The organism is Streptococcus sp. 22.1, assembly GCF_016648645.1.
Taxonomy (GTDB): domain Bacteria; phylum Bacillota; class Bacilli; order Lactobacillales; family Streptococcaceae; genus Streptococcus.
In genome coordinates, this window is sequence record NZ_JACLQK010000020.1 from 1 (window position 1) to 44,152 (window position 44,152).

At 38.9% G+C, this 44,152-nt stretch carries 38 protein-coding genes and 1 pseudogene; 16 read left to right on the forward strand and 23 right to left on the reverse strand.

The window, feature by feature from the left end; translation table 11 throughout:
* Positions 1-107: 107 nt before the first annotated feature.
* The 3 genes from metF to H7U04_RS09060 form a co-directional block, all read right to left on the reverse strand.
* On the reverse strand, positions 108-983 hold the full coding sequence (gene metF, locus H7U04_RS09050) for a methylenetetrahydrofolate reductase [NAD(P)H] (protein WP_021144026.1): 876 nt from the start codon (positions 981-983) through the stop codon (positions 108-110).
* A gap of 186 nt (positions 984-1,169) precedes the next feature.
* A complete protein-coding gene (metE, locus tag H7U04_RS09055) occupies positions 1,170-3,419 on the reverse strand; it encodes a 5-methyltetrahydropteroyltriglutamate--homocysteine S-methyltransferase (protein ID WP_004182386.1) in 2,250 nt (749 codons plus the stop codon).
* 252 nt (positions 3,420-3,671) lie between these two features.
* On the reverse strand, positions 3,672-4,022 hold the full coding sequence (locus H7U04_RS09060) for a hypothetical protein (protein WP_037600816.1): 351 nt from the start codon (positions 4,020-4,022) through the stop codon (positions 3,672-3,674).
* Between the two features lie 146 nt (positions 4,023-4,168).
* Here H7U04_RS09060 and pabB point away from each other — a divergent pair, with 146 nt between their 5' ends.
* The 11 genes from pabB (at position 4,169) to H7U04_RS09115 (ending at position 17,764) form a co-directional block, all read left to right on the forward strand.
* Positions 4,169-5,887 carry an aminodeoxychorismate synthase component I gene (gene pabB, locus H7U04_RS09065; protein WP_201059698.1) on the forward strand — a complete coding sequence of 573 codons (1,719 nt, stop codon included), beginning with the start codon at positions 4,169-4,171 and terminating at the stop codon, positions 5,885-5,887.
* Positions 5,888-5,958: 71 nt separating this feature from the next.
* Positions 5,959-7,101 (forward strand): phosphoribosyltransferase domain-containing protein, encoded by a 1,143-nt coding sequence (locus H7U04_RS09070; protein WP_073690009.1) that lies wholly within the window; start codon positions 5,959-5,961, stop codon positions 7,099-7,101.
* Positions 7,102-7,126: 25 nt separating this feature from the next.
* Positions 7,127-8,215, forward strand: a complete 1,089-nt coding sequence (locus H7U04_RS09075) for a cysteine protease StiP family protein (protein ID WP_073690008.1) — start codon at positions 7,127-7,129, stop codon at positions 8,213-8,215.
* 150 nt (positions 8,216-8,365) lie between these two features.
* Complete coding sequence (locus H7U04_RS09080) at positions 8,366-9,934, forward strand: YceG family protein (protein ID WP_073690007.1); 1,569 nt, start codon at positions 8,366-8,368, stop codon at positions 9,932-9,934.
* 11 nt (positions 9,935-9,945) lie between these two features.
* Complete coding sequence (locus H7U04_RS09085; RefSeq protein WP_048790423.1) at positions 9,946-11,076, forward strand: toxic anion resistance protein; 1,131 nt, start codon at positions 9,946-9,948, stop codon at positions 11,074-11,076.
* A gap of 20 nt (positions 11,077-11,096) precedes the next feature.
* Entirely contained in the window at positions 11,097-11,693 is a 597-nt protein-coding gene (locus tag H7U04_RS09090; RefSeq protein ID WP_070656036.1) for a TerD family protein, read from the forward strand.
* 23 nt (positions 11,694-11,716) lie between these two features.
* The gene (locus tag H7U04_RS09095) at positions 11,717-12,433 is read left to right on the forward strand and encodes a TerD family protein (protein ID WP_110981462.1); all 717 of its coding nucleotides are present in this window, start codon (positions 11,717-11,719) and stop codon (positions 12,431-12,433) included.
* A 23-nt stretch (positions 12,434-12,456) separates the two neighbouring features.
* A complete protein-coding gene (locus H7U04_RS09100; RefSeq protein WP_048790426.1) occupies positions 12,457-13,086 on the forward strand; it encodes a TerD family protein in 630 nt (209 codons plus the stop codon).
* Between the two features lie 101 nt (positions 13,087-13,187).
* On the forward strand, positions 13,188-15,824 hold the full coding sequence (locus H7U04_RS09105) for a calcium-translocating P-type ATPase, PMCA-type (RefSeq protein ID WP_110981463.1): 2,637 nt from the start codon (positions 13,188-13,190) through the stop codon (positions 15,822-15,824).
* Positions 15,825-15,914: 90 nt separating this feature from the next.
* On the forward strand, positions 15,915-16,694 hold the full coding sequence (locus tag H7U04_RS09110; protein ID WP_073690087.1) for an HAD family hydrolase: 780 nt from the start codon (positions 15,915-15,917) through the stop codon (positions 16,692-16,694).
* Between the two features lie 11 nt (positions 16,695-16,705).
* On the forward strand, positions 16,706-17,764 hold the full coding sequence (locus tag H7U04_RS09115) for an HpcH/HpaI aldolase/citrate lyase family protein (protein WP_073690086.1): 1,059 nt from the start codon (positions 16,706-16,708) through the stop codon (positions 17,762-17,764).
* A 134-nt stretch (positions 17,765-17,898) separates the two neighbouring features.
* On the opposite strand, the gene dltD is transcribed toward H7U04_RS09115, so the two are convergent.
* The 15 genes from dltD to add all read right to left on the reverse strand — a co-directional run bounded on the left by dltD (position 17,899) and on the right by add (position 33,306).
* Positions 17,899-19,167 (reverse strand): D-alanyl-lipoteichoic acid biosynthesis protein DltD, encoded by a 1,269-nt coding sequence (dltD, locus tag H7U04_RS09120; protein ID WP_073689332.1) that lies wholly within the window; start codon positions 19,165-19,167, stop codon positions 17,899-17,901.
* A complete protein-coding gene (gene dltC / locus H7U04_RS09125; RefSeq protein WP_002891149.1) occupies positions 19,160-19,399 on the reverse strand; it encodes a D-alanine--poly(phosphoribitol) ligase subunit DltC in 240 nt (79 codons plus the stop codon). Before dltC ends, dltD begins: the two co-directional genes overlap by 8 nt.
* Before the next feature lie 17 nt (positions 19,400-19,416).
* The gene (gene dltB / locus H7U04_RS09130; protein WP_073689331.1) at positions 19,417-20,664 is read right to left on the reverse strand and encodes a D-alanyl-lipoteichoic acid biosynthesis protein DltB; all 1,248 of its coding nucleotides are present in this window, start codon (positions 20,662-20,664) and stop codon (positions 19,417-19,419) included.
* Positions 20,661-22,211: a D-alanine--poly(phosphoribitol) ligase subunit DltA gene (gene dltA / locus H7U04_RS09135; RefSeq protein ID WP_004182015.1), complete on the reverse strand. Its 1,551-nt coding sequence runs from the start codon at positions 22,209-22,211 to the stop codon at positions 20,661-20,663. The genes dltB and dltA overlap by 4 nt, the downstream gene beginning before the upstream one ends.
* Positions 22,212-22,219: 8 nt before the next feature.
* On the reverse strand, positions 22,220-22,351 hold the full coding sequence (locus tag H7U04_RS09140; RefSeq protein ID WP_002885174.1) for a teichoic acid D-Ala incorporation-associated protein DltX: 132 nt from the start codon (positions 22,349-22,351) through the stop codon (positions 22,220-22,222).
* A 174-nt stretch (positions 22,352-22,525) separates the two neighbouring features.
* Complete coding sequence (locus H7U04_RS09145) at positions 22,526-24,274, reverse strand: ABC transporter ATP-binding protein (protein WP_037597896.1); 1,749 nt, start codon at positions 24,272-24,274, stop codon at positions 22,526-22,528.
* Entirely contained in the window at positions 24,264-26,003 is a 1,740-nt protein-coding gene (locus H7U04_RS09150) for an ABC transporter ATP-binding protein (protein WP_073689823.1), read from the reverse strand. Before H7U04_RS09150 ends, H7U04_RS09145 begins: the two co-directional genes overlap by 11 nt.
* 31 nt (positions 26,004-26,034) lie before the next feature.
* Complete coding sequence (locus H7U04_RS09155; protein WP_073689822.1) at positions 26,035-26,646, reverse strand: lysozyme family protein; 612 nt, start codon at positions 26,644-26,646, stop codon at positions 26,035-26,037.
* A 1-nt stretch (position 26,647) separates the two neighbouring features.
* On the reverse strand, positions 26,648-27,625 hold the full coding sequence (locus H7U04_RS09160) for a nucleoid-associated protein (RefSeq protein WP_073689821.1): 978 nt from the start codon (positions 27,623-27,625) through the stop codon (positions 26,648-26,650).
* A 5-nt stretch (positions 27,626-27,630) separates the two neighbouring features.
* The gene (gene glyA, locus H7U04_RS09165) at positions 27,631-28,881 is read right to left on the reverse strand and encodes a serine hydroxymethyltransferase (RefSeq protein ID WP_073689820.1); all 1,251 of its coding nucleotides are present in this window, start codon (positions 28,879-28,881) and stop codon (positions 27,631-27,633) included.
* A 93-nt stretch (positions 28,882-28,974) separates the two neighbouring features.
* On the reverse strand, positions 28,975-29,580 hold the full coding sequence (locus tag H7U04_RS09170; RefSeq protein WP_060972471.1) for an L-threonylcarbamoyladenylate synthase: 606 nt from the start codon (positions 29,578-29,580) through the stop codon (positions 28,975-28,977).
* Positions 29,567-30,400 (reverse strand): peptide chain release factor N(5)-glutamine methyltransferase, encoded by an 834-nt coding sequence (gene prmC, locus H7U04_RS09175; RefSeq protein ID WP_073689819.1) that lies wholly within the window; start codon positions 30,398-30,400, stop codon positions 29,567-29,569. Before prmC ends, H7U04_RS09170 begins: the two co-directional genes overlap by 14 nt.
* Entirely contained in the window at positions 30,397-31,476 is a 1,080-nt protein-coding gene (gene prfA, locus H7U04_RS09180) for a peptide chain release factor 1 (protein WP_002891161.1), read from the reverse strand. Before prfA ends, prmC begins: the two co-directional genes overlap by 4 nt.
* Positions 31,477-31,514: 38 nt before the next feature.
* Positions 31,515-32,111, reverse strand: coding sequence for a thymidine kinase (locus H7U04_RS09185; RefSeq protein WP_073689818.1), 597 nt, complete (start codon positions 32,109-32,111; stop codon positions 31,515-31,517).
* A gap of 184 nt (positions 32,112-32,295) precedes the next feature.
* Positions 32,296-33,306: an adenosine deaminase gene (add, locus tag H7U04_RS09190; protein ID WP_073689817.1), complete on the reverse strand. Its 1,011-nt coding sequence runs from the start codon at positions 33,304-33,306 to the stop codon at positions 32,296-32,298.
* Positions 33,307-33,480: 174 nt separating this feature from the next.
* On the opposite strand from add, the gene yghU reads away from it, so the two are divergent.
* The 4 genes from yghU to H7U04_RS09210 all read left to right on the forward strand — a co-directional run bounded on the left by yghU (position 33,481) and on the right by H7U04_RS09210 (position 36,560).
* The gene (gene yghU, locus H7U04_RS09195) at positions 33,481-34,269 is read left to right on the forward strand and encodes a glutathione-dependent disulfide-bond oxidoreductase (protein ID WP_037600817.1); all 789 of its coding nucleotides are present in this window, start codon (positions 33,481-33,483) and stop codon (positions 34,267-34,269) included.
* Between the two features lie 80 nt (positions 34,270-34,349).
* Complete coding sequence (locus H7U04_RS09200) at positions 34,350-35,294, forward strand: DHH family phosphoesterase (RefSeq protein ID WP_110981466.1); 945 nt, start codon at positions 34,350-34,352, stop codon at positions 35,292-35,294.
* Positions 35,281-36,213 carry an FAD:protein FMN transferase gene (locus tag H7U04_RS09205; protein WP_073689815.1) on the forward strand — a complete coding sequence of 311 codons (933 nt, stop codon included), beginning with the start codon at positions 35,281-35,283 and terminating at the stop codon, positions 36,211-36,213. Before H7U04_RS09200 ends, H7U04_RS09205 begins: the two co-directional genes overlap by 14 nt.
* A 104-nt stretch (positions 36,214-36,317) precedes the next feature.
* Complete coding sequence (locus H7U04_RS09210; protein ID WP_003093591.1) at positions 36,318-36,560, forward strand: type B 50S ribosomal protein L31; 243 nt, start codon at positions 36,318-36,320, stop codon at positions 36,558-36,560.
* A 125-nt stretch (positions 36,561-36,685) separates the two neighbouring features.
* Here H7U04_RS09210 and H7U04_RS09215 read toward each other — a convergent pair.
* The 5 genes and pseudogenes from H7U04_RS09215 to gyrA form a co-directional block, all read right to left on the reverse strand.
* Positions 36,686-37,948: pseudogene (locus tag H7U04_RS09215) on the reverse strand (NRAMP family divalent metal transporter).
* Positions 37,949-38,087: 139 nt separating this feature from the next.
* Entirely contained in the window at positions 38,088-39,056 is a 969-nt protein-coding gene (locus tag H7U04_RS09220; protein ID WP_037600769.1) for a DUF1002 domain-containing protein, read from the reverse strand.
* Between the two features lie 114 nt (positions 39,057-39,170).
* The gene (locus H7U04_RS09225; RefSeq protein ID WP_037597911.1) at positions 39,171-39,572 is read right to left on the reverse strand and encodes a VOC family protein; all 402 of its coding nucleotides are present in this window, start codon (positions 39,570-39,572) and stop codon (positions 39,171-39,173) included.
* Positions 39,573-39,608: 36 nt separating this feature from the next.
* Positions 39,609-40,370 carry a class A sortase gene (locus tag H7U04_RS09230; RefSeq protein ID WP_060972462.1) on the reverse strand — a complete coding sequence of 254 codons (762 nt, stop codon included), beginning with the start codon at positions 40,368-40,370 and terminating at the stop codon, positions 39,609-39,611.
* Positions 40,370-42,838 carry a DNA gyrase subunit A gene (gene gyrA, locus H7U04_RS09235; RefSeq protein WP_073689812.1) on the reverse strand — a complete coding sequence of 823 codons (2,469 nt, stop codon included), beginning with the start codon at positions 42,836-42,838 and terminating at the stop codon, positions 40,370-40,372. The genes H7U04_RS09230 and gyrA overlap by 1 nt, the downstream gene beginning before the upstream one ends.
* Positions 42,839-43,058: 220 nt before the next feature.
* Here gyrA and H7U04_RS09240 point away from each other — a divergent pair, with 220 nt between their 5' ends.
* Entirely contained in the window at positions 43,059-44,045 is a 987-nt protein-coding gene (locus H7U04_RS09240) for an L-lactate dehydrogenase (RefSeq protein ID WP_073689811.1), read from the forward strand.
* Positions 44,046-44,152: the final 107 nt, after the last annotated feature.

Here is a 44,152-nt window from a genome sequence, read left to right on the forward strand (position 1 = left end):
TTTCTCTTCTAGACATAAAAATACCTCTTAAGTAGATTTTAGGTATTTACCTTGTCTACTTAAGAGGTATCATATCATAATCTATAGGTGGTAGTTTTATGATTTAATTATAGAGCGCTAACTTGTGAATGATGCTTAAATAAGGAATGAGTCGCTTCGTGAATATGACGAGCAGTTTCTGCATTATTCATGGTGTAGAGGTGAACGCCTGCAACATCTTGAGTAACAAGGTCGACAATCTGGTCAATCGCATAAGCAAGACCTGCCGCTCTAAGTGACTCAGGATCATGCTCATACTTATCCAAAATGGCACGGAACTTACGTGGCAAATGAATATTCTCACAAGTCTTAAGCAAACGTAGAGCTTGGTTACGATTCAAGATAGGCATAATTCCTGCATGAATTGGTACATCAATTCCAGCCAAGGTACATTTATCTTGAAAATCATAGAAACGTTCATTGTCAAAGAAGAGTTGGGTTAAAAGACCAGAACAACCTGCATCAACCTTTTTCTTAAGGTTTTGGATATCAGAGATTTGATTTGGCGAATCTGGATGCCCTTCAGGATAGCAGGCACCGATGATATCAAATTGAGGAGCTTCTTCCTTGATAAATTCAATCAAATCAGTGGCATATTTAAAGTCTTTAAGAGGTTCCACACCAGGAATGATATCGCCACGTAGGGCTAAGATACGGTGTACTCCAACGGCATCCAAGTCACGTAAGGTATCAGCAACCTTTTCTTTACTCAAATAGATAGCTGGAAGGTGGGCAATCGTTGGGATAGCTAGGTCATTTTGAATATGATCCGCCAAAGGAACCGTCGTCTCTTTGATATTATATTTGTTATTACTAGCTGTAACACTGATAAAGTGTGGAGCCAATCCTTGCATATCCTCAAGGGCACGTAGGATTTTTTCGTTACCTACTGCTGGGTTAGGTGGAAAGACTTCAAAAGAGAGTGATGGTGTTTGGCTTGTCATATTTTATACCTTCTTCTTTTTAGATTTTTGTTAAGACGAAAGCTGTTTTAAGTGCCTACTGACTTCATGAGTACAGTTAAACAATTGTTAATCATAGCCTGCTTGCAAAAATCTTTAGAACATTATTCGCTATTGAAAACCTTCTACACTTAAGGAAGAAGGTCTTCAACATATGATAACTTCCGCTTACAAGTTTTCGCGAGCTGCTTTTGCAGCTTCTACAAGCTTAATCAAGCTTTCTTTAGTTTCTTTGATTCCGCGAGTCTTCAAACCACAGTCAGGGTTGATCCATACTTTACCGCTTGGTACTTTTGCCAAGATTGCTTCGATAGTGTGGTCAATTTCACCGTCTTGTGGGACACGTGGTGAGTGGATATCGTAAACCCCAGGTCCAACTTCTGTTTGGAAGTTTTGAGCTTTAAGTTCATCCAAGATTTCAAGATTTGAACGGCTAGCTTCAAATGAGATAACGTCAGCATCTAAGTTATCGATAGCTGGGATGATATCTGTAAATTCTGAGTAACACATGTGAGTGTGGATTTGTGTGTCTGGTGCTACAGTTGAGTGTACCAAACGGAAGGCTGGAATTGCCCAGTCGAGGTAGTCTTCATACCAGTCACTACGACGGAGCGGCAATTTTTCGCGAAGAGCAGCTTCGTCAATTTGGATAATTTTCACGCCTGCAGCTTCAAGGTCAAGTACTTCATCTTTGATTGCAAGAGCAATTTGAAGAGTTGAATCCTTGATAGAGATGTCCTCACGTGGGAATGACCAGTTAAGGATAGTAACAGGTCCAGTCAACATACCTTTAACAGGTTTGTCTGTACGGCTTTGTGCGTAGCTAGACCATTTAACAGTGATTGGGTTAAGACGAGTGACATCACCCCAAATGATTGGTGGTTTAACCCCACGCATACCGTATGATTGAACCCAACCATTTTTAGAGAAGAGGTAACCTGACAAGTTCTGACCGAAGTACTCAACCATGTCATTACGTTCAAACTCACCATGAACAAGAACGTCAAATCCAACTTCTTCTTGCCATTTAATCCATTCATCAGTGATTTCAGCAAGGAAAGCATCGTATTCTTCTTGTGACAATTCATTCTTACGGAAAGCCAAACGTTTAGCACGAACTTCCTTAGTTTGAGGGAATGAACCGATAGTTGTGGTTGGAAGCAATGGAAGTTTGAAGGCATCCTTTTGAATCGCTTCACGTTCTGCAAACGCTGGCAAACGAGTGTAATCAGCTTCAGTCAAACCTGCAATACGAGCACGAAGCTCAGCATTTTCACCAACACGCTCAGTCGCAAAGAGTTCTTTGTTAGCAGCAAGTGCTTCTGCACCTTGACCATTGCGGATGGCATCCAAGTCACGCAATTCACCCAATTTTTCAACCGCAAAGGCGAAGTGGTCCAAAATAGCTGGTTCAAAATCTTCATTAGCAGTTGTAAATGGTACGTGGAGAAGTGAGCAAGAGGTTGTCAAAACAACATTTTCAGCTGGAACTTGTTCAAGAATTGCAAGGCTCTTCTCGTAGTTGTTACGCCAGATGTTTTTACCATTGACGATACCGGCATAGAGAATCTTATCAGCTGGGAAACCACCTTTAACCAATTCAAGTGTTTTCTTACCTTCAACAAAGTCAAGACCAATACCATCAACTGGCAAGTTCACAAGGTCATTGTAGACATCACGAACATCACCAAAGTAAGTTTGAATCAAAACTTCAAGGCCTTTCTTATCAGCCAAGAGCTTGTTGTAGAGGTTCAAGAAGAGAGCTTTTTCTTCAGATGTCAAATCTTTAACAAGAGCTGGCTCATCGAGTTGAATACGAGTAGCACCAAGCTCTGCCAATTTTGCAAAGACATCTTGGTATGCAGAAACAAAGCTATCTACGAAGTCTTCAGCTTTTACACCATCTTCAAAATCAGACAATTGAAGGAAAGTGAATGGTCCAACCACAACTGGACGTGTATTAAGACCCAATTCTTTTGCTTCTTGGTACTCATCAAAAATCTTGTGACCAGCAAGTTTAACTTCTGTTGTTTTTTCAAATTTAGGAACGATGTAATGGTAGTTAGTATTAAACCATTTTTTCATAGGAAGGGCACGTACATCCCCTTTTTCACCTTGGTAACCACGCGCCAAAGCAAAGTAACGTTCAAGATCTGTCAAATCCAAGTTTTGAACAGATTCAGGTACGACGTTGAAAAGGAAAGCTGCATCAAGGAAGTTATCGTAATGTGAAAAATCATTTGAAGGAATTTCAGTGATACCCTTCTCTTTAACAATATTCCAGTGTTTTGCACGCAAGTCTTTGGCTGCTGCTAAAAGTTCATCTGCAGTAATTTCATTTCTAAAGTATTTTTCTGTTGTAAATTTTAATTCGCGGAATTCACCCAAACGTGGGAAACCAATGATAGTAGTTGACATCTTGTGTCCTCCTCTTTGTTGTTGAACTTATCTTACCAAAGAAATGGGTAGCTGTATAATTGCTATTAGTTTTCTCTATATATAGTTTTAGACTATACCCTATAAAATAAAGGGTTACCGACTTCTGTTATCTCCTTTTGCTTAGATATCGTTATAGCTAATAACTATATATTGACTTACTAAATCCCTTTTTATATCAAAAAATCCCTAGACTTTTGTCTAGAGACTCTATTATTTACTAGGATCAGAACACTAAGCTCTATAAGTGCTCAGTACCCTCTCTTGAAGCCAAGATGATGTATAAGACATATTCTCACTATTGTAACTATTCCAAATAAAATAACCAAAAATTGCCAATACTAATAAGAAACAAATTCCCAAGACGGCTAACCATATGATTTGTTTCTTTAAGCTATCATACTCACTCATATAGCCATTATGAAGTTTAATGAGTTCATTTCTTTTTTTGTTACTTGACTCTTTAGCAATAGCTATTTCTAGCTCGTACATCTGGTGCTTCCATGAATTCTTAGAAGTGCCTTTTTTCATTTTATTGTTTGAAAGGTTGCTGTTGCCTTTCTCAAAGTTATTTTTTTCAGTCATATTTCCCTCTAAAATCTTCTTTTAGTCCCTATCATTATAACATATGTAAAACTATCTGAAAAGTTCATTTTTGGTTAAAATTTTGAGAAAGATAATTAAAACATGAAAAAGAACCAGAGGGAAACTTCTTATGTTATACTCTAAGTATGCATAAGAAAACTGTTATTGATTTTAAAGAACTTGGTGTCAGACAAATCTTTACAGACACCATTAAAGAACTAAAAACAAAGGACATTAAGGAAGTCAAACCCCTTTTAGATGAACTCGAAGCCTATCAAAATGAAGGTTATTATGCAGTAGGTTATGTTTCCTATGAAGCAGCCCCTGCCTTCGAGACAAAATTTCAGGTTATTGATGGTCCATTAATGTCTGAGTATCTCCTCTACTTCACTGTTCATGAAACTGTTCAAACAGAGCCTATTCCACTTACTTATGACCCTATTACCTTACCAAAATCTTGGCAAGAGCTAACTTCTGCTGAGGAATACAAGGCTGCTATTGAGCATATACACCACCATATTCGACAAGGTGATACTTATCAGGTCAATTATACTGTTCAACTTCAACAGAACCTGACAGCTGATCCCTTTGCCATCTACAATCGATTGGTTGTTGAGCAAAATGCACATTACAATGCCTTTATTCAGCACGATGACGTTTCTATCATTTCTATAAGTCCAGAACTCTTCTTTAAAAAAGATGGCGATAAGTTGACTACTCGTCCTATGAAAGGTACTACCAATCGAGGTTTAACAAGTGAAACTGACCTTGCACAAGCAAGATGGCTAGCTCAGGACCAGAAAAATCGCTCTGAAAATATGATGATTGTCGATCTTCTTAGAAATGACATGAATCGTATTTCTAAAATAGGAAGTGAAGATGTTAAGAGCCTTTGCCAAGTTGAACAATACTCTACAGTTTGGCAAATGACTTCGACAATTGAAACGCAACTCCTGACAAATAGAAGTTTATGCGATGTCTTCCAAGCCCTTTTTCCATGCGGATCTATTACAGGTGCCCCCAAAATAGCAACCATGGAGATTATTAAGAGGGTTGAAAAACAACCTCGAGGTGTTTATTGTGGGGCCATTGGAATCTTGGTGCCACAGGGACCTAGTATTTTCAACGTAGCCATTCGGACACTACAAATGGAAGAAACCAAGGCTATCTATGGTGTCGGAGGGGGGATTACCTGGGACAGTAACTGGGAATCCGAATACGAAGAAACCAAGCAAAAAGCTGCTGTTCTATACCGTCAGAACCCAAAATTCTATCTCATTTCTACCGGTCGTATTCATCAAGGAAAACTTCTCTTTCTGGAGGAGCATATAAAACGTTTACAAGAGAGTAGCCGATACTTCGACTATCCTTTCAATGCAGAAAAAGCGCACTATCAAGCCACAGCTCTGTGCCAATCACTAGATTTTGACACAGACTACCGTCTTAAATTGTCCTTTAAAAAAGATGGTGAACTGAAGTTTGAACATAGCCAATTAACAAACTTATCTGATGACTTTTACCAAGCAAGGTTAGTTGAGCAAAGATATCCGTTGGATAGCCCCTATACCTTCTTTAAAACAAGTTACCGTCCTCACCTTAGTATCGAACCTCACGAACAAATCTATTATAATCACGAGGGACAACTCCTAGAAACCTCTATCGGTAACATCGTTCTTAAAATCGAAGACCAACTCTACACACCACCAGTTCACCTCGGCCTCTTAAATGGCATCTACAGACAAAGTCTTATAGCTGAAAATAAGCTGAAAGAAAAAGTCCTGACTGTAAAAGATCTGAAACAGGCTCAGACCATCTATGGATGTAATGCGGTGAGAGGGTTGTATGAATTGAAGGTGGAGAAATAAATCAAAAAAACTGTACAATTTTTACTATTCTATATGTAAACTAATGAACCATTACATAGAAAGGTATTGATATGACCTATCAATTAAAACTAAATGATTTTGTAAATATAATCGAAAATAAATCAAGCTCTAATCCAGATGATCTGATTCATATCTGTAAACGATACAAGAATCCTAAAAGAGACTATCTCTTTGTTAATAAATATCAAGCTAAGCATTATCCTAGTCAAGCCAATACAACAATTCAGCTTTTTAAAGAACTTTACGAACAACTTAAAAATCATTTAAGTTCACAAGAACGCATACTCATCATCGCCTTTGCCGAGACTGCTACTGCCATCGGTCAAGCCATCATGCATTTTTGTTTGGAAAATGATGACCTAAACGCCGTTTTCTACCTACAAACAACACGAGAAGATTTGGATACAACTATCCAAACACTTTCATTTGAAGAAGAACATTCTCACGCAACAAATCAGAAATTGTATTACCGTGAGGTCATTCCTGAGTATGACACTATTTTGTTTATTGAAGATGAAATTACGACAGGAAATACTATTCTTAACTTCATTACTGAATTTAAAAAATTGAATAAAAGAACTAAGTATGCAGTGGCTTCCATCCTTAACTGGCAAAATATGGCTCATGCTTCTATTTATAAAGAAGAAAATATCGACACTATCTACTTGATTAAGGGACACCTTAAGGATGATGTTCCGACCATTTCTATCGATTATCAGAGTCTTCCCGAGAATAACTTGGATCAAAATGAAAAGGTTACCTTATCTTCTAAAAATAATCCACGTCTTGGATTAACTCAAACTGAATTCAGAAATTACAGCAAGTCTCTTGAGACTCTCATTTCTAAGTTAGATGACTCCCCACTAGATCGAGACTCGTATGAAGTAAGAGTAATCGGAACTGAAGAAAATATGTGGCTTCCAATTCTCCTTGCACAAGAAATTGGTGCGAAGGTTCGTTCAACGACACGAAGTCCTATAGCTATCTCAACTGAGGATAATTACCTCATCAAAAATGCTATTCATCTCCCTAGCGCATATGATAGCCAACGATCAACATATCTTTACAATGTAACTGAGGAAGTTGACCGCTACATCATCGTCTACGAAGAAATGACAAAGGCTTTCGAAGAGTCCATCAAGGAACAATTACAGCCATATTCAAGACAAGAAATTATTTTTATCCAACAATAAAACAAATATAAATAGGAGGAAACGCATGCGTTTTGTTCGCACCAGTTACCCAGCAGAAAGTGTAACTTTCTTACTACAAGATGTTAAAGGAAAAGTCCCCATCTTAGATACTGCAGAACGTGAAAAATTAAACCAGCAAGGTATCCATTATTCTGAAATGCTTCCTTTAGAATACGCACCTACAAAAACTTACATGGACCTTTACTTTAATAGCTTAGACCAACTCTCTTTTGAAACAGCATCTGCCACAGTCGCTCTTGCTGAAAAATTATGGAGTTCAAAAGGACCTGAACTTGTTCTAGTTTCACTTGCCAGAGCAGGAACACCTATCGGCATTCTCGTTCAACGTTATCTCAAAGCTAGATACGGGGTAACGCCACCGCACTACAGTATCTCAATTATACGTGGGAAGGGGATTGACTCAGCAGCTATGCATTATATCGTTGACCGTCATGCTGCTGAAAATATTCAATTTATAGACGGTTGGGTCGGTAAAGGAGCCATTAATACTGTTTTAGATGAAGCCTGTCAAAAACTTCGAGCTCAAAAGAATTTTCAAAAACTTGATAGTGAACTTGCAGTATTGAGTGATCCAGCATCGGTAACAAAGCTTTATGGAACTAGACAAGATTTCCTTATCCCAAGTGCATGTCTTAATGCAACAGTTAGCGGTCTTGTTAGTCGAACAGTTAAATTACCAACTATGACTGAGGACGAATTTCATGGTGCTATTTTTTATGAAGAAAACTTAGCTATTGATCAGTCAAACGCGTTTTTAGAAACCGTTGAAAAGCACTTTAATGATTGCGACCCCAACTATTTCTCTCCTTCCTCAGAAGAGTTAAATGAAGACTTTAAGGGTATAGATGAAGTAAAACGTATTGCGAAAGACTTTAAAATTAAAGATATCAATAAAATCAAGCCTGGTGTTGGTGAAACAACTCGTGTTCTACTTAGACGCGTACCTGATCGGATTCTCATTCGCAAAGATGCTAATCCCAAATATCTCCAACATATTTTACAACTCGCAGAAGAAAAACAAGTTCCTGTTGAATATTATCCACTTGAAAAGTATAATGTTTGTGGCATCATTAAAGAGCTAGCAGACCTATAATCCATCAGCAATTATGAAAATCATTATAGTTCGCGTTTTATCTTGACACCGCTTTAATGAATACATAGAATAGTAGTATCTTGAATAAGTTCTATATAAAGATATAGCTTATTTGGGAAAAGACTCATTGTGCCGGAAGGGGGTGACTAAATGAGTCTAAGCCTCCAACAGATTCCATTTGAACTTTGGAGAAGAAAATCGGAAAGAAAGGGCATTCGTCCACAATTTAACCCCGTCTTCACTTCCTACATCGGTGTGGAAAATCAAGGGAAATATAACGATGTCCTTGCAACGATTTATTCAAAAATTCAGGCTGATCCTCACCATACTATCTTTTTTGATGGTGAGATTCTCCTAGATGTAGATTTCGACTTCATTAATGCTATAAAAAATGAACTTGCTAATATGGATGTGACACAACTCTCAAAGCAAGATATCACTCTTTTTGAGAACTCTGATTTGAATCACGTTTTTTTAAATGCTTTTGAATACGTCGTCAATCTTGCCATAAGACAAGAAAAATTTTTAAACGATAGTGTTAAAAACAACTTTATCTGTAAACTATTACTTTATGCTCACTTATATATACAGAACTTAGATTATTCTGAATTAGATTTTCATGCAAACCATTGCTTCTACTATGGTGATATTTCGCGTCATGATATTTATTTTCTAATGCTCCTCTTTATAATGGGGTTTGATGTTATTTATATTAATCCATTGCGAGAGTGCGAGTACTGGAAAGAAATCGACTCAGATAAGCTCTGTAAAAAACATAAGAATTCACAAATATTACCCATTCAAAGTTTTCTTCAACGAGCCTCTGAAGGTCATATCATTGAAGAAAATCGCTCAATTACTTTAGAATTGGAAGAGCAAATTGAAAAAGAGCTATTCTCAAATTCAGGTATCTATCGTCCTTGGCAATTTCGTAATGGTACGACTTCTCCAATTTTTTTCAATGGTACCTTAATCGATCTTGAACAAAACTGGAAAGCCCCAGCAAAACTCAGACAAGGCTTTAAAACACAAGGGAAAACCGTCTATGTTCCTAGTTTCTTCTTTGACATTGAAGGTGAATATAAGAATTCAGACGAATATGCAAACCTCATTAAAACCTGTATAGAGCATCCAAATAGTCTATTTCTATCCTCAACAGCTAACTTCAATCTCATTAGTCCAGGTGTTGAAGAATCCGATAAGTTTCAATTGACATTTTGTCAACTAAGCAATGGTAAATTTGATATAGAAGAAATCATGAAGTTGCCTTTCTATCGTTATTCATCATATAATGATGAAACTGAAAAATTCATCCTTTCAAAAATCAATGAGACTATTGATGACCATCGTTTCTTTAAAAAACCGATTTCTTCCAAAGAAGAAATTTTGGACTTTGCTATGATGATATTAATGTTAGATAAAAAAATCATCAGAACTATTGACAGTTTCGATTTTACCAACGATATTCCCAAACTAGTTATTTTTCTAGAAGAGGAAGAACAAATTTCAAAACGTCAGGCTTATTTAATTGCTTACCTTAATAAAATTGGATTTGATATTGTCATCTTTTCACCAGCTGGTTTATCTAACTTAAATAGTTATATTCAAAGTGATTACTTTAATTCCATCCGTTTAGATAAAATAAACTATGAGCGTCGACTATCAGATTTAAAATACAAACAGAGGAAGCAGAACTTTTTTAGTAAATTTTTTAGTTAAGGAGACTATCAATGGCTATTAATACCGGAGAATTCGGTGCTACTACGACCGGATCACCTACAAATGAGATGCAGATGACACAACCAGAAGTCTTAACAGACAATGTTGCTTATAAGCAACGTCTGCGAGCTCTTCCAGAGGTTCAAAATCTAACCAATGAAATAGATATCACAAATGTTAATTCCATCCTTGCATTTGGTCAAAAACCTAGCGAGGGAATCTCTCAAACTTCAGATATGCTACTGTCTTCGATGCAACGCGTTAATACTGAAGAAGCCTCTCGTATGCTGACACAACTTACAAAGATTATGGATAAGTTCGACATCAAAGAGCTCGAAAATCCAGAAAACGCATCTATGCTTCAAAAGTTATTTGGCAAGATTAAAAATTCCATTGATAAATTGTTTGCCAAATATGAAGATATGGGAAAAGAAGTTGACAAGATTTATGTGATTTTAAAACAATATGAATCTCAAATTCATCAAACACAAGAAGATCTTGAAAAACAATATCGTACTAATGTTGCATATTATGAAGAACTCGAGAAGTATATCGTAGCTGGAGAGCTCGCTCAAGAAGAAATCGAAGCTTATCAAGCACAAATGATGCAACGAACCGATCTTACTGAACAAGAAAAGCAGACTCAACAACAGAAACTACAAATGATTAAGGATATGCTAAACCAGCGTACTTATGACTTGCAGATTGCTGAAAATGTTGCAATGCAAACTTGTCCCATGATACAGACGATGCAGATGGCCAACTTTAATCTTATGCGTAAGATTAATTCATCATTTATTATCACCTTGCCAATTTTCAAACAATGTTTAGTACAGGCTATTCAACTAAAACGACAAGAAATCCAAGCGAAATCAATCAGTCAATTAGATGAAAAAACGAATGAGCTTCTACTACGTAACGCTCAAAATACAGCAACTCAGTCTGTAAATATTGCTCGTATGGCTGGTGGTAGTGCGGTGCAGATTGAAACCCTACGATCAACCTATGAAACAATCAAAAAAGGTATCGATGAAACCAAACAAATTAGTCAACAAATTGCTGAGAAACGCAAGACTGATTCCGTTGAGTTGGAAAATATGAAGGCGGATATGGCTGAAAAAGGGTTTATTAGCGCGCATTAATTATATGGAGGGAAATTATTATGGATTTCACAAGACTTAATAATGGTTCGCAACCATCACTTAATTTATCAAAAGGTAATGTGCTTGACCTTACTAAACAAGCACCAGCACTCAAGAACTGTGTTCTAGGTGGTGGTTGGGATATGGCCGTTGCTGGACCCACTGCAGACCTTGATTTGGCAGCTTTTCTTATTGAAGATAGTGGACGTGTGACACAAGTTCCACAAGACGTCATCTTCTTTAACAATATGTCTGCTCCTGGAATTCGACTCGAAGGAGATAACCGTACTGGTGAAGGTGACGGTGATGATGAACGTATCCAAATTAATTTAGATGCCATCGAACCACGAATCACTCGTATTATCTTCTTCATGACAATTTTTGAAGCCGTTAGCAAAAAGCAAACTTTTGGTATGATCAAAAATGCTTTTGTTCGCTTGCTTGATGCAGATAATAATGATGCTGAAATTTGCCGTTATCAGTTAACCGATAACTATTCTGCAGATACTGCTGTTACAGCCTGTTCCTTAAACCGTGGACCAAACGGTTGGCAATTTGAAGCTATTGGTGAGGGAACAATTGCTGACCTCAATGGACTTTTGTCTCGCTATATGTAATACACTTAGGAAAGGAAACTATTATGGGACTTTTTGATAAACTACTTGGAAACAATTCAAACACACCAACAAACAATGGGCCTGAAGCGCCAGCACCGACTTTTGAGACTCTTTCTCAATCTTCACAAAGTCAAGGACGTGAAGTAAGCCTTGACCTTAATAAGTCAGGTATCCTTAATCTCCAAAAGAACGATTTCTTGAATCTTTCTAAGACACAGTCTACTTTAGAGAATATTCGAGTTTCTGCTGGTTGGGATGTACAAACAAAATTATTTGGTTCAGATTTTGACCTTGACCTTGTAGCTTTTCTCATAGATGAATCAGGTCGTCTAACTCAAAAAGCTACAAATGTTGTCTATTATGGTGATAAATCCTCTCAAGGTATCCACTTGGATCACGATAACCTTACTGGAGCAGGTGATGGTGACGACGAAAATATGTTCGTAAACTTTAATCAAGTCTCATCAGATGTCAAACAAATTGTTGTTGCGGTTGTCATTTACTCTGGTAAAGAACGTAAACAAAACTTTGGTCAAGTACGTAATGCATATGTTCGTTTAGTTGATGAATCACAACGTCCAGAACGTGAATTGGTTCGTTTCAACCTTACAGAAGACGGTGGTAATGCAACTGCAGTTAAATTTGCTGAGTTGAACCGTACTGATAACGGTTGGACATTTAAAGCCGTAGGTGATTATTTCAAAGCATCTATTGGTGAACTCGCAAAAGCATATCAATAATTTAATGTAAAGGAAGAAGAAAAATGGCTATTAATTTTACAAGTTTGGGTGGAGAAGTTTCAACACCAACTGAAGTCACACCTACACAATCTGGAATCTCACTAAATCTCGAAAAAAATACGGTCCTAGACCTTGCCAAAGCTGCACCTAGCCTCAATAATGTTGATTTATGTGCTGGTTGGGATATTGCTGTAAGTGGTGTCGACTTCGATTTAGACATCTCTGTTTTCTTATTAAATGAAGCAGGTAAGATTACTTCTGCTTCTGACGTTGTCTTCTACAATAATCCAGTAGCAAATGGTATTCAATTAAACGGGGATAATCGTACCGGTGCAGGCGAAGGTGATGACGAAACCATCACTCTAAATCTTCAAGCTGTCTCACCAACAGTTAATAAGATTGTCTGTGCTGTAACCATTGACCAAGCACTCGCACGTCGTCAAACATTTGGTATGGTAAATAACTCATACGTACGACTTGTGAATAAGGATACTGGTTCTGAACTATGTAAATTCCAATTAAAAGATGACTACTCTACTGATACAGCTGTTGTATTTGCCGAATTAGTACGTAATGGTGCTAGCTGGGCATTTCACGCTATTGGTCAAGGAAAACAAGCTGACCTTAATGGAATCGCAGCTCTCTTCAGTTAATAATAGAATTCTTTAGTTATCAAGATACTTATTTTTACTAAAATCACCCCAGAAAGTATTAATTCTCTAAAGAATATTTCTAGAAAGGATACAAACCTTAAATGAAAAAATTTAAAGGCTTGACTTCTGCTGAAGTTCAAGCAAGTAAAAACGCCCATGGCGATAATAGGCTTTCTAGTAAAGAGGCTAACTCGCTCCTCTCAATCTTTATCGAAGCCTTCCAAGATCAATGGATTCTTATCCTCTTGGCTGCCTTAGGATTAAAAATCATCTTCAACTTTGTTGGAATGATTTTCCCTTCTATTGGTGAAGCTAATTGGTACGAGGCTATCTCACTAATTTTCGCCATTTTGATGTCTACAGGATTCTCAGCAGTCTCACAATACCGAAATGAGCAAAAATTCAACACTCTTCAAGAAGAGGCTTCGAAAACTAATGCTAAAGTTTATCGTGATGGTAAACTTAAAGAAATTCTCGTTGATGATATTGTAAAAGGTGATCAAATTCTCCTTCAATCAGGGGACAAGATTCCAGTTGATGGTATCATCTTGGAAGGTGAGTTAAAAGTAAACCAAGCTGTCCTTAATGGTGAAAGTGAAGATGCTAAAAAACTTCCTCTTGGTGATCAAGCAGAGCCAGACTCTTCCGACCTCTTTACAGAGCTCAAAGTCTTCCGTGGTACAGTTGTTACTTCAGGTGAAGCCGTTATGGAAGCTACACAAATTGGTGATAATACCGTTCTAGGAAGCATCAATACTTCTCTTCAAGAAGATAGTAAAGATTCACCATCCAAAGAAAAACTCAACAAGCTTGCTGGAAACATCGGTGTCCTCGGTTATAGTGCGGGTGCTGCATATTCAGTAATCAACCTTGTTTTAGGCTTTATTGCACTTAATAAGGCTAATAACCTCAATGGTGGTTCAATCTTCCTTCTTATCATTGAAACGATTCTCTTTGCGGTTACAATCATCATCATGGCTGTTCCAGAAGGTCTACCAATGATGTTGGCACTCGTTTCTTCAATGAACTCAGGTCGACTTTTAGCACAAAATATCTTGGTTCGCCATCCTGATACCATTGAAACAGCCGGATACATGAATATCCTCTTCAGTGATAAAACTGGTACCATCACAGAAGGTAAACTATCTGTAGTTGACTTTTTCCTTGCTGATGGAACACTTTATGCGGCTACTGGTGAAACTGATGCACCTGATTTTGACACAATGTCAGATAGCCTTAAAGCTGAAATGATTAATGGTATCGGTCTTAACAACGATGCCATGGTAGCTGATGGCAGTGCTGTTGGTAGTAACGCCACTGACCGTGCACTTCTTGATTTCCTTATTGGTCGTTCTCAACTTGATTTCGATACGAATAAAATTACTGAGAAGCAACAATTCAACTCAGCAACAAAATTCGCAAGTGTAACGACTAAGGACGGAAAAACTTACATCAAAGGTGCTCCAGAATTCATCCTAAATGACTGCTACTACTATCTTGATAAAGATGGTAATAAACAAAACTTTACAGATGATATTAAAGCTCGTTTCCAAGAATTGTCATTGGAACAAGCTAACCGTTCAATGCGTTTGCTTGCTATCCTAAATACAGATGGTAATGATAAAGTCTTGATTGGTATCGTATGTATCCGTGATAACGTTCGTTCTTCAATTAAACAAACTGTTGAAACAATGAACCGTGCGGGTGTTCAAGTAGTTATGGTAACTGGTGACCGTAAAGAAACCGCTGTTGCTATCGCTAAAGAAGCCGGTATCGTCACTGGAGAAAATGACCTTGTCCTTACTCACGATGAACTCTCTGCCCTCTCAGATCAAGAACTTAAACAACAATTGCCTCACTTAAAAGTGGTAAGTCGTGCCCTTCCAATGGATAAAAAACGTCTTATTGAGGCAGCTCAAGACCTTGATATGGTCGCTGGTATGACAGGTGATGGGGTCAATGACTCACCTGCCCTTAAATCAGCTGATGTCGGATTCTCAATGGGTGATGGTACTGAAGTCGCACGTGAAGCTTCAGATATCGTTATCTTGAATAACTCATTGACTTCGATTGAAAAAGCCGTCCTCTATGGACGTACTATGAGTAAGTCAGTAAGTAAATTCATTATCTTCCAGTTAACCGTAAACGTGACGACTATTGCCATGTCACTTCTCTCACCACTTTTGGGTCTCAAAGAGCCATTTACAATTATCCAAATTCTCTGGATTAACCTTATCATGGATACACTTGCTGCCCTTGCATTTGGTGAAGAGCCTACGCTAGACCGTTATATGAATGAAAAACCAGTTCCTAAGAAGGCAAACATCCTTACTGGATATATGAAATCTGCTATTGGTGTAGCCAGCGTCTTCATTACTCTTGTATGTTTAGCCATTCTTAAAAATGTTGGTGGTATCCAAGACTTTATCACAAATGGAACTGGCAACTTTGAAATGGTAACAACATTCACATTTACAGTGTTTATCTATGCTGTCATCTTCAACTCACTTAACACACGTAGTAATGGATTCAATGTTTTTGAACATATCGGCGAAAACAAGAAATTCTCAATTGTAATGATTTCTATTGCTGTCGTTCAAACCTTGATTATTCAATTCGGTGGTAAAGTATTTAGTACCGTTCCAATGGATGTTGAACACTATATCGTTGCTCTTCTTATCGCAGTTTTGATTATCCCTGCAGATTTTATCCGCAAGGCTCTTACAAAGAATAAGTAACTAGTTGACTAAAGACTAAGTAACTTATAAAATAATACAGAGGATTAGGTTTTATTCCTAATCCTCTTTTTAAAAATAGGAAGGTGTCTTATGATTTTTGCAACCGACTTAGATCGCACAATTATTCATTCATCAAAATTCGTCGATAATGCTAGTCAAGTTAAATGCATTGAAATACTAGATGATAAAGAAATTTCATATATGTCGCATTTAAGTATAGAACTGATTAATAAAATAAAAAATAATCCAAGTATTCAACTCATCCCAATTACAACACGTTCTTACGCGCAATTTAAGCGTGTACAGCCAGTTCAAAATCTTCCTTATGCTGTTGTTGCAAATGGAGGTATTATTCTCCATAACGGAGAGCCTCTACCAGAATGGGAGAAACACGTTGACTCAATATGTCGCCGTTTAGAGGATCAATATACAAACATACTTAAACTTTTAAATCAGTATAAGACACACTTAACAAAAGAACCTGTTCTTATTGATGATATCTTCTTTTTTACAAAGATTTCTGACGATAAAACTATCATCAATTACATCGATGAAGCTATGACTAGAGAACTAGAGGGAACTGAGTGGACACATACTATTCAAGGACTCAAACTCTATATTATCCCTAAAAAGATATCAAAAGGGAATGCTCTACTCTTTCTAAAAGAGAAATTAGAAGAGGACTTTGTGATAACTGCAGGTGATGGTAAAATGGATCAAACCTTTTTACCTCTTGGCAATGTAAGATGTATTCCTAATCAAAGTGAAATTTATCATCTGTTAGATGATAAAGAAAAATATACCATCGTCCCAGAAGGTTTAGTTGGCGCAGAAAAAATTCTTCAGCTTGTTCTAGATTATTCTGTGTAAGAGGAGTTACAATGAAGTACAAAATGAACAACCTTGAATATAAAAAGTCCCCTCAAGATTTTTCAAAAAATACTCAAAAAGAATTACTACAGTATGCTGTTGGCCCACTTTTATATATTCCTGCTACACACGAAAAACTTCTATATTCCATACTTAAAACAACAGAAGCCTCAATCTGTATTGATCTAGAAGATGCCATTGGTGATAATACTGTGCAACAGGCTGAGTTAAATATTTTATCTTGTTTGCAACAATTAAAATCTATGCTTGCATCTGGTGAAATCACTGTACAAGAATTACCATTAATTTTTATTCGTATAAGATCTTCACAACAGCTTAAAGATTTTGGAACAAAGTTAGGTAAACAGTTACTAAATTTAGTAACTGGCTTTAATCTCCCTAAATTTGATACAAGTTGTGCTCAAGATTACCTTACTGCATTTCATGAAGTTCAACACCTAAGCCAAGAGAATCTTTATTTCATGCCTATTTTTGAAACTGAAGCCATAATGAATAAAAAAGGCAGAATTGAAGAATTAGAAGCACTTTACCAGACACTAAAGCCTGTTCAACATTACATTCTTAATATAAGGGTTGGTGCAACAGATTTTTCAAATCTTTTCGGTATTCGCCGCACCATTAGTCAAACGATTCATATGGTTCAAGTTATTGAGGACTGTTTAGGGGATATTATTAATATCTTTGGTAAAGATTATGTCTGTTCCGCACCTGTCTGGGAATATTTTGGTTCTAACGACTCAGATTTTAAGGAAACTCCAGCATGGTTAACAGGCTTAAAAAATGAAATTGTGTTGGATCAACTTAATGGGTTTATTGGAAAAACATGTATACATCCCTCGCAACTTCAGGCTGTTCTTGAAAGTCTAGTTATTAGCGAAGAAAATTACGAGGATGCTCTCAAAATACTTGGTATGGATGAAACTCTGGTTGGTGTTACAAAAGGTCATATGGGAAATAAAATGAATGAAGTAAAAACTCATATCAAATGGGCCAAAAAAATGGTTAACCTAGCAACCATTTATGGAGTACGAAAATCTAATTATAATTAGTGTGTATAATTCAAATACTCCTTCTCTAATTACATAAAGTCACTAGTATTTAACTAGTGACTTTTTTAATAGAAGCAACAATAAAAGGCTTATTAAAGCCTTTTTGTTATATCCTGATTTTTTATTAAGTAACACTACTTAAACTGACTAGGAGTCCCTGTATAACCTGCCCAATCCTTACTATAAAAGCGGTCGTTCAAGTTATAGCTAGGTGCAGGTGTTGGATTACTTACAAATGGATCAACAGCCTTGTCAAAGGCTACCCACCCTTTCCATCCCATATGAATGGTGTCTTGCATAAAGTAAGGTTGATCTCCATCTTTTGAGAAGTCTGCAATATTGGTAAAGCCTTGACTTTCCAATTGATAACGGATTTTAGAAACCGTAGCATCATACATTTCTTGACTAAGTCCCGTATAAGCCATCCACTTGCTATTAACAGGTGGGATGACAAAAATGACATTAGTATTTGACTTAGCAAATTGATTTAGCACCAACTGTAGGTCACCGTATTCTTGTGAAACTTCATAAGAAAGATTTTTCTGGAAACCTTTAAGTTTACCAATCTTCTTAGACAAACGTTTCTTATAGAAACGGTCATCGATACCAAAGTCGTTTGACTTAGTATGAGCTTCTGCATCTCTTACAGCAACCTGATCAAGTGCCTCATAAGAGAGCTTGTCTGGCAACTCTTTAAGATAAGGAAGAACTTTCTTCTCGTAATTAGCGTTACTTGATGCTGCTAAAGGACTAAACAAGGCATCTTCTCGCTTATTAAGCTCTGCCATAAATTGAATATAAGTCTTATCAAGTGAATTTAACTCTTGCCCCTTAGCCACTTTAGAAAGTTGAGATTTCATAGTAATCTCAGGCTTCATCTCTAAGATACGTTGAGCTGCATACTGAGAATTTGCATCCGTCTGAGTTTCACTTAAGAAACTACTAAGTTGGTCGTTATTGTAGAACTGCTGAAAAGCTGCAGAATTATACCCCTTTTTAGTAAACCATTGTGGAGACAAGACGTACACAGCTGTGCCGTTTTGTAATTCTGGAAGGATTTGTTGCATTCCCAAATATTGGTTTAGAGATGCAGCACCACGTTGTCCAATAAAGTATGGGCGATAGTTACGGTCGTACTTTTCAGCTAAAACAGCTGGATGAAGAGCATCAAAACGCAACCACTCACTTGACCCAAAGAAAGGGACAAATCGATGCTTCTTATCTGAAAGAGCTGTAGTTTTGTTCATCCGACTCTTAAAGTTTTCATTTGTCAGTGTTACTGCACTACGTTTTTCAGCCACATAACTATGTTTTCTGCCTTGTGGGTAGGCATATATAACTACCACTACCAAGACCAAGGCACAAATTACTGGACCAAAAATCTGCCATAAACGCTTAAGCATTGCGAAGCTCCGTTACCCCTTCAACAATCTTATTAGCTGTGTTCCAGTCATCACGACCAAATTCTGAAACTGGTACACGAATATCGAAACGTGATTCCAATTCAACGATTAGCTCAACTGTTCCCATTGAATCGAGAACACCAGCATCGAAAAGATCTTCGTCCATCATGTCAGAAACATCTTCCATGAAGAGTTCATCAATAATTTCAATAACTTCTGATTTTACATCCATTTTTATAATTCCTTTACTTATTTTTTAGTGAACCAGAGGTCATTCAAGAATCCAGAGAAAATCAAGAATGACAACATAACAGTGTTAAATGTAATAAAGATTCCCAAAGCCTTCGTCCATCTATTTTCAGGAAGTGGCTCAAGACCAGCTTTCTTACGTTCTTTATTAATGGTCTTCTTCTTGCGCAACCAGGCATCATTAAGTCCTAGACCAATACCATGGAAAATACCGTAAGCAATGTAGTACCAAGTAACCCCATGCCAGAATCCCATAACCATCATATTAATGACATAGGCCACATTTGACGTCGTGTTACGATTTTTGAAAACTTTATTTCGCATCAAAACCATAACCAAACGCATAAAGACAAAGTCACGGAACCAGAAAGACAAGCTCATATGCCAACGATTCCAAAATTCTTTCAAGTCTCGTGAGATGAAAGGTTTGTCAAAGTTGATTGGGCTCTTTATCCCCATAAGGTTTGATGCTGCCAAGGCAAACATCGAGTAACCCGCAAAGTCAAAGAAGAGATCAAAACCGAAAACATACATGACACCAAGTGTTGGTAAATTAAAGATACCACCTTGAGCTAAAGCTTGTGTTTTCAGTGAAGGTAAAAGCATACTTCCAAAAATTTGAGCCAAGACAAATTTATAGAGAAAACCGAGCATAATATACTTGACAGCTTGCTCCAACATATTCATCAACTCATCTCTCTCAGGAATCGCTTGGTAATCTTCGTTAAAGCGTTTGAAGCGATCAATAGGACCACTCGTAAAGGTTGGCATAAAGAGCATGAATCGGAGGAATTCTCCAAGTGTAAACTCTTTTAAGACACCATCCCGCATCTCGATAATCATACCAACTGATCGGAAGGTCAAGTAAGAAATACCAAGAAAGTTTAAGAGTGACTGAGTACCATTTATCGCAGGCTCTACCTTAACAAAAATCAAGGGAAGGACTACTAGAAATGAGTGTAAATAGAAAACCCATTTATTGTCCTTTTTACTGCGGTAATGTTTGTAGGAATAAACCCAGATGATTTGCCAAACGATATAGAAAAGTAAGGCTAGTAATTGGCTAGCATGTGTTCCTGTCAGAGCGAGAACAATAAAGGCTAGACTGACCAAACATTCATAAATCGCAAAACGCTTTTTATAGAAGAGACCCACAAAGATTGGCAATAGAGCTAATCCAAGATAGATAAAATAGAAGGGGTTACCGTAGGCTTCTAAATGGGGGAGCTGTTTCAAGAAGTCAATCATCGGTTGTTAACCTCACTGATAAGACCCTTGATATCAATTTTCCCATTTGGTGTTAAAGGCAAGCTCTCACGATAGAGGAATTTAGTAGGCATCATATAAGACATCATGATATCTTCTAAGTCAGCCTTAATCGCCTTGGTGATATCAATTTCACGTTCAAACTGCTCACGAACACCATCCTTAAGAATCACATAAGCCAAGAGATTCTGAACCTTATGGTCTTTATTGTAACGTGGCACAGCCACTGCTGAATCAATATACTTAGACTTATTAAGGTTTTGTGAAACATCCTCTAACTCAATACGGAAACCATTAAATTTAATCTGGAAGTCCATACGACCGCCGTAAAGAAGGAGACCTTCATCAGTCATCGTTCCTACATCACCAGTATGGTAAGCAGGAAGGCCATTAAACTCGAAGAAGGCTTCCGCAGTCTTTTCAGGATTGTTCATATATCCTTTTGAAACTGCTGGTCCTGATACGATGATTTCACCCTGTTGACCATTTGGAAGGATATTGCCATCCTCATCGATAATATAAGTCGGTGAATCTTCCTTGGTATAACCAATCGGCAAACGCTTAAGGTTAGCCAGCATCTCATCAGTTACTGCTACTGCTGATAAGGCGACAGTTGCTTCAGTTGGTCCGTAAGCATTGATAATACGTGCTTCTGGGAAACGTTGGCGAAGCTTTTGAGCAGTCTTGACAGTCAACTCTTCTCCATCAAAATAGAAATGCGTAATTTCTGGCATCTTCTCTGCATTGAAGTCTTCAGACAACATTGCCATATCTGCAAAAGATGGTGTTGATGTCCAAATAGCAATTGGAAGTGAGAAGATCGTTTCAAAGAGCTTCTTGAAGTCCTGTGTAATAGCTGAAGGAAGCGCATAGAGTGTTCCTCCAAGTGCCAATGTTGGTGCCCAGTACATTACCGATAGGTCAAATGAATAAGGTGGTTGAGCCAGCATTTGAGGACGTTTTGGAGTCGCAAATTCCTTGTCCGTAATCATCCAGTTAGTGAAACTAAGGAGATTATTGTGTGAAATTTGTACCCCTTTAGGCTTACCTGTAGTTCCTGATGTGAAGATGATGTAATAAGTATCATCCCCCTTAACAGGATGAGTCACTTCGTAGCTAGTCTTGCTTTCAAAAGCTGTTGTCACTTGATCCAATGTTAGGATTGGAGCTTGGACATCCTCAAGTGGGAAGTCATTAATAGCAATAATCAGACTAGGCTCTGCTACTTCAACGATAGCCGTCACGCGCTCAAGAGCTGAGTGACTGTCAATTGGAATATAAGCGTGACCAGATTTAGTCAAAGCGACAAAAGTTGCCAACATTTCATACTCTTGACCGCCATAAACCACAACAGGTGATTTTTCTGGAATATCAAGACTATCAATCTTAGCTGCCAAGCTATCTGAGTCAGCCTTCAAGTCGCCGTAAGTGTGAACTTCCCCTAAAATATTGTAAACAGGAAAGTCAGGTTGTGATTGAGCAAACTGCTCAATCGTTTCAATCATATCTTTAATTTTTGTATTCGTCATTATTCTTCCTAAAATTCGTTATAGATAAAATTACCTTGACCTTGTCCTAGGTAATTGTAGAGATAAATTAGGGCCATAAAAATGGCGAAATAAAGCAAGGTTTGTCCTAAAAATACCAGGACGTTTTTATGTTTTAACATTCTAATTTTCGATACCTTTTTTTATATAATATCCTCTTTAGTTTACCATCTTATCAGTATTTTTTCCAATAAAAAAGAAAAAATAACTAAATTTCATTTCTTTTTCATTAATAAGTTTCCGTGATACATGATTGGCTAAAATCAAAAAAACAGAGCTTAAAAGCTCTGTCGGATTTAACTATTTTGTGTCTTTTGGGCCGTCTGCATACGATAGTACATTCCCTTAGCTTGCATCAGTTGTTCATGGGTTCCGTGTTCAACGATATCCCCATTATTCATGACCAAAATAAGGTCCGCATTCTCTATGGTAGATAATCGATGGGCAATGATGAAACTTGTTCGACATTTCATTAATTTAGCGAAGGCCTCTTGAATGAGAAGCTCTGTACGAGTATCGATACTAGAAGTGGCTTCATCCAAAATTAAGATTTTAGGCACATTGACAAATATGCGAGCAATGGTCAAAAGCTGACGTTGTCCCTGAGAAAGGGATTGCCCCGCATCATTCAAGTAGGTGTCGTAGCCTTGAGGCAACTGCTGAATAAAGAAATCAGCATTGGCAGCCTTGGCCGCTGCTATGACTTCTTCACGACTGGCTTCTGGATTTCCATAGGCAATATTATCATGAATAGTGCCGACCTCAAGCCAAGTTTCCTGCAAAACCATCCCAATCTGTTTCCGAAGACTCTCACGAGTATAATCTGTAATAGGTCTACCGTCCAGTAGAATGTTCCCCTTATCCAAATCATAGAAACGCATAAGTAGGTTAATCAAGGTAGATTTCCCCGCTCCTGTTGGACCAACAATGGCAACAGTACTTGCGGCAGGGATATCAATGCTCAAATCCTTGATAAGAGGTTTATTAGGCAAATAGCCAAACTGGACATGATCAAATTGAAAACGTCCCTGCACATCTGCTTCTTCCAAGACCGCCTTACCTGTTTCTGTTATTTCCTCTTCATCCAATATCATATAAAGGCGATCAGCACAGGCCAAAGCACTTTGAAGTTCAGATAGAACAGATGAGATATCATTAAAAGGTTTCGTATACTGAGTCACATAATTTAGGAAGGTAGTCAATTGTCCCACTGTGAAAGCACCACCCGACATGATTCGATAGGCACCAACACCTGCAATAAGAGCATAAATCAGACTATTGACAAAACGTGTAGCTGGGTTAACCGCTGACGAATAAAAGATAGCACCCTGTGAATAATCAGCATACTTACCATTGACGTCTTTAAAACTCCTAACCATCTGGTCTTGAGCATTTAGACTCTGTACTAAAGCTTCTTGAGTCAGACTTTCCTCAATCAACTGAGTCTGCATACCTCGCCATTTAGTTTGATTGCGATAGAGTTGATAGCTCTTCTTTGCGATAAAACGTGCCACAAGCATTGACAGAGGCGTCATCACTAGAACTAAGAGCATCATGAACCAGTCTAAGCGAGCCATGGTAATGATTATGACAAAGATAGTCAAAAGCCCAACGAAAAATTGGTTAAAGACCATGAGAAGTCCGTTGTTTAACTGATCGCTATCTGTAGTCACACGGCTAACCATGTCTCCAGTTCCTTGACGATCAAGGTAACTAAGTGGCATAGCATGAATTTTCATCATGACTCGTTCACGTAAACTTTCGCTATATGAATAAATCAATCGATTATAAATCAGAGGGTTAAGCCACTGGATTGCACTATTAGCTAAGATAACTACAAGCATCTGCCAAATTAAACGTGACATCAATAGAACGGCGTTCATCTTAAGAACAGCGTCCACTGCATCACCAATTAAGATAGGTAAGTAAACCGTTAAGGCAACTTGAATAATGGTCCCAACAGTTGCTAAGGCAAAAAGGTAACGCTGACTTAAGATATCTCTACTTAAACGTTTAAGCGTTGATTTATTATTTCTAGCCTTCATCAGCGACCTCCTTTTGATGTTGAGAATAATGAATGTCTTGATAGAGTTTATTTGTGGCAAGCAATTCTTCATGATTACCCAAGCCAACTTGATGTCCCTTATCAAGCACCAAAATTTGATCAACAGCTTTTAGACTATTTGTTCTTTGCGAAATAATAATCAAACTCGTTGATTTAAGATTGTCTCTGATAGCCGCTAGTAGGCGACTTTCAGTCAAATAATCTAGGGCTGAGGTGGAGTCATCCAAAATCAAGAATGGTGCTGGTCTCATCAACGCACGCGCAATAGTCAAACGTTGACGTTGCCCTCCCGAAAAATTACGGCCAAATGACTCAACTGGCTCATCTAAACCAAGGTCCTTATCCCTTACAAAATCAGCAGCCTGAGCCATGTCAAGAGCATGCCAGAGTTCTTGCTCACTTGGTTCGTGGTCAAGTCCTAATGACAAGTTTGAACGAATGGTTCCCCTAAATAACTCAGCTTTTTGCGGGACATAGGCAACCCAAGAACGCCACTCTTTAAGGTTTTTTGGTGATTTTTGATCTTTGAAAATAGCTAATGAACCAATCTGAGGCTGATATAAGTTCATGATTAAGTTTACCAAAGTCGATTTACCTGAACCTGTACCACCAATAATACCTAGTGACTGACCTTGAGTAAGACTGACATGAATCTCTTGGAGTGATGGCGAACTAGCTGTAGGATAGGTAAAGGTCATCTGATCAATAGCTAGCACTGTGGAAGCCTGACTAGAAGTGCGGACTTCTAAAGGTGCCTCAATATCCTCATCTTGAAGTTCAAAAATCGCTTGTACCCGTTTTGCTGAAATAAAGCTTTGATTCAGATTGGTCAACATCATGGCCAATTTAAGGAGCTCCGTCAAAATTTGCAAGAGATAATTGACTAGAGCAATCAGCATACCTTGGGACAAGAGACCAGCTTGAATTTGCAGATTTCCTTGCCAAAGGATAGCAATCAAGGTCATATTAACAACCAAGAAAGTCAAAGGACTAATGAGACTTGCTATTACTCCTGTTTTGAGCTGCCACTTCTTCAAGTCTTTATTGACAGTAGTAAAGTTATCTAATTCACCCTCACTCTGATCAAAAGCCCGAATAACCCTCATACCTTCAAGTTGTTGACGTGTATTGGTAACAATTGACTCATTAATTACTCGAATCTTGGCGTATAAAGGATTGACGATGCGACTAGCTAGTACAATAATAAGGGTCAATACCAAGACCATGCCAAGAAACCAAAGGGTCAAGCGTGGACTGATTCGGAATGCCATAATAATGGCTCCCGTCACGATAATCGGTGCCCTCAAAAAGAGCCTCAAAAATTGATTGATGCCCGTTTGGATTTGAAAGGTATCACCAGTCAAACGTGTCACCAAACTTGACGTTCCAATCTCATCCCGCTTTTCCTTTGATAAACGCATGATCTTCTCATACAAATCATTGGTTAAACCTCGGGCATAGCCAACTGCTGCTCTGGATGAAAAATACTGTGCTGAAATAGCAACAACAACCCCAATAACGGCAAGTCCGAACAAGAGAAAAATCATCATAAACAGATGATTTTGGTCTTTATTTGGAATAGTTGTGTCGACAATTCCAGCAATCACTAGAGGGACCAAGAGTTCGAAACTGGCTTCGATTAATTTAAAAACGGGTCCCAGGATACTGTCTTTGACATATCCTTTGAAATAAACTAATAATGCTTTCATTTGTCTTTCCTTAAGAATGAAGCGTATCCTCTTAGAGACGAGAGAACATACGCATCAAAAAGAGGTTAAACTGCACTTCTTTGGCGTAATAAATATTTCCGCCATTTGTATAAAGTTTTCCGCCACCATAGTACATGGCAACCGGTTGGTAATAGGTGTAAGTTTCTCCACTGATATTTCCTAGACTCGGAGCAACGACATTTTTTGAATAAGCTTTTGCTAATTCGACGGTGTTAACTCCACCATTATCAGCCACATAATCGATATAGGCCTTACCAAAATTATAAGCTTGTACTGCTGTCCAAGGATCCACCTTATGATGGGCAGCTTCTTCCAGATTTTCTGACAGCACCGTCACCCCTTGACGAATACTTTCTTTTCGATCTGTGATGGAGTTAGTAACCCCTGTAGAACTTTCACTGGACTGCATCACGTCATCTGTCTTCCCCTTGGTTTCTGTGTAGATCATAGCCAACACCAAATCGACATTGGTTGTATTATCAATGTCGTCTTCAGCCAAAACCTCCTTAACCATGGATTCATAGGTTAAGACATGTTGAATATTGGCATGGATTCGATAACATTGGATACCTAAGATGAGGACTACGACAAAAACTGCCAGACGTCTTATCCATTTAAACATATTATTTATTGATGATATCCTCGATATTTTTGATGAGAATAGAGTAGGTGCCATCAGGATTTTGAATAAATTCAACACTATCGGCATCCTGATAAACATTATTAGGCACGATTAACTCAATTCCGTTCGATAACGATAATTTTTGATTCTCCAATTTCTTAATTTGACGTGAATGGTCAATATCTGAAACCGAAATGGGTTCAGGAATAACCTCTTTAAGCTCATCAACGAAGGTCAAACGAGCTGTCAAATTATTATCAAAGAGCTGATCTGCCAATTTTTCAGGTGATAACTCTTGGTCTTCTTCCAGGTTATTAAAAATAGCTGATTTCATTTTTCCTTGGAAATTAAAGTCATCCTGATTAAAATTCTCGGCAATCTTCTGAGCAGTATCTTCGACCATCTTAATCGATTTCTTGACAGATTGTTCAGGCTGGACCTGCAAGAGATTCTCAGAGAAATAATTGGCAAAGCTTCCATTATGCTTGATTCGCTTTTCAATCAAATAATACTGCTTACTACTACGATTGATTACCAAAGCTTCATCAGGTGTCTGAGCCGCAGATGGCAAATTATTTTGTGACAATTGAATAGGATGTTGGCCATCTCCCAAAGAATGAATCAAACTGTCCTTGAGAGCAATACGCAAGAAAGCAAAATATTCTTGCCCTTCTTTATCAAACTGAATAAAGACCAAATCATTGGTCTTTTGATCTTCAGAAATGACAAATTCTTCCTTCCAAAGTTGGGAAATTTTAACAGAACTTTCCATCAAATCATCTCCTAGATGACTGATAAAAACATTTTCCGCATCGAAATAGCCCCGTTTAGCCTCATCTGAGAAAACTTTAGAGAGTTTCTTTCGAAAATACTCATCTAAGCGAGGCGTTATTTCAAGAGGTCCTTCAGCTAAAACCAGCTCCGTATCATTTGGCGAAAACTGGTGAATGATAATGCGTTTAATATATAAATCTAACATAGTTTTTAATAGAGTGGGAAGGCATCTGTAAGAGCTTTAACTTCTCCACGAATGTGTTCCAAAACTTCAGGTTTATCATGATTTTCCAAAGCTTGTACCATTAATTCAGCAATTTTACGGCTCTCAGCTTCACCCATACCACGACTCGTAATGGCTGGACTACCAACACGGATACCAGATGTTTTGAATGGAGACAACTGCTCATAAGGAATACCATTCTTGTTCAAAGTAATATTAACTTCTTCAAGAACGTTTTGCGCAACCTTACCATTTTCAACAACCTTAGTCACATCAACCAAGAAGAGGTGATTGTTAGTGCCACCTGAGATAACACGGAAATCTGGATGTTGATTGAAAACATCAGCCATAGCAGCTGCGTTTTTGATAACATTTTCACCGTATTCCTTAAAGGCAGGGTCAAGTGCTTCTTTAAGAGCAACAGCCTTAGCAGCAATAACGTGTTCCAAAGGGCCACCTTGCAAACCAGGGAAGACTGCAGAATTCAATTTCTTAGCGATAGCTTCATCATCAGTCAAAATCAAACCACCGCGAGGACCACGGAGCGTCTTGTGAGTTGTTGTAGTTGTCACATGTGCATGAGGAACTGGACTTGGGTGATGACCAGACGCCACAAGACCTGCAATGTGAGCCATATCTACCATGAGATAAGCACCTACAGCATCGGCAATTTCACGGAATTTAGCAAAATCAATGATACGAGAGTAAGCTGAAGCACCAGCCACGATGAGTTTTGGTTGCACTTCTTTAGCCTGCGCAAGAATGGCATCATAATCAAGGAGTTCAGTATCCTTATCCACATTGTAAGCGACGAAGTTATAGGTCTTACCAGAGAAGCTAACTGGTGCACCGTGTGTCAAGTGACCACCCGCTGACAAATCCATTCCCATAACCGTATCACCTGGTTGGATTAATGACATGTAAACAGCAGCATTGGCTTGGCTACCTGAGTGAGGTTGCACGTTGGCAAATTTTGCTCCAAAAAGTTCTTTGGCACGCTCAATAGCAAGAGACTCAACCACATCAATCACGTCTGTACCACCATAGTAACGTTTACCTGGATAGCCTTCTGCGTACTTGTTAGTCAAGAGAGTTCCTTGAGCAGCCATAACAGCTTTAGATACCACGTTCTCAGAGGCAATCAACTCAATATTGTTTTGTTGGCGTTCAGCCTCAGCATCGATGGCGTTCCATAGTTCAGGGTCAAATGCTTTGTAATCTTCTTTATCAAAAATCATAGAGGTCTCCTTTGAGGTCTAAGGGGGTTTCAATCAACTCACCCACATATAGTTGGAAGTTATCTCACACTTCCATAGGTCTCTGTTAGTCATTTATTCTATGGTCAACTCTGGTAGAGCCGCCAATAGGTCTTCTTTTGTAATTTTCCCTTGTCTGAGAATCCTAGCAGGTGAAACAGACAAATCCAAAATCGTCGAATCTACACCTAACAAGGCATCATCATCTTGATAGCCAGTCACCTGAAAATCAAATTGTACTCTAATATCGTCGAAATAACGACCACTAGCCTTCCCAGACTTATTAGCAGATGGACCAATCAAAGGCCCTTCCGCTTGAATCAGCTCTCTAGTGACAGGATGGTCTGGCAAACGGAAGCCAACTGTCGCCAATCCTGAATTAATCCACTTAGGGACTTGATCATTAGCCTTTAAAATGATAGTCAAAGGTCCAGGCAAAAAAGCATCATACAATTGTTTCAAATACTTGGGTTGATCTTTTGAATAGGACAAGATATCTTCATAAGAAGCGACATTCAAATTCATGGCTTTATCTCTGGGACGATTTTTTAGCTCATAAACATGGTCAACAGCTTGCTCATCTAAAGCCTTAGCAAATAGACCATAAACAGTCTCTGTAGGAAGGACAACTGCTCCACCGTCAGCCAAGATTTCTCTTAACACTTTATTACTTTTCATCATCCATCACGACCATTCTATCTTGCCCAAATTGGTCCTTAAGAACACGCACACGCTTATCAGGAAAATGTAGAGACAAGAGTTTCTTCAAATCACGGCCCTGCTTATAGCCAATTTCAAAGTAGAGCTTTCCTTTTGGAGTTAAATACTTGTCTGCGTCCTCAATAATCTGTCTATAAATAGCAAGTCCCTCTTCATCAGCAAACAGAGCCATTTTGGGCTCGCTAGCCAAAACATTAGTACCAACTTCGTTCTTATCATTTTCAGAAATATAGGGAGGATTTGACACAATGATATCAAAACTACCAGAAGTATTTTCGAAAACATCCGATTGCACAAAGCTAATGTCTACCTGATTTAGTATAGCATTCTCTTTAGCAAGTACTAAGGCGTCAGCTGACAAGTCACTAGCTGTTACTTGCCAAAAGGGGCAACTCTTTTTCAGAGATACCGAAATAGCACCACTCCCAGTTCCGATATCAAGAATCTTGAGCTCTGAGCTAGGGTTTTCCGCTAAAATCAAATCCACTAGTTCCTCAGTTTCAGGACGTGGAATCAAGACACGCTCATCAACCTGAAAACGCAAGCCATGAAAGTCTTCATAGCCCAAAATATACTGAGCAGGCTTGTGATTCATTAGTTGGCTGAATACATAAGCTAACAACTCTGCATCTTCATCTGAAACTTCTTGACGCAATTGAAGAACAAAATGAGTCAAGTCCCATTGCTTCAAACCACGATAAACGAAGGAAAGGGCCTCTGGCTCTTCACCAACAGCATCAAGCTGCTTCTCATAGTCATCCAGGACATCCGCTAAAATCATTTGTTAAGCTCTTCCAATTTTTGAGTTTGATCATAAAGAACCAAGGCATCCACAACTTCATCTAATTTACCAGCTAGAATTGTATCAAGCTTTTGAAGGGTCAAACCAATACGGTGATCAGTTACACGGTTTTGCGGGAAGTTGTAAGTACGGATACGCTCTGAACGATCCCCTGTACCAACAGTCGATTTACGCTCAGCATCTTGTTCATCTTGAGCGATTTGTGCAAAGTGGTCCGCAACACGCGCACGGATAATCTTCATAGCTTTATCACGGTTCTTCTGTTGTGTACGTTCTTCTTGCATCTCTACTTTGATTCCAGTAGGAATGTGAACCATACGAACCGCAGTCGCAACCTTATTGACGTTCTGACCACCGGCACCAGAAGCGTGATAGATATCGACACGAAGGTCCTTAGGGTCAATTTCGTACTCTACTTCTTCAACTTCTGGCATAACCAAAACAGTTGCTGTAGAGGTATGAACACGACCTTGACTTTCAGTCACAGGCACACGTTGCACACGGTGTGCTCCTGATTCATATTTGAGTTTAGAATACACGGATTGCCCTGAAACCATGGCAACCACTTCTTTGATACCACCGACACCATTATAAGAGGCTTCCATAACCTCAAAGCGCCAACCTTGTGTTTCTGCGTATTTTTGGTACATAGCTAGAAGGTCACCCGCAAACAAGGCAGCTTCATCACCACCTGCAGCCCCACGGATTTCAAGGATAATATTCTTGTCATCATTAGGGTCTTTTGGCAAAAGAAGAATTTTCAAACGTTCTTCGTACTCTTCCTTAGCGGCTTTGGATTCTTTGAGTTCTTCCTTAGCCATTTCTTCCAAGTCAGGATCACCGCTTGCTTCCTTAATCATCTCTTCAGCATCTGAGATACTTTGGATGACTTGCTTGTACTCACGGTAAGCTGTCACAGTTTCACGAGTATTTGCTTCTTCACGTGACAACTCCATGAACCGTTTAGTGTCTGAAACTACTTCAGGGTCACTAAGCAATTCACCCAATTCCTCATAGCGGTCTTCAACCGCTTGTAACTGATCATAAATATTCATCTGTTATCTTTTCTCCTTATTATAACTAATAGTCATTTTTAGTCCTTATTCAAAGGGATTATGTTTTCGTGAGGTGGATTAAACCAGTGCTTTCGGCAAACAGAGATATAACTCTCGTGTCCTCCAATTTGAACTTGTGCTCCCTCATAAACTGGCTTCCCATCTTCCATACGAAGAACCATGGTTGCCTTTCTCGAGCAATAATGACAAATGGTCTTGATCTCATCAATCTTATCAGACAAAAGCAAAAGGTATTTAGAACCTTCAAAGAGATTGTTCTGAAAATCATTTTTGAGACCAAAAGCCATCACTGGGATATCTAACTCATCAACAATTCGTGCCAAATCATAGACATTCGCACGGGTCAAAAACTGAGCCTCATCAACTAAAACACAGTAAGGTCGTGGATCCATATTAGCAATGTAACCAAAAATATCCGTATCATCACCAATAGGATATGCCTTCCGTTTCATGCCAATACGACTAGAGATATAGCCGACCCCATCTCGATTATCCAAACGACTGGTCAACAATACTACTGGTTTTCCTTGTTCTTCGTAATTATAGGCAACCTTAAGAATTTCAATGGATTTCCCAGAATTCATAGTGCCATAGCGAAAATAAAGTTGTGCCAAACCAGTCTCCTCTAAAATATGTATTGTACTTATTTTATCATAATTCTAAGCGTAAAAGGGAGGGAGACTGAACAATTTTTGAAAAAAGTTCGCCTCACTCCCTTATTTTTATAATAGGTTTGACTTGTGTTTCAAATGGTTCAATCTTATCACCCTGATAACGTTTCACCAGTCTAATAGCTTCTTATGAATAGGCTTTAGCCAATTTTTCAAGAAGTTCTTCTTTCTCCTCGTCACTAGCAAATGAAGCTTCGATTGCCGTCTTATTATGAGCATAAAAGTCTTGCACTGAGCTATCAAAATGCTTGTGATAGAGTTCGTATTCCTTGGTTAAGTTTGTATCAGAAACGGTACGATTGTCCGTATTAATGGTAATATTCGCACCTGCTGCTTTCATTTTTAGATAAGGAAAATCAGCAACTGTAACGGCTGCTTTAGTCTGCAGATTACTTGTTAAACATAACTCTCCTGTGACACCATTTTTGACAAACTCTTCCAGAAGCTCAGGCTCTTGAGCCAGGATCGTTGCATGACCATTACGCTTAATTCCCATAGCAATTGACTCAGCCAAAAAGGCTGGGCAACCACACTCACCAGCATGAAAAGTCATCGGACGGTTGTAACTTTGGACTTGTTCAATTAGAGGTTTAATCGCTTTAGGTCCATAATGATGCTCATCTCCAGCAAAATCAAAACCAACAAAGTCACTATCTTCAACTTCATTTGCTTCATCAAGAATACGAGCCGTTAATTCTTGATCTGATTGGCGCATGCCACAAACTAGGGCCTTGGCTACAATACCGAATTCTTCTTGAGCTTGACGTAAGCCTTGACAAACAGCATCAATGGTTTCAGCGACAGTCAATCCCTTATCCATTGACAATTCTGGAGCAAAACGCACTTCAATATAGATAACATTTTCAAGAGCAGCCTGTTTAGCAACATCATAAGCCGCAACGGTCAAGGCTTCCTTTGTTTGAAGCAAAGGACGAATATAATCAAAAGCCTCAAGATAATCTAAGAGACTCTCACAGGTAGCAGGTGCTGTCACATGGTGTTTGAGCTCCGCATCGTCCTCAGGTAACTCAATCTGTGCCAAGTCAGCTAGGTGGCGAATGGTTTCCAATGATAGAGAACCATCCAAATGACAGTGTAGTTCTGTTTTAGCCAACTTATGAAAATCAATAGCAGTCATTCTTTTCTTCCTCTCTAAACAATATGTTTTTTATCAGATAAAAATTAATTTTTACTATCTTATCATTCTTATAGAAAAAGTCAAGGTATCGCGCCTAATAGGACGTAGTAGATTCTTGAAATGCCATTAGCATTTTGTTAGGATGTAACTATCAAGAATACAAGGAGAAACTTTATGTCTGACTATATTTTACCAGAAGTTTGGGAAAACCCAACCTCTATGGGAGGTGCCTGGGGTGGCCTCAATCAACCTACAGCTGGTGCACGTTTTGAACAAACTCTACCTAAAGGTGACCAACCTTTCCAACTCTATACTCTTCCGACACCAAATGGTATCAAGGCAACTATCATGCTGGAAGAATTGAAAGAACTTGGTGTGACTCAAGCGGGTTATGACGCTTATCGTATTAAGATTGGTGATGGTGACCAATTCGGCTCAGATTTTGTTTCAATCAATCCAAACTCAAAGATTCCAGCCATGATGGATTACTCTGAAGACCAACCAGTTCGTGTCTTCGAATCAGCTAACATCCTCCTTTACTTGGCTGAAAAATTCGGCAAACTCATTCCAACTGATCACGCAAAACATACAGAAGTTCTCAACTGGCTCTTTTGGCAAACAGGTGCTGCTCCTTTTCTAGGTGGTGGCTTTGGGCACTTCTTCCACTATGCACCTGAAAAAATCGAATATGCCATCAACCGTTTTGCCATGGAAGCCAAACGCCAACTTGACTTGCTTGATAAAGAATTAGCAACCAAACCTTATATTGCTGGTGATGAGTATACTATCGCTGATATCGCTATCTGGTCTTGGTATGGTCGTCTTGCTCAAGATAAGATCTGGGACAAGGCTGGTATTTTCCTTGATGTTAAAGAATACAAGCACCTTCAAGCTTGGACTGAAAAAATTGCTGACCGTCCAGCGGTTAAACGGGGACTTGAAGTCGACTATAAAGAGATCTAATTTTTATAACGGTTTGCCTAGGCTAACCGTTTTTCTATTGTTTCATGATATAATAGAAAGAAAATCACAAGGAGACATTCATGACTGTATTTCAAGCTATTTTAGAAAAAATTAAAGCCTATGACACTATTATTATTCACCGCCACCAAAGACCTGACCCTGATGCCATTGGTAGTCAGGTAGGACTGAAGGAAATTTTAAAAACAAACTTTCCAGATAAAAAGGTTCTTGCGACAGGTGTCAATGAACCTACCTTGTCTTGGATTGCTGAAATGGATAAGGTAACTGACCAAGACTATGAAGGAGCGCTTGTTATTGTTACCGATACAGCCAACACTCCTCGTATCGACGACGACCGTTTTGATAAGGGGGACTTTCTTATCAAAATTGACCATCATCCTAACGACGATGCCTACGGAGACCTCCTCTTAGTTGATACGACTGCTTCAAGTGCCAGCGAAATTGTGACTGACTGGGCTCTCACTCTTGGCCTTTCCTTGTCAGATGCCGCTGCTCGTGTTCTTTACAATGGTATTGTTGGCGATACAGGTCGCTTCCTCTTTCCGTCTACGACACCTAAAACACTTCAAATTGCGGCTAAACTTCGTGAATACGACTTTGATTTTGCAGCAATGGCTCGTCGTATGGATAGTTTCCCATTCAAAATTGCTAAATTACAAGGTTATGTTTTCGATAATCTAGAAGTCGATGAAAATGGTGCAGCTCGAGTTGTCTTGACACGAAAGGTTTTGGATGAATTCAATGTCACTGATGCTGAAAGTTCTGCAATTGTTGGCACTCCAGGTCGTATTGATTGCGTCGAATCTTGGGCTATTTTCGTAGAGCTGCCTGAAGGGCATTACCGTGTACGTCTGCGCAGTAAAAGCATTGTCATCAACGGGATTGCTAAACGTCATGACGGTGGAGGCCACCCACTTGCTAGTGGTGCCAATTCCTACAGCTTAGACGAAAACGAACAAATCTATCAAGAAATCAAGGATACCGTTGCCCATGCAACTCACTAATCGTCGTGTACGTCTCATGGGGACTGTGATTGACGTCTCTATCTATCATGAAGAACCAGAACCCCTGCTAGACCAGGTTGAAGCACTCCTACATACCTACAATAAGCGTTTCTCAGCCAATGATGACAGTTCCGAACTCATGAAAATTAACAAGGCAGCAGGCTTACATTCGGTGACGGTTCACCCAGAGCTTTTTGAACTTATTGCTCTTGGAAAATGGCATAGCTGCCAACCTGAAAGTCACCTTAACATTGCCATAGGACCTCTCATTCAGACTTGGCGCATTGGTTTTTCGGATGCCAAGCTGCCTCTGCCTGAAGAAATTCCTCCGCTCCTACAAATTATCAATCCCAATGCCATTGTTCTATCCGAGGAAAATCAAAGCGTTTTTCTCAAAGAAAAAGGGATGAAAATTGATCTTGGTGCCCTGGCAAAGGGATATATTGCAGATCGTATTGCAGATTTTCTTAAAGCAGAAAAAGTGACCAGTGCCCTAATCAATCTTGGAGGTAATGTTCTAACCTTTGGACCAGCTCTCCATAATCCTGATAAAAAATGGCGGATTGGTATTCAAAATCCCAAGGAGACTAGAAACACAAATCTTATGGTGCTTGCTATAAGAGACCAATCTATTGTCACTTCAGGAATCTATGAACGCACTTTTGAAATAAATGGCAAAACCTATCATCATATTTTCGATAGTCAAACTGGCTACCCTGTCTCTAGTGATCTAGCTAGTCTTACCATCATTTCATCCCTCTCAGTCGATGGTGAAATTTGGACGACACGTTTATTTGGCTCAAGTCTAGAACGCATTTTCCAGGAAGTTAGTTCACAACCAAATCTTGAAGCTATCATCGTTGATAAAGATAATCGATGCTTTCAGACAAGTGGCATTTACAAAATGCGAATTTCCTAAAAAATAGTAAAAAAGACTTGTCAAGAAGACCACCTTTTGATAAACTAAAATAGTTAAAAAACTATGGTGCGGAAAGTACCATGGCAGAAAGGAAATATTTTAACATGAAAAAAGATATCCATCCAGATTACCGTCAAGTAGTATTCATGGACACAACTACTGGTTACCAATTCCTTAGCGGTTCAACTAAACACTCAAACGAAACAGTTGAATTCGAAGGTGAAACTTATCCACTTATCCGTGTAGAAATTTCATCAGATTCACACCCATTCTACACTGGCCGTCAAAAATTCACTCAAGCAGACGGACGCGTGGATCGTTTCAACAAAAAATACGGTCTCAAATAAGCAACATCTTGTTGTTAAGCCATTCCAATTGGAATGGTTTTTTTGTATTCTCTTGGCTATAATCTCTCCTCCCCCGCTCCTTTAAAATAAAAAAACAGCTTCCATATGGAAACCGTTTAATCCTATTAACCTGCTTTACCAATAGCCAAAGCCCAGATAAAGAAGAGGGCAAATCCGAATAAGAAAATCAAACCTGCAATAGCAAGTCCTTTCAACCAAGTTGGAAGGTCTCTCTTTGCTTTTGTAACAAGTACATAATTCAAAAGCGCAAAGAAAGGTGTTGTAAGGAATGAACCAATCATGGCAAAACGAAGCATTGTTGCTACTTGACCTTGGAAGAAGAAAATAATGATGAGACCAAGAATAGCTGTCAATGTCATCCAAACATTCAATGGTGTTTGATTTTTTTCCTTTTGGTTAAACAAAAGACGAAGAGAAATTTCGTTAACACGTGAATAACCATCGATAACAGTAATCACAGTACCAAAGATACATAAGAAAGCGATAAAGGTAATCAAATAGCGTGACCACTCACCAAGCACTGAGGCATACATACCAACAAACTGAGCAATATACTTAGCTGATGCTGCTTCTACTGGTTTACCAGTTGGATACTGGATAAGAGCACCGAGTGCTACAAAGAATACTGCAAGAATAGCTGTTCCGATGAAACCAACGTTAAAGTCAAAGAGGGCATCGTCAGTGTTAAAGTCAACAGTTTTCTTTTTCTCAGCTGACCAAAGTGAGTTAATGGCTGAAATTTCAATTGGAGCTGGCATCCATCCAAGAAGTGAAACGATAAATGGAAGGGCTGCTAACTGCCATGGTGTTTTTTCAACGAAGTCAGCACTTTACTCTGGGTGTTTGATTGCTGCAATAATAACTGCTGCTACTGTTGCGATAGTCAAGGCTGACATGATCCATTTAGCCATGCCATCAAGAAGTTTGTAACCACCAAAGAGTAACATACCCCAAATGATTGCAACCAAAATGATTGACCATGTTGTAATACTCAAACCAAGCATTGGAAAGGCACTAGCAATGATAGCTGAACAAAGAATAGAAACACCTGCAGTATTAACCAAGGCTGAAAAGACATTCAAAATGAAGAATACCCAAAGATAGAACTTACCTTTCTCAGCATAACCTTCAACAAGGGTTTTACCCGTATCTGCGGTATACTCAGCACCAAAACGGAAGAATGGGTATTTAAAGAGGTTAGCTAGAATAACCAAGCCTAGCAAGGCCCATCCATAAGAACCACCCGCTTGAGTTGATGAAACGATGTGGGAACCACCTACGGCCGCTGAAGCCATTAGGATACCAGGTCCCATTGCTTTTATTTTACTACGCCAGGTAGACTGACTAGATATACTTGTTTCTGACATAAGAGAATCTCCTAAAATAAATTTTCAGAATAATCTGAATTGATGTTTACCTTTTACACAATTGTTGGAATAATTTCAATAGAATTTCACATATTTTCTGAAAAATAGAAAAAAGCCATCCAAATGGATAGCTCTTTTACTATTTAGAAAGTCCTGTAAAGAAATCTACGATAGCTTGCCAGATTTGTGCAAAAATATTTTTGCTGTTCTCAACCGCTTTGTTGGCATTAAAGTTTAGGTTGATTCCAGAGAAAGTATTACCAGCTTTCGAAACGATAGAATCTTTAAGTGAACTCAAGGTTGACTTAAAGCTAGCACTATCAATGATTGAAGACTTAGATAAATTCATAGCAAAATTCACCAGAAGGTTAATTTGCGTATCAGAAAGATTCAAGTTGTAATTATTAATTGTTTGCTGAACAATCGTTTTAGCTTGGTCTTCAGTCAACTTATCCCCTTTATCAGCAACTGCTGACTTAATATCAGTCATAGCTACATTAAGCTTGTCCGCATCATAGTCACTCTTGCCTGAATTTTCCTCATTAATTTGAGAAAGGGTTTTGAGTTCCTCTTGCGCAAGCTCTTTGCTTTCATCTGAAACTTTAGCCCCATTTTGCTCAAGGGAATAGTAAATACCAGCCAAGGCACTTTCTCCAGTAACTGCGATTGGTGCTGCTACCGTAATCTTAGCATGTTCGATACCAAGTGTCGTGGCAGCATTACGGTACATATCTGGAGTGATTTTCGTGATATTTTGCGGTGTCACAATCTCTACACTCAAGGTTTCCTTAGCACCCAGCTTAGCAATCTTAACCGAAGAATATAGCTGAAGACTAGAATCGTCAGCCACATTCATGATATTGGCGTAAGCAGATGTCGTCAAGGTCTTGACATTAGTATCCTTACTACTATCATACCCTAATAAATTCAAGGTTTCATTTCGTTGCTCTTCCGACAATGAATACCCCATCACATAGTCTGGTTGAACATAAGATTCATCAATAACCTTTTGGACTTGTGATGATGTTGCTGCTTGAGCAACCGAAGTAAAGGCTGTTACTGAAGCCAATATAGCCATCCCAGTAACAAGAAGTTTTTTCAATTTCATGTGTGTTTCCTTTCGAAAATAGAATAGTATTCCATAATCTCCTAAAGGACGACTGACTCTAGGCCCAGCCGCTCACCTATTATACCATGACTTAAAAAATTAAGGTTAAAAAAACTACTCGTGCAACTCCAAAGGAAGACCATCTGGATCAGCAAAGAAAGTCATCTTTTCACCGGTAAAAGTGTCCTTGCGAATAGGTTGGCAGGAGATACCCTTTTGTTCTAACTCTTTGACGACCTCTTCAATATTAGTCACTCTGAAAGCTAAATGACGTAAGCCACATGCCTCAGGATAAGACGGACGTTTTGGGGGTTCCACATAGTTCGGATCACTGGTCTTATTGCCGAAGATTTCAAGTTCTATACCTCCACAGCGTAGGTCTAACTTATAATCATGACGTTCCGGACGGTGATTTTCCCGAATAATCTCAAAACCAAGTTTATTGACATAAAAATCTCGAGACAAGTCATAATCAGAAACAATAATAGCAACATGGTGCACTGTATTTAAAAACATATTTTCCTCCATTGAAAAAGGCCCGAAGGCCCTTTTTTAACTTTGAAATTGATTGTATGACTTATTAAAGGCTTCAATAATATCTGAACTTGCCTTGTCAAAATCTACCTGTGATTTCAATTCACCTTTGACGATTGTACGCTGAGTTGCTTCGGCATCCGTACAAGTTACAAGGGTAACTTCAGACTTGCCAGGTGTATCATCAACTACTGCTACTTCAGTTGGTTGAACAACCTTCACCTCACTAATAACATAAGTATAGACTTTATTTTTATCCGTAAGATAAATCTTCATACCTTCCTTAGCCTTATCTAGCGGTGAAAATAGCATATCAGATGCACCGGCAATACCAAAGACGTGGTGGCTAGCTAGTGAATAGTTGTTTTCACCACCCATGACTTGATCTTCTTTCATCGTTCCTGCACCGTAAGTCAACTCTGTATTGCCGAGTCCTTTGAAAATAGGGAGATTGATACCTACCTCTGGAATAGCAATACCACCAACGACAGGAAGCTCTTGAGCATCCATCTGTGCCTGCAAGACAGACTCTGTACTAATTGATTTAACGGTATCAAAGTCAAAGCTAGTCTTAGCTTCCTTGTTTTTCTCAATAGTCTTTTTAGAAACCTTGCTCACTTGATACTTATTTGTATTCCAAGCAATCACTGTGTTTCGAATAGACTTATTGAAAATCAAGGCTAAACCAACAACCAAGAGAACAATAATCAACACCCAGCGAAGAATATCAAGCCACTTACGGCGTTTTTTTGTTACGTTATTTTTCTTATCTTTGCTCATTAGTTGTCACCACTTTCTTGATCTTCGGAAGCTTGTTCAACTTCTTCTGGCTCAACTAAAGCAAAGGTAACAATACGAGCAGAGTCATCCAAACGCATGACCTTAACCCCTTGAGTGGCACGACCAGTTTGTGAAATATTAGCAACGGCAGTACGGATGATAACACCTGTATCGGTGATGACCATGATATCCTCATCACCAGACACTGTTACAATACCTGCTAGGTTACCATTCTTCTCTGTGATATTGGCAGTCTTGATACCTTTACCACCACGACCCTTCGTTGGGTATTCAGTAGCTGAGGTACGCTTACCGTAACCCTTTTCAGTGATAATCAAGACTTCTTGGTCTTCTGTAATGGCAGCTGCACCAACAACTTGGTCACCATCACGAAGAGTTACCCCTTTAACACCGGCAGCCATACGACTCATGCTTCGAATAGTGTCCTCTTTGAAGCGTACACTGTAACCAAATTTAGTACCAATGACAATTTCTTCATTACCAGTAGTCAAGAAGACATTGATTAGCTCATCACCTTCTCTAAGTTTCAAGGCAATCAACCCATTTTGACGAATGTTCTTAAATTCCGTTTCTTTTGTACGTTTAACTAGACCTTGGCGAGTTACAAAGACAAGGTGATTATTTTCAGAAGCTTGATCACTCTTGGCATTAATGACTGTTTGAATAGTCTCACCTTCGTCCAACTTCAAGAGATTGACGATAGGTAAGCCTTTGGCTGTACGACCGTATTCTGGGATTTCATACCCCTTAAGACGGTATACACGCCCCTTATTAGTCATGAAGTAAAGGTGATCATGAGTGCTTGTTGAGACAATATCACGAACAAAGTCATCATCGTTAACACCAGTACCTTGGACACCGCGACCACCACGTTTTTGTGAACGGAACTCGTCTTGGGCTAAACGTTTAATATACCCTTTATTTGAGAGAGTGATAACAACATCTTCTTCCTCGATGAGGTCCTCATCTTCAAGAGAAATGACCTCTCCAACCATAAGCTCTGTGCGGCGAGCATCTGCAAATTTACGCTTGCTTTCGTCCAATTCTTCCTTGATGATAGCAATGACACGTTCTGGTTTTGCCAAAATATCAGCTAAATCAGCAATCAGAGCCAAGAGATCATTGTACTCATTTTGAATCTTATCACGTTCCAAACCTGTCAAACGACGCAAACGCATATCAAGAATAGCTTGACTTTGACGTTCCGTGAGTTCGAAGCGAGCCATCAACTCAGCTTGAGCCTCAGCATCAGTTTGACTGTTACGGATAATCGTAATCACTTCATCCAAATGATCAAGGGCAATCAACAAACCTTCTAAAATATGGGCACGTGCCTCAGCCTTATCCTTGTCAAACTGTGTACGACGAACCACAACTTCTTGTTGGTGAGCAATATAGTCAGCCAAGATTTGACGCAAAGAAAGGATTTTAGGAACACCCTTTTCAATGGCCAACATGTTGAAGCTGAAGTTAGTCTGAAGTTGCGTTAATTTGAACAAATTGTTCAAGATAACATTGGCAGAAGCATCACGACGCACTTCGATGACAAAGCGTACGCCTTCACGAGAAGACTCGTCACGGACTGCTGTAATCCCCTCAATACGCTTTTCTTGAGCTAAACGAACGATATGTTCATGAACCTTGGTCTTATTGACCATGTAAGGAAACTCAGTGACAACAATACGCTCACGACCTGATTTAGTTGTTTCAATTTCAGTACGCGAACGAAGAACAATAGAACCCTTACCAGTTTCATATGCACGGTGAATACCAGATTTCCCCATGACCAAGCCACCAGTTGGAAAGTCTGGACCAGGAAGAACTTCCATCAGTTCAAGTGTTGTGACTTCAGGATTATCCATCATCAATTTGACAGCATCAATCGTTTCAGCCAAATTGTGTGGTGGGATGTTAGTCGCCATACCAACGGCAATCCCTGTCGCACCATTGACAAGAAGGTTTGGAATACGTGACGGAAGAACGATTGGCTCACGTTCTGATCCATCATAGTTATCTTGAAAATCAACGGTATTCTTATTGAGATCACGAAGCATTTCCAAGGCGATTTTAGACATACGCGCCTCAGTATAACGCTGAGCGGCAGCCCCATCACCATCCATAGAACCAAAGTTCCCGTGACCGTCAACCAACATGTAACGGTAGCTCCACCATTGCGCCATACGAACCATGGCTTCATAGATAGATGAGTCTCCGTGTGGGTGATATTTACCCATGACATCCCCGGTAATACGGGCAGATTTTTTATGTGGCTTATCAGGTGTCACCCCAAGCTCATTCATTCCATATAGAATACGACGTTGTACAGGTTTTAAACCGTCACGAACATCTGGGAGAGCACGAGACACGATAACACTCATGGCATAATCGATAAAGCTTGTCTTCATCTCAGACGTCAAATTAACGTCAATTAAATTATTATCTTGCACTCTAAAAATGCCTCTTTTCTTTCATTCAAATCATTCCAAACTCTAATAAAAGAGTATAGAAAATTTCTATAATATTATACCATAAAACGCTTTACTTTTCAGTTGTGTAAACGCTTTCATCTATTATTTCCTTATTATTTCGTGACATCCATCACTTAAAGTGGTAGAATAAGCAGTGTACGGGGTAACCCAATTAAAAAATAAGGAGATGTTTAGACCCATGACTGCAACTAAACAACACAAAAAAGTCATCCTCGTTGGTGACGGTGCCGTAGGTTCATCTTACGCTTTCGCACTTGTAAACCAAGGTATCGCTCAAGAACTTGGTATCATCGAAATTCCACAATTGTTCGAAAAAGCTGTTGGTGATGCACTTGACCTAAGCCACGCGCTTGCTTTCACTTCACCTAAAAAAATCTACGCAGCTAAATACGAAGACTGTGCGGATGCTGACCTTGTAGTTATCACTGCTGGTGCTCCACAAAAACCAGGTGAAACTCGTCTTGATCTTGTTGGTAAAAACCTTGCTATCAACAAATCTATCGTTACTCAAGTTGTTGAATCAGGCTTCAAAGGAATCTTCCTTGTAGCAGCTAACCCAGTTGACGTATTGACTTACTCAACATGGAAATTCTCAGGATTCCCTAAAGAACGCGTTATCGGTTCAGGTACTTCACTTGACTCAGCTCGTTTCCGTCAAGCACTTGCTGAAAAACTTGGCGTTGATGCTCGTTCAGTTCACGCCTACATCATGGGTGAACACGGTGACTCAGAATTTGCCGTTTGGTCACACGCTAACATCGCCGGTGTAAACCTTGAAGAATTCCTTAAAGACACTCAAAACGTTCAAGAATCTGAATTGGTTGAATTGTTCGAAGGTGTTCGTGATGCCGCTTACACAATCATCAACAAAAAAGGTGCTACTTACTATGGTATCGCCGTTGCCCTTGCTCGTATCACTAAAGCTATTCTTGACGATGAAAATGCAGTACTTCCATTGTCTGTATTCCAAGAAGGTCAATATGGTGTAAGCAACGTCTTTATCGGTCAACCTGCAATCGTAGGTGCACACGGTATCGTACGTCCAGTTAACATCCCATTGAACGATGCTGAACAACAAAAAATGAAAGCTTCTGCTGACGAATTGCAAGCTATCATTGATGAAGCATGGAAAAACCCTGAATTCCAAGAAGCTTCAAAAAACTAATCTAACATTAGTTAAATAAAAGTCTCCAGTATGTTCTGACCCCAAAAAGTTAGACAAATAATTTAAGCAAAGGATTTAGTTCTGTATTGTACAGGACTGAGTCCTTT

Bases quoted from the DNA above. Each gene is read 5' to 3' on its own strand.
- glyA (WP_073689820.1), bottom strand. From the start codon at position 28,881: ATGATTTTTGATAAAGAAGATTACAAAGCATTTGACCCTGAACTATGG.
- H7U04_RS09060 (WP_037600816.1), bottom strand. From the start codon at position 4,022: ATGACTGAAAAAAATAACTTTGAGAAAGGCAACAGCAACCTTTCAAAC.
- H7U04_RS09220 (WP_037600769.1), bottom strand. From the start codon at position 39,056: ATGAAATTGAAAAAACTTCTTGTTACTGGGATGGCTATATTGGCTTCA.
- H7U04_RS09085 (WP_048790423.1), top strand. From the start codon at position 9,946: ATGGCTATTAATACCGGAGAATTCGGTGCTACTACGACCGGATCACCT.
- prfA (WP_002891161.1), bottom strand. From the start codon at position 31,476: ATGAATATTTATGATCAGTTACAAGCGGTTGAAGACCGCTATGAGGAA.
- H7U04_RS09095 (WP_110981462.1), top strand. From the start codon at position 11,717: ATGGGACTTTTTGATAAACTACTTGGAAACAATTCAAACACACCAACA.
- H7U04_RS09115 (WP_073690086.1), top strand. From the start codon at position 16,706: ATGAAGTACAAAATGAACAACCTTGAATATAAAAAGTCCCCTCAAGAT.
- H7U04_RS09140 (WP_002885174.1), bottom strand. From the start codon at position 22,351: ATGTTAAAACATAAAAACGTCCTGGTATTTTTAGGACAAACCTTGCTT.
- H7U04_RS09160 (WP_073689821.1), bottom strand. From the start codon at position 27,625: ATGTTAGATTTATATATTAAACGCATTATCATTCACCAGTTTTCGCCA.
- H7U04_RS09105 (WP_110981463.1), top strand. From the start codon at position 13,188: ATGAAAAAATTTAAAGGCTTGACTTCTGCTGAAGTTCAAGCAAGTAAA.
- dltD (WP_073689332.1), bottom strand. From the start codon at position 19,167: ATGCTTAAGCGTTTATGGCAGATTTTTGGTCCAGTAATTTGTGCCTTG.
- H7U04_RS09070 (WP_073690009.1), top strand. From the start codon at position 5,959: ATGACCTATCAATTAAAACTAAATGATTTTGTAAATATAATCGAAAAT.
- metE (WP_004182386.1), bottom strand. From the start codon at position 3,419: ATGTCAACTACTATCATTGGTTTCCCACGTTTGGGTGAATTCCGCGAA.
- H7U04_RS09230 (WP_060972462.1), bottom strand. From the start codon at position 40,370: ATGAGCAAAGATAAGAAAAATAACGTAACAAAAAAACGCCGTAAGTGG.
- prmC (WP_073689819.1), bottom strand. From the start codon at position 30,400: ATGATTTTAGCGGATGTCCTGGATGACTATGAGAAGCAGCTTGATGCT.
- H7U04_RS09090 (WP_070656036.1), top strand. From the start codon at position 11,097: ATGGATTTCACAAGACTTAATAATGGTTCGCAACCATCACTTAATTTA.
- H7U04_RS09170 (WP_060972471.1), bottom strand. From the start codon at position 29,580: ATGATGAAAAGTAATAAAGTGTTAAGAGAAATCTTGGCTGACGGTGGA.
- add (WP_073689817.1), bottom strand. From the start codon at position 33,306: ATGACTGCTATTGATTTTCATAAGTTGGCTAAAACAGAACTACACTGT.
- metF (WP_021144026.1), bottom strand. From the start codon at position 983: ATGACAAGCCAAACACCATCACTCTCTTTTGAAGTCTTTCCACCTAAC.
- H7U04_RS09240 (WP_073689811.1), top strand. From the start codon at position 43,059: ATGACTGCAACTAAACAACACAAAAAAGTCATCCTCGTTGGTGACGGT.
- H7U04_RS09150 (WP_073689823.1), bottom strand. From the start codon at position 26,003: ATGAAAGCATTATTAGTTTATTTCAAAGGATATGTCAAAGACAGTATC.
- H7U04_RS09205 (WP_073689815.1), top strand. From the start codon at position 35,281: ATGCAACTCACTAATCGTCGTGTACGTCTCATGGGGACTGTGATTGAC.
- H7U04_RS09225 (WP_037597911.1), bottom strand. From the start codon at position 39,572: ATGTTTTTAAATACAGTGCACCATGTTGCTATTATTGTTTCTGATTAT.
- H7U04_RS09100 (WP_048790426.1), top strand. From the start codon at position 12,457: ATGGCTATTAATTTTACAAGTTTGGGTGGAGAAGTTTCAACACCAACT.
- dltA (WP_004182015.1), bottom strand. From the start codon at position 22,211: ATGACGAATACAAAAATTAAAGATATGATTGAAACGATTGAGCAGTTT.
- H7U04_RS09080 (WP_073690007.1), top strand. From the start codon at position 8,366: ATGAGTCTAAGCCTCCAACAGATTCCATTTGAACTTTGGAGAAGAAAA.
- H7U04_RS09210 (WP_003093591.1), top strand. From the start codon at position 36,318: ATGAAAAAAGATATCCATCCAGATTACCGTCAAGTAGTATTCATGGAC.
- dltB (WP_073689331.1), bottom strand. From the start codon at position 20,664: ATGATTGACTTCTTGAAACAGCTCCCCCATTTAGAAGCCTACGGTAAC.
- H7U04_RS09075 (WP_073690008.1), top strand. From the start codon at position 7,127: ATGCGTTTTGTTCGCACCAGTTACCCAGCAGAAAGTGTAACTTTCTTA.
- yghU (WP_037600817.1), top strand. From the start codon at position 33,481: ATGTCTGACTATATTTTACCAGAAGTTTGGGAAAACCCAACCTCTATG.
- pabB (WP_201059698.1), top strand. From the start codon at position 4,169: ATGCATAAGAAAACTGTTATTGATTTTAAAGAACTTGGTGTCAGACAA.
- dltC (WP_002891149.1), bottom strand. From the start codon at position 19,399: ATGGATGTAAAATCAGAAGTTATTGAAATTATTGATGAACTCTTCATG.
- H7U04_RS09110 (WP_073690087.1), top strand. From the start codon at position 15,915: ATGATTTTTGCAACCGACTTAGATCGCACAATTATTCATTCATCAAAA.
- H7U04_RS09155 (WP_073689822.1), bottom strand. From the start codon at position 26,646: ATGTTTAAATGGATAAGACGTCTGGCAGTTTTTGTCGTAGTCCTCATC.
- H7U04_RS09145 (WP_037597896.1), bottom strand. From the start codon at position 24,274: ATGAAGGCTAGAAATAATAAATCAACGCTTAAACGTTTAAGTAGAGAT.
- H7U04_RS09200 (WP_110981466.1), top strand. From the start codon at position 34,350: ATGACTGTATTTCAAGCTATTTTAGAAAAAATTAAAGCCTATGACACT.